Source organism: Rhizobium sp. Leaf384, from assembly GCF_001424065.1.
Classification (GTDB): Bacteria; Pseudomonadota; Alphaproteobacteria; order Rhizobiales; family Rhizobiaceae; genus Ferranicluibacter.
Genome location: NZ_LMQE01000008.1, coordinates 57,672 through 115,342 on the forward strand (window position 1 = coordinate 57,672; position 57,671 = coordinate 115,342).

Here is a 57,671-nt window from a genome sequence, read left to right on the forward strand (position 1 = left end):
GTTGCCGCTGGAGGTCCGCGTCGCAGGTGACGACCGCGACCGCGTCCACCCTGGCTTCGCCACCCGTTTCAAAGAGAAGCGGAATATCGAGAACGACGAGGGGGGCACCTGCGCGTCTTTCGCGCTCCAGAAAGGCACGCTCCTCCTCACGAACGAGAGGATGGACGATCGCTTCCAACGTTTTAAACCCTTGGGGATGCCTGGCCAGTGCCGCACTCAGTTTTGTGCGATCCACCGCACCGTTCAATGTGGAGCCGGGAAAAGCGGCCTCAATCAGCCCGACAGCCGGCCCGTGATAGAGCGCGTGGACCACGGCATCCGCATCGTTGACAGGAACACCAAGCACCTTGAACATTTCAGCCGTGGTCGATTTGCCCATGCCGATCGATCCCGTAAGCCCGAGGACGATCATGCATGTGCCGCCATATCGCCGATGACGAGACTGCGGAGTGTTTCGTCCACGATAGGCTTTTGCCCAAACCATTTCTGAAAGCCAGGCGCTGCCTGATGCAGCAGCATGCCGAGGCCGTCCACGATGGTATAACCCTGCGCCTGCGCCTGCGCCAGAATGGGGGTCACCAGCGGGACATAAACAATGTCGGTCACGATGGCACTTGACGGCATAGTCGTGAAATCGAAATCGGGAACCGCGGTGCCATCCATGCCGAGCGACGTGGTGTTGATGAACAGGCTCGCATCCGGCAGGAGCTCCGGGAGGGCTTCCATCCCGTGGGGAATGACCCTTGCCCGCCCGAAACGATCGGAAAGTTCCTGAGCGCGCGGCAACGTCCGATTGACGACATGAATGGTCCTGACGCCGCGGTCCCGCACGGCCTGAATGACAGCTCGGCTTGCACCGCCTGCACCCAGCACGATCGCTGTTTCTGCCTTTTCCCACCCGGGGGCCCGCTCATCCAGATTGGCGGCGAAACCGAGGCCATCCGTATTGGTTGCCTTCAGCCTGCCCTCTTCCAGCCAGACGGTATTCGCCGCGCCGATTTCCCGGCTTACAGCATCAGCATCATCGACACAGGCGATAACCGTTTCCTTGTGCGGAATGGTGACATTGCCGCCGATGAAGCCCGACTGGCCTGATCTGAGGAGGATCATAAAGTCCGGAAAGAGTGCCGGCGGAACTTCGCGTGTGCTGTAGCTGCCTTGAAGGCTCAGCGTTTTCAGCCAGTGCGTATGGATCAATGGCGAGCGCGAATGCCGAACGGGATAACCGGCGACGAAAGCATGGTTAACAAATGTTTCACGTGAATCATGCATCGATCGCCTGCAACCTTCTGAGTTCGCCGAGCAGCGGCAGGAGAGGGAGTCCGAGGATCGTGAAATAGTCACCCTCGATCGCGTCGAACAACTGCACGCCCTCGCCTTCCAGCTGGTAGGCTCCCACACTGGTCAACGCTTTTTCGCCCACCCGTTCCAGATGCCGTGCGATAAAATCCTCGTCAAGCGTTCGCATCGTCAGGCGTGCCGTCGAGACATGGGACCATAAGGTCCGACCCTCCCGATGAAGAACAACAGCGCTGTTTAACTGATGCGTCTTTCCCGACAAGGATTGCAGGTGATCTTTCGCCTCGGCGATCGATCTTGGCTTGTGAAAGACACGGGATCCCAGGGACATCGTCTGATCCGAACCGATGACCAAGGGACTGATCCCGGTCGTCGGTTTTCCGGCAAGGACCCGCAGTGCCTTCTCAAGTGCCATGTCCACGGACTGGGCCTTGGCTTCGGCCAGGATGGCAGCGACCTCCTGAGGAGATGCGCCGCCTGCTTCAAGCGGCGCTTCCAGCGCCCGTTCGTCTACCTCCGCCGCCTGCCAAGTGAAGGATATCCCCGCATTGGCCAGCAGCATCCGCCGGAAGGGGCTCGCGGAGGCGAGGACAATCTGGTGCGTCATCAATGATCTCCCTATCGGCCTGCGCACTAGCGCAGGCGCGGCCTGAGAGCAACAATGGCGGCCGCCGTTTCCTCGATCGAGCGCCGGGTGACATCGATGATCGGCCAGTTATTGCGCGCGCAGAGGGCCCGGGCATATTTCAGTTCTTCGGCAATGGCAGCACGATCCGTATATTCTTGTCCATGAAAACCATGCGTGGTTCCGAGCACCCGGTGTTCGCGCACCTGTGACACGCGATCCGCCGTAGCGATGAGGCAGACAACCAGGGGCTTGGTCGCTTCGATCAGCCGGTCCGGCAGGGGAACTCCCGGAACAATCGGAATATTGGCCGTGCGGATCCCGCGATTGGCCAGGTAGATGCTGGTCGGCGTTTTCGATGTCCGGCTGATCCCGATCAGGACAACATCCGCATCGTTGAAATCGGCCGGAAGCTGTCCGTCATCGTGGTCCATCGTAAAATTCAGCGCGTCGATCCGCGCGAAATAGTCGGCATCCATCACATGCTGTGCGCCGGAGCGCCGGCGAGACGACGTGCCGAGATAGGCTTGGAAAAGATCGATGATCGGTTCCAGAACCGAGACACAAGGAACACCGATCTGCTGGCACTGAGCGTTGATGATATCGGAGAGTTCCCGATCCACGATCGTGTAAAGGACAATGCCCGGTGCCTTGTCGATCGACTCCAGCACCTGCATGAGCTGCTTGCGATTTCGGATCAGCGGATAGACATGCTCCAGTGCGTGATAGGTCTGAAACTGGGCCGCAGCTGCCCTACCCGCTGCGATCAGCGTTTCCCCTGTCGAGTCGGAGATCAGGTGCAGGTGGAAATAGTTTTTCTGATTGTCCACGCTATTCTCGGCCGCCTGTTGATGATGGTGGATGACCAGAGCCTAGGAGCGAGCTGGCCTGGCAGGCAAGGGGAAAACCGCCGACTTATTCACAAAGAGGCCCGCGGCGGTGTCCTTACCGGGGCGCTTGTGAAAAAGACTCGCGATGCGACCGATCGCCGCCGACCATCAACAGGTCGTCCACAGGCCGGTGCAGCAGAGACGGATTTCCAAACCCTTCAAAAAACAAGAAAATTCAGCGCCGTACCCTATGTTCCCAAAGAACCGCCATTCTGGCATGACGCATATCGCGGCAGTGGGGCCAGATGGGGACAAAAGGCTGACAACCTTTAATCCTTGATAGTCACCGACTCTAAGAAATAGAAACTCTTAGATTCAAGATTCTATTTTAAGAGGGAAGCTGTGTGTGACGCCTGAAAACCGCAAACTCGTTCGCGTTCTGAACGGCGAGACGCTGACCCCTCCTCCTATCTGGCTCATGCGGCAGGCCGGCAGATATCTGCCGGAATATCGTGAGGTTCGTGCCAGAGCCGGCAGTTTCCTCGATCTCTGTTACTCCCCCGACTTTGCGACGGAAGTCACGCTGCAGCCGATCCGGCGCTATGCGTTCGACGCCGCCATTCTCTTTTCCGATATCCTTGTCATTCCCGATGCCCTGAAGCGGAATGTCCGGTTCGAGGAGGGAAGCGGGCCGAAGCTCGACCCGATCGACGTGGACGGGATCCGGGCACTCGACGGCCGCCCGGTGGCCGATCACCTGCGGCCCGTGATCGAGACTGTTGCCCGGCTGCGTCGGGAGCTCCCGAATGAAACCACATTGCTCGGCTTCTGCGGCGCGCCTTGGACAGTTGCGACCTATATGATTGCCGGGCATGGAACCCCCGACCAGGCGCCGGCGAGACTTTTTGCCTATCGCCATCCGGATGCCTTCGACGCACTCCTCGCCACGCTTGCGGAGCTGTCCGCCGATTATCTGGTTGCACAGCTCGATGCTGGCGCAGACGCGGTGCAGATCTTCGATTCTTGGGCAGGCGTGCTCGGTGAAGACACGTTCGAGCGGTTCGCGGTCGGTCCGGTCCGCCGCATCATCGACAGCGTCCGGGCTCGGCGGCCGGATGCAAAGATCATTGCGTTCGCAAAGGGCGCCGGTCTTCTGCTGAAAGATTATCGACGGAAGACAACGGCGGATGCAATCGGTCTCGACTGGTCGGTTCCCCTCTCGTTTGCGGCAGACCTGCAGAAGGAAGGCCCCGTGCAGGGCAATCTCGATCCGATGCGGGTCGTCGCCGGCGGAAAAGCGCTCGAAGAGGGCATAGATCAGATCCTCGATCGTCTCGGCATGGGACCGCTGATCTTCAATCTTGGTCACGGGATCACGCCGCAGGCCGATCCTACCCATGTCTCCGATCTCGTGAGACGTGTCAGGAGCCGCATATGACGATCCCACAGAGCGATGAAGGTGGATCCCGCCAGACGGATGCCCCGGCAGGGCGGAAATCGCGTGTACGAGCCTTTATGGCACTCTGCGTCCTGATCGCGATCGTCGGCGGGTTGATCGTCTGGCAGCCGGAGGACCTCGCTCTTTGGATCAAGGCCCTGCATATCGTGGCCGTCATCTCGTGGATGGCAGGACTTCTCTACATGCCGCGGCTCTTCATCTATCATACGGATGCAGAGCCGGGTTCTCCGACATCCGAAACGTTCAAGGTGATGGAACAGCGGCTTCTCACCGTGATCATGCGCCCGGCGATGATGATCACCTGGGCGCTCGGGCTCTATCTCGCCTGGAGCGTCTATGGTTTCCAGGGCGGCTGGCTCCACACGAAGATTCTTGCGGTCATCCTTTTGACCGGCGTGCACCTGCATTATGCCGATGCCGTCCGGCGGTTTTCGCAAGACGGTACACGAAGGACAGCGCGTTATTGGCGGCTGATGAACGAGGTGCCGACCGTCCTCATGATCGTTATCGTCATCCTGGTCGTCGTGAAGCCATTTTAATCCATCACGGACATTTTAGCCTCCGATATCCCACGCCCCCTTGCGGGACGGGCCGGAAGTCGCTAGCGTGCGTTATCCCATCTTTCTGGCGCGCGTTCGAGTTCGAGTGGCTACCCCCCTGCCGCTCCCTTGGCCCACATAGCGCCAGCCCTTCCATTCTCTCTGCAAGTGTGATTTTCCTTCATGGCTGAAATGAAGCTCCAAGACCTCAAGAACAAATCTGCAACCGACCTTCTGGCATTTGCAGAGTCCGTGGAGGTCGAAAACGCCAGCGTCATGCGCAAGCAGGAGCTGATGTTCGCCATCTTGAAGATGCTTGCTGCCCAAGATGTCGAGATCATCGGCGAAGGCGTCGTCGAACTTCTCCAGGACGGCTTCGGCTTCCTGCGCTCGGCGAATGCCAACTATCTGCCCGGCCCCGACGATATCTACATCTCTCCCTCCCAGATCCGGCGGTTCTCGCTGAAGACAGGTGACACGGTCGAGGGCCCCATCCGGGGACCCAAGGAAGGCGAGCGCTATTTCGCCCTTCTTAAGGTCAACACGATTAATTTCGAGGATCCGGAGAAAATCCGACACAAGGTCCACTTCGACAATCTGACGCCGCTTTATCCGAACGAGCGCTTCAAGATGGAGCTTGAAGTTCCGACCTCCAAGGACCTGTCACCGCGTGTCATGGATCTCGTAGCGCCGCTCGGCAAGGGACAGCGCGGTCTGATCGTTGCCCCTCCGCGAACGGGCAAAACCGTGCTGCTGCAGAACATCGCGCACTCCATCACGGCCAACCATCCGGAATGCTATCTGATCGTTCTTCTGATCGACGAACGGCCGGAAGAGGTGACGGACATGCAGCGCTCGGTCAAGGGTGAGGTGGTGTCCTCGACGTTCGACGAGCCGGCAACCCGGCATGTCCAGGTCGCCGAGATGGTCATCGAGAAAGCAAAGCGCCTTGTCGAACATGGTCGCGACGTGGTAATCCTCCTCGACTCGATTACGCGCCTCGGCCGCGCCTACAACACCGTCGTGCCGTCTTCCGGCAAGGTCTTGACCGGTGGTGTCGACGCCAACGCGTTGCAACGCCCGAAGCGCTTCTTCGGTGCCGCCCGTAACATCGAAGAAGGTGGATCGCTGACGATCGTCGCAACGGCGCTGATCGACACGGGCAGCCGTATGGACGAGGTGATCTTCGAAGAGTTCAAGGGCACCGGCAACTCGGAAATCGTGCTCGACCGGAAGGTCGCCGACAAGCGTATCTTCCCGGCGATGGACATTCTTAAATCCGGCACCCGCAAGGAAGACCTGCTCGTTCCGCGTCAGGATCTGCAGAAGATCTTCGTGCTGCGCCGTATCCTTGCACCCATGGGGACGACGGATGCGATCGAGTTCCTGATCGACAAGCTGAAGCAGACGAAGACCAACGGCGATTTCTTCGACTCAATGAACACGTGATGCGCACGCTCGGTGAGTATCCATGACGGGTGACCATCGGATATTGACGTCTCCGATATCCTGACGATCTGAAAGTCCCTGGCATCGTCCGGGGACTTTTTTGTTGATCGGAACACAGGTCTCAAAGGCAATGCAATGGTAGCCGCAACCGACACGATCTATTCCCTCTCCTCAGGCGGGCTGCCCTCCGGGGTCGCCGTGATCCGGATCAGTGGACCGCAAGCTTTTGGTGTCTGTGAGACGTTTTGTGGTCCTATCCGGGCGCACAGGCGCGCACATCTCCAAACGATTCGGTCCCGTAATGGAGAGGTGCTCGATCAGGGCTTGGTGTTGACGTTTCCCGGACCCGCTTCTTTCACGGGTGAGGACTGTGTCGAATTGCAGATTCATGGCGGAAAAGCCGTTGTCAGCCGGGTGCTGGACGAACTCGGCGCAACGCCGCTCTTCCGTCACGCGGAGGCCGGCGAGTTTTCCCGACGCGCCTTTCTGAACGGCAAGCTCGACCTGGTCGAAGTCGAGGGTCTTGCGGACCTCATCTCCGCGGAGACCGAGATGCAGCGCCGCCTTGCAAGCGAACATGCCCGCGGCGGCGTCTCGCAGCTGTATCATGGATGGGCAAAGCGCCTGACGCATGCCCGAGCGATGATCGAGGCGGAGCTGGACTTCGCCGATGAGGACGACGTTCCCGGATCTGTAAGCGCGTCTATCTGGGAAGACATGACGCTGTTGCGGACACAGATTGCGGACCATCTTGCCAGTGCCAAGACGGGAGCCATCATTCGTGACGGTTATCGGGTGGTCATCTCCGGGTCGCCGAATACCGGAAAGTCGAGCCTGCTGAATGCGCTCGCGAAGCAGGACGTGGCAATTGTGACCGACATTGCGGGGACAACGCGCGATATCCTCAGCGTCGATATTTCATTAGCCGGATTCGTCGTGAAACTCTACGATACGGCGGGACTTCGGGAAACGCAGGATGCTGTCGAGCGAGAAGGAATCCGCCGCGCCCTGAACATCCAAGCCGAGGCGGACCTCATTCTCTGCCTCTCAGATACGCCTGATGGATTTCGTCCTCCGGATGATACAGATAAGGACTACCTCAAGGTCGCGACCAAGATTGATGTTTCCGCCGGTTTATGGGATAGAGCCGACGCAGATGTCTTCATATCCGTGAAGGATGAAAAGGGGCTAGCCCCTCTTTTGGATCTGATCGTCCAGCGTCTTCCGGTGAACATCTCTGCGCACATGCTATCGTTGCCGTCTCGGAAACGACACGCTGACCAACTCCAGCAATGCCTGGTCGCGCTGGATGAAGCGATTGTCTGTACAGAACTGGATCTGCAGTCTGAATGGCTTCGTACGGCGGGAGACGCATTGGGACGCATTACGGGCCGCGTGGATGTCGAGAACCTGCTGGATGTGATCTTCTCGGAATTCTGTATTGGGAAGTAACTTACACCATATACGAGTCATCCCGCACGTTTCACGTGAAACAATGAATCGGATTCGAAATGACCGGAAGCTTTGATCTCATTGTCGTCGGTGGCGGACATGCTGGTTGTGAAGCCGCTGCGGTCGCCGCTCGTCTCGGAGCCAATGTTGCGCTCGTCACGCACAAGCGCGACACGATCGGCGTGATGTCCTGCAACCCTGCTATCGGCGGTCTGGGAAAAGGACACCTTGTACGCGAAATCGATGCCTTTGATGGTGTAATGGGCCGTGTTGCAGACCGAGCCGGTATCCAGTTCCGCCTCTTGAATCGCAAGAAAGGACCCGCAGTTCGTGGTCCGCGCACTCAAGCAGATCGCCGCTTGTACAAGGAGGCCATGCAGGCCGAACTGGAAGGGTTGGAGGGATTGACGATCGTGGAGGGCGATGTCGTCGACCTCATCATGGCTAACGGCTGTGTTGTCGGGGTTGTTCTCGGTAATGGCGAGACACTGTCCTGCGGCGCCGTCGTCTTGACCACCGGGACTTTTCTCCGAGGCTTGATCCACATTGGTGACAGGAAAATTCCGGCCGGCCGTGTCGGCGAGGCGCCATCGGTGGGATTGTCAAAGGTGCTGGAGAATCACGGGATTGCGCTCGGGCGCTTGAAAACGGGAACACCAGCGCGGCTCGATGGGCGGACAATTGGCTGGAACAGGATCGGAAGCCAGGCAGCGGACGAGGTCCCGGTTCCCTTCTCTTTCATGACCGATCAGATCACCACCCGACAGATTGCGTGTGGCGTGACTCGAACGACAGGTGCAACGCATCGGATCATCGAGGAAAATTTGCAGCGGTCAGCGATGTATTCTGGCCAGATCGCTGGCATTGGTCCCCGGTACTGTCCGTCGATCGAGGACAAAATCGTCAAGTTTGGGGAACGAGACGGGCATCAGATCTTCCTAGAGCCTGAAGGGCTGGATGATCACACCGTGTACCCCAACGGGATCTCGACGTCCCTTCCCGAGGATGTCCAAGCGGCGTTTATTCGCACCATTCCCGGTCTTGAAGACGTCCAAATTCTTCAAGCAGGCTATGCCATTGAATATGACCATGTCGATCCCCGCGAACTTTCGGACGCCTTGGAGGTCAAAAAGATACCAGGACTGTTCCTCGCGGGACAAATCAATGGAACCACTGGCTATGAGGAAGCCGGTGCGCAAGGGCTGGTGGCCGGACTCAACGCGGCACGAAAAGTGGCCGGGCAGAGCGAGCACATCTTTTCACGAACCGACTCCTATATTGGCGTTATGATCGATGACTTGATTACACGCGGCGTTGCCGAGCCCTATCGCATGTTCACCTCCCGTGCTGAGTATCGGCTGTCGCTTCGAGCGGACAATGCTGACTTGCGTTTAACGCCTGCGGCCATTGCGTTGGGATGTGTGGGCCGGGAACGGAAAGAGCGCTTCCAGCGCTGGCAGTCCGATTTCGCGAACGTTAAGACATCGCTCGGGGGCATGTCCCTCACCCCAACGGAAGCTGCTGCGCATGGGCTGGCTCTCAACAAGGACGGGAAGCGGCGCTCGGCCTTCGATCTTCTATCCCATGCCGGAATCACCTTCGCCTCTCTGTCAAAGATCTGGCCGGATCTTAGTCGTGTGCCAGATCGCTTGGCGGAGGCCATCGAGATCGACGCGCACTATGCTGTCTATATGGATCGCCAGACCGCGGACATTGTGCGAACCCGCAAGGAAGAGGAACGCAGCATACCGTCTGATTTCTCGTATCATGACCTGACCGGTCTCTCTAACGAGCTCAAGCAGAAACTCACACGTCTGCGTCCAAGAAATTATGCGCAGCTCCAGGTCATTGATGGAATGACACCGTCGGCGGCAACATTGATACTCACGCATTTGCAGCGACACGCGAGTGTAAGCGTAGCGCGAGGTGTACACTGATGACGAGTCAGCCCATCGAAATAAACGGTCTGCGTGTTTCACGTGAAACTGAAGACCGCCTCGACCATTTCACCCAGTTGTTCCTGAAATGGGCGCGGACGATCAACCTCGTTGCGCCATCCACGATCGGGGATATCCAACGCCGCCATATCCAGGACAGCGGTCAGATCTATCAGCTTGCTCCTGGCGCAAAGACATGGATCGACCTGGGGAGCGGCGGCGGCTTCCCAGGCATCATCACGGCCATTCTTTTGGCGGAACTGGGCGATGGGTGGGTTCATCTCGTCGAAAGCAATCAAAAAAAAGCGGCGTTTCTGCGCGTCGCCTTGCAGGAGACAGGCGCTCGCGGCTCCGTTCATGTTCTCAGGATCGAAGATGCGCCTAAGCAAATTCCATCGTGTGATGCGATCTCAGCACGTGCGGTTGCTGATCTCACTTTGCTGCTTCAATTTGCTGCCCCTTGGATGGAAGCAGGAGCAACCCGTGCTTTCTTTCACAAAGGGCGGGATTATCAGACCGAGATCACAAAAGCGCGTGGCCGGTATGATTTCGATCTGGTAAAACACCAAAGCATTGTCGAGGCTGACTCCGTCATCCTTGAGATCACGCGGATGCAGCAGCTTAGCCAAGGTGCAGGAGCGATCAATGTCGCGCGATAAAAACCGGATTATCACGATTGCTAACCAAAAAGGTGGCGTCGGGAAGACGACGACAGCGATCAACCTTGCCACGGCCTTGGCCGCGATCGGAGAGGCCGTCCTGATCATCGATCTTGATCCGCAAGGCAACGCCAGCACGGGGTTGGGCATCCAGCGACGCGACAGGCGTTTCTCGTCCTACGACCTGATGATGGGCACGCATTCGATCGACACCATCGTTCACCAGACGGTCGTTCCCAATCTCTCCATCATCCCTTCGACCATGGATCTCCTTGGACTGGAGATGGAAATTTCGGGTCAGAGCGATCGCGTCTTTCGCCTCCGGAAAGCGCTTTCCGCGCCTGAAGCACTCGCCTATTCCTACATTCTGGTCGACTGCCCGCCGTCGTTCAATCTGCTGACAATGAACGCCATGGCAGCAGCGCATTCGGTTCTCGTTCCTCTTCAGTGCGAATTCTTTGCGCTAGAGGGCCTCAGTCAGTTGCTCGAGACGGTTGATCAAATCCGAAGGAGCGTCAATCCTCTGCTGGATATCCAAGGTATCGTTTTGACGATGTTCGACTCGCGCAACAATCTTGCACAGCAGGTCGTGTCCGATGTGCGGACCCATCTCGGGGAGAAGGTCTACCATACGCTTATCCCCCGGAACGTCCGGGTTTCGGAGGCTCCATCTTATGGCAAGCCTGCAATCCTTTACGATTTGAAATGTGCAGGCAGTCAAGCGTATCTGCAGCTTGCATCCGAAGTCATCCAGCGCGAGCGGCTACGCAAAGCCGCTGCCTGATCGATTCGGATCCAGAATGGTGAGGAGAACGGCATGAATGAAGATCCTGCACGGCGCCGTCTCGGACGTGGACTGGCAGCCTTGATCGGCGAGATGGATCAGCCGGTTGCCGCCGAGGCAGCACCGGTCGCGACGGTTGCGGCTGATCGGCGTGTTCCGATCGAGCACGTCACACGCAACCCACGTAACCCTCGTCGAACGTTTAATGAAGCAGAGTTGCAGGATCTGGCGAACTCCGTCCGACAGCACGGGATTGTTCAGCCTGTGGTTGTCCGAACTATGGATGGCGACCGGTTCGAGATCATTGCCGGCGAGCGGCGTTGGCGCGCGGCACAGCTTGCGGGGTTTTCGGATATCCCCGTGATTGTCCGAGACGTGGATGATCGCACCGCTCTCGAAATTGCGATCGTTGAAAACGTCCAGCGCTCGGATCTCAATCCGCTGGAAGAGGCGATGGGCTACGAACTGCTGATTGCCGATCATGGCTACACCCAGAACGATCTTGGCGAAATTATCGGCAAAAGCCGCAGTCACGTTGCCAACAGCCTGCGGCTGCTCAAGCTTCCAGAGCCAGTCCGGGATATGTTGTCATCGGGAACCCTGTCGGCGGGCCATGCGCGCGCCCTCATTCCAACGTCCGACCCGACCACGCTCGCTCGCGCGATCATTGCCAAGGGCCTGTCGGTTCGCGATACGGAAAAGTTGGCGCAGAACGATATCCGTGCACAGAATGACCCGAGTTTCGGTGCCAAACCACGGCCGGAGAAGGATGCTGATACGGTCGCGCTCGAAAGATCGTTGACCGACCGGCTCGGTCTCGACGTTTCGGTAAATCACCGTGCGACCGGCGGTCATCTGAAGATCAGCTACAAGACCCTCGAGCAGCTTGAGGATATCTGCCGGTTGCTGGAACGCCGATAGGGCTCAACGTCCCCCTACACTAGCCCGATGCCCGCTGTCGTGCCGCCTGTAGAGCAATCGCAATCAGTGCTTGGCTGGCAATATCTGCTTCCAGTGCCTGACGCGCCCGGCTCTGGAATATGGCGTTCTGAAGCCTCTGAAGGTCACGCCGGATGACCGGGAGGGCCCAATGTTTCAGGGCAGCTTCAATCAGCGGCTTGCGGCGAAAGTGAATGCCGCGACCGAGAGACGCTGTGACCTGTGACGGCCCAAGCCGCTTTGCATCCATCTCCGCGCGAAGAACATCGAGTTGCTGAAACTGGCGAAGGCAGCTTTGCAACACGAGAAACATTGAGGTCTTTGATGCCTCGACCTTGCGGAGAGACTGCATCAGGCGATCCATATCGCCAAGAAGAACGGCATCCACAGCGTCATCGACGGACGTGGAGCTCGCGTCGCCAATGATATCGAGCACGTGGTGCTCCTCAATCACCGGCTCGTCACGACAGTAGAGCGCAAGCTTCAAGATCTCGTTGCGTGATGCCAAGCGGTCGGCCCCCAGAAGATCGCGGAGAGCTTCACGCGCGGTAGGCGTGATCCGGAGGCCTGCAGCGCCGAGTTCCTTGTCAATGAGGCCGTTGATCGCCTTGACGTCATCTGCGTAGCAGGCAACCGCAATGACACTCCGCGCTGTTTCCCCGATCTTGCGAAGGGCTGAACCCTTTTTGAGATCGCCTGCTTCCACGATCACGAAGGCATCGCGTGGAGGCTCTTCAGCGAGGTAGCCAAGACCTTCACTCAGCGACTTTTCCGTCCCGGACGCCCTCACCCAGACAAGCTTGCTGCCGCCAAACAGGCCGATGGCGTTCGCTTCGTCGGCCAATCTCCCCGGAGAAAGGTCGCTGCCATCGAGCTTAATGAGGGAAAACGGATCGTCCAGCGCGACGCCGGTTTTGCCGGCGACGGCTGCGGCGCGTTCGGCAACGAGACCGCGGTCGGGGCCGTAGAAAAGGTAAAGCCGCTGGCTGGGCAGCGGCCTTTCCACGAAGTTATCGAACTCGTGGGATTTGATTTCGCTCATGCCAAGGCCGGATCAGTTGGCAAGCGCTGCAGCAAGATCCGCCCGGATGATCTCGGCGAGTTCTTTGGCCGCACGGTTCTCCGCATCGCGGATCGCGCGAAGCTTGGCGAACTCCTGGACCGGGAAATCGACAAGGGACACGGCTTTACGATGGCCGGATTTTACGGTTTTGCCTGTATCGACGCGCGTCAGGTTGTAATCGGCTTCGACCGTAAGCCGTCCGGCCGAGGCCGTGTCGTTGTCGTTTCGCTCGTTGTAGAGAACGCCGGTCGCATTGTGGCTGACGCTGAGCGCCAGCTGGTATTGCGGGGCGACCGGTTCTCCCTTGCCGCCAGAGGTCAGAAAGATCAGCGCATTGCGGACGCGTTGCTCGACGCGATCCCGCGCCTCGGAGATCCCGATCGATGCCAGCGCTGTCGCAGGTGCGCCTTGTGGTCCGTCGGAATAGAGCGGACGGACCTGACAGCCAGCCGCAAGCAACAGGGAAACGCCAACCAGCCCGAGAGCAAGACGACGGCGAGGATCGAACTTAGACGACGACATTGACGATCCTCTGCGGCACGACGATGATTTTCTTCGGAGTACGGCCCTCGAGGGCGGTCTGGACGGCCTCCAGACCGAGGACAGCGGTCTCAACGGCAGTCTGATCCGCATCCCGTGCGATTGTCAAATCCGCCCGCTTCTTGCCATTGATTTGAACGGGAAGAACGATTTCGGACACGGTAACCAGGCTCTCGTCGAACCGCGGCCAGTCAGCCTGCGCCACGAGGCCTTTTCCGCCGATTGCGTCCCAGCACTGCTCCGCAAGATGCGGCGTGATCGGCGCCATCAGGTGGATCAGGATCTCGACGGCGTCGCGCATCGCATTCGTCATCGCTGCATCCGCACCGGTGGCGACGTCCGACAGCGGAGCCGCCAAGGCATTGACCATCTCGTAGAGGCGCGCCACGGCTTTGTTGAAGGCGAGCTTCTCGTAGTCGCCCTCGACGGCTTTCAGGGTTCTGTGCGCGGTCTGGGACACGATCAGAGCCGCCCCCTCGCTTGCAGGGACCGCTTGCGCGCTGGATAGAGCCGGTGCGGCTTCCGAGATCAGGCGCCAGACGCGCTGAACGAAACGGTGCGCGCCTTCGACGCCAGCCTCCGACCAGATCACGTCGCGGTCCGGTGGTGAATCCGACAGCACGAAGAAACGCGCTGTATCCGCACCATAGGATGCGATGATGTCGTCGGGATCGACCACGTTCTTTTTGGACTTCGACATTTTCTCGATGGAGCCGATAGCCACCTCTTCTCCGGTGGCTGTCAATGTCGCTTTGCGGCTGTTGCCAAGATCCTCGATCGTGACGGCCGACGGGTTGATCCATTCCCGCTGCGCGCCGTCGCCACGGCTGTAGGTTTCATGCACCACCATGCCTTGGGTAAAGAGGCCCTTGAACGGTTCCGACAGACCTGCGTGACCGGCCGCCTTCATGGCCCGCGTGAAGAAGCGCGAATACAGGAGATGCAGGATCGCGTGTTCGATGCCTCCGATATATTGATCAACCGGCAACCAGCGATCGACAACGCCACGGTTTGTCGGCTGCTCTTCCCACGGAGCGGTAAAGCGCATGAAGTACCACGAGGAGTCGACGAATGTGTCCATCGTGTCGGTTTCGCGCCGCGCCGCAGCGCCGCACTGGGGGCAGCCGACATGACGCCACGTCGGATGCCGGTCGAGGGGGTTGCCCGGTTTATCGAAGGTCACGTCATCCGGGAGACGCACCGGCAGGTCTTTTTTCGGGACAGGTACAACGCCACAGACTTCGCAGTGAATGACCGGGATCGGGCAGCCCCAATAACGCTGACGAGAAATCCCCCAGTCACGCAATCTGAAGTTGACTTTGCGTTCCGCCTGCGGGCGACCGTTCAGAGTCTGCGCTTCCAACAGAGCCGCTACCCGCGCGAAGGCCGCCTGGGGCGTCATCCCGTCAAGAAAACGGGAATGGATCACGACGCCATCGCCCGTATAGGCTTCCGACCCGATGCTGAACGTTGCTGCATCGCCATCGGCCGGCATTACGACCGGCGTTACGGGCAGACCGTAGCGCCGCGCGAAATCAAGGTCACGCTGGTCTCCCGACGGGCAGCCAAAAATGGCGCCTGTGCCGTAATCCATCAGAACGAAGTTGGCGACATAGACCGGCAACTCCCACGAGGGGTCGAGCGGATGCCGCACCCGCAGACCCGTGTCGACGCCGCGCTTCTCGGCGGTTTCCAACGCCGCGAGCGACGTGCCAGCGCGGCGGCATTCCTCGCAGAATGCTTCAAGCTCGGCGTTCCCCGCCGCCATCTTTCGGGCGAGCGGATGATCGGCGGCAATGGCGAGGAAGGACGCGCCAAACAGGGTGTCTGCACGTGTCGTGTAGACGTCGATTTCGGTCTCTCCCGGCACGTGCTCGTTGGGGACCAGCTCCCAGCGAATGGAAAGGCCTTCGGAGCGGCCGATCCAGTTCTTCTGCATGAGCCGTACCTTTTCCGGCCAATGCTCCAGCGTGTCGAGCGAGTCCAGCAGGTCCTGACTGAAGTCCGTTATCCGGAAGAACCACTGTGTCAGCTCTCGCTGTTCCACGAGCGCGTTCGACCGCCAGCCACGTCCGTCTATCACCTGCTCGTTGGCGAGCACCGTGTGATCGACCGGATCCCAGTTGACCTTCGATTGCTTGCGGTAGACAAGGCCCTTTTCCATGAAATCCAGGAAAAGGTGCTGCTGCTGCTGGTAGTAGGCGACGTCGCAGGTCGCAAACTCCCGGCTCCAGTCGAGCGAAAGGCCCATGACCTTGAGCTGCGCCCGCATGGAAGCGATGTTCTGGTACGTCCACGCGGCAGGATGAACGCCGCGCTCCATGGCGGCATTCTCAGCCGGCATGCCGAAGGCGTCCCAACCCATGGGATGAAGCACATTGTAGCCGCGGGCGCGCTTGAAGCGGGCAACAACGTCACCCATCGCGTAATTGCGGACATGACCCATATGGATCCGCCCAGAGGGATACGGAAACATCTCGAGAACATAGTATTTTTCCCGGGCGTCGTCATTGTCCGTCTGGTAGACGGACTTCTCCTCCCATTCGCGCTGCCAGCGAGGTTCCGCATCGCGTGGATTATAGCGTTCTGTGGCCATGTCTTCAGTCATTCCGGAAATTGTAGCGGGGCGCTGCCGCTTGGTCTTGCGTGGCGTGACCTTCATCATGAAACAAAGGTAGCGTCAAGTTTTGCAGGCCTTTGTCGCGGTCTGCGACCCACTCTGAACTCTGCTTGGCGGGCTGCAGCAGATTGTCTATATCCCGAGCAGCCCCGTGGCGTTTTCCAAGCCACACATTTGCCAGGAGATATCCGATGAGCCGTGTGGACCAGTGGAACGAAGTGATGTCGCGTATCCATGCAGCGGAGGATGGAGCACGGCGCTCTCGTGGATCCGTTTCGCTGGTGGCCGTGTCGAAAACGTTCGATGCCGAGGCAATTCGCCCCGTCATCGCCGCAGGACAACGCGTCTTCGGAGAAAACCGGGTGCAGGAATCCCAACAGAAGTGGCCGGGTCTGAAGGAAGAGACGCCAGGCATCGAGCTGCATCTGATCGGTCCGCTGCAGTCCAACAAGGCAGCCGATGCCGTTGCACTGTTCGATGTCATCGAAACGATTGATCGCGAGAAGATTGCGCGCGCCGTCGCTGCGGAAATCGCGCGCCAGGGAAAACCCGTACGCGTCTATGTCCAGGTCAACACCGGTCTTGAACCGCAAAAGGCAGGTATCTCTCCCGACGAGACGACCGCCTTCGTGGCGATGTGCCGTGATGTGCTCAGCTTGCCCGTTGAAGGGCTGATGTGCATTCCGCCCGCAGATGAAAACCCGGGGCCGCATTTCGCTCTGCTGGCAAAGCTTGCAGCGGAAAACAACGTCGGGAAGCTGTCCATGGGCATGTCGGGAGATTTCGATGTCGCCATCGCCTTCGGCGCGACCAGCGTTCGCGTCGGCTCGGCGATCTTCGGCTTGCGCGACCGTCCGGAAACGACCGTCTCCGCGGCGTAGGCTGCCGGCGCCCGGATGACGCCAATAAAAAACCCGGCACACGGCCGGGTTCTTGTATGGCTTCGATCCGAAGGTCGATCAGAAGTTTTCTTCTTCCTCGTTCGGCGTCGACGACTTCAGCGACTTCAGCTTTGCGAAGACAGCGTCCGCATCCATTTCCTTTTCTTCCTCACGCTCGTAGCCATAGCTGTAGCGCTCGGTTTCCTGCGCCGGCTCCAGCGTTGCGCCGAGATCGGCAGCTGTCGGAAGCGGACGGCCCTTGGAGGCGCGTTCGACCTCTAGGTCGAGATCGATCTGGCTGCAGAGACCCAACGTGACCGGATCGCTCGCCGTCAGGTTGGCCGAATTCCAGTGTGTTCGCTCGCGGATTTGCTCGATCGTCGACTTGGTGGTGCCGACGAGACGCGAAATCTGGGCATCCTTGAGTTCCGGATGATTGCGAACAAGCCACAGGATCGCATTGGGCCGATCCTGGCGCTTGGACACCGGCGTGTAGCGCGGGCCCTTGCGTTTGGACTCGGGAACGCGAACCTTCGGGTCGGAAATCTTCAGCTTGTGGTTCGGATTGCCCTCGGCGCGGACGATCTCATCGCGCGACAGCTGTCCGGTCGCAATCGGATCAAGGCCCTTGATGCCCTGGGCCGATTCGCCATCGGCGATGGCCTTCACTTCCAGCGGATGCAGTTTGCAGAAGGTTGCGATCTGCTCGAACGACAAGGCGGTATTATCGACAAGCCAGACCGCCGTGGCCTTCGGCATCAGCAATTGTTGCGCCATGGATATAGTCCTTCTGTCCGCCGCGCCGGTGTCGCGGGCCGTGGAATACCACTGATTTCCGGGAATAGGGCGCTTCTATACCCGTCTTGTCGCAGAATTGCAATTCTTCTCGACGTCCTGACTTTCGTCTCATTGCCGCCCGCAGCGCACCTGATATGTATCGCCTGAAAAGCGCTATGAGGATGCGCGAGCACGACATCAGGGAGAGAGAACATCATGTCTGACAGGACCTACCCCGTCTCGAAGGAAATCCAGGCCCACGCCCTTGTCAACGAGGCGACCTATGATGCCTGGTATCGGGAAAGCGTCGAAGACCCCGATGCTTTCTGGGGCAGGCATGGCAAGCGGATCGACTGGTCGAAGCCCTATACGAAGGTCAAGAACACCTCTTTCACGGGCGACGTCTCGATCAAGTGGTTCGAGGACGGACAGACCAACGCGTCCTACAATTGTATCGATCGGCACCTTGAGGCCCGTGGCGATCAGGTCGCCATCATCTTCGAAGGGGATAACCCCTACATCGACAAGAAGATCACCTATCGCGAACTGCACCAGCATGTCTGTCGGCTGGCGAACGTGATGAAGGCCCAGGGCGTTACCAAGGGGGATCGCGTAACGATTTACATGCCGATGATCCCCGAGGCCGCCTATGCGATGCTGGCTTGCGCGCGCATCGGCGCGGTTCACTCCGTGGTGTTTGGCGGCTTTTCACCGGATGCTCTCGCCGGGCGATTGGTCGACTGTGCATCCACGTTCATCGTGACCTGCGACGAGGGCATGCGGGGCGGAAAGCCGATCCCCCTGAAGGACAACACGGACAAGGCGGTCGAAATCGCGGCAAAGAATGGCGTCGACGTGAAAACGGTGCTCGTCGTGCGCCGCACGGGGGGAAAGATCACTTGGGCCGACGGCCGCGATCTTTGGTACCATACGGCCACACAGGCTGCCGACACGGCCTGCGAGCCTGCGCCGATGCAGGCAGAAGACCCCCTGTTCATTCTCTATACCTCGGGTTCCACCGGCAAGCCGAAGGGCGTGCTTCACACGACGGGCGGCTATCTGGTCTATGTCGCCATGAGCCACGAATATGTATTCGACTATCATCCAGGCGATATCTACTGGTGCACAGCGGATGTCGGCTGGGTCACGGGCCATTCCTATATCGTCTACGGACCGCTCGCGAACGGCGCGACGACCCTGATGTTCGAGGGGGTGCCGAACCACCCCGACCAAGGCCGATTCTGGGAGGTCATCGACAAGCATCAGGTCAACATCTTCTATACGGCCCCGACCGCGATCCGATCGCTGATGGGTGCCGGCGATGCCTTCGTAAAGCGGTCTTCGCGCACAAGCCTGCGTATTCTTGGCACGGTGGGGGAGCCCATCAATCCGGAAGCCTGGCAGTGGTATCACGATGTCGTCGGCGACGGTCGCTGCCCCGTGGTCGACACCTGGTGGCAGACGGAAACCGGCGGTCACATGATTACGCCGCTACCCGGCGCGACCCCGCTGAAGCCGGGTTCGGCCACGCTGCCGTTCTTCGGCATAAGACCGGAACTTGTGGACAACGACGGCAACGTCCTGGAAGGCGCGGCGGACGGCAATCTCTGCATCGCGGATAGCTGGCCGGGCCAGATGCGCACTGTATATGGTGATCACGAGCGCTTCATCCAGACGTATTTCTCAACCTACAAGGGAAAATATTTTACGGGTGACGGATGCAAGCGCGATGCCGACGGCTACTACTGGATCACAGGCCGTGTCGATGATGTGCTGAACGTTTCCGGGCATCGGATGGGCACGGCGGAGGTGGAGTCCGCACTCGTCAGTCATGATGCGGTGTCCGAGGCTGCAGTCGTTGGTTATCCGCACGATATCAAGGGACAGGGCATCTATTGCTATGTCACGTTGATGGCAGGACGCGACGGTTCGGATGATCTGCGCAAGGCGTTGGTCGCGCATGTCCGTCAGGAAATCGGGCCCATTGCCTCACCGGATAAGATCCAGTTTGCCCCTGGCCTTCCGAAAACCCGTTCTGGAAAGATCATGCGCCGCATTCTTCGCAAGATCGCCGAAGACGATTTCGGAGCGCTCGGAGACATCTCGACGCTGGCCGATCCGGGCGTGGTGGAGGATCTCATTCAAAATCGCCAGAACAAGAAATAATGGCAGGGCCGGCGGGCATGACTGTCCGTCGGTTCCGTTCTGGCTTCTCGACCTAAAGCGAATTGCATGAAAAAGGATTCACGCAACGGCTTTGAGGTCTTGTCTTGATGCATGTCGTTTCCCGAAACCGCTGCACTCTTTTGGGCGACATGCATTAGAAGTCGATGGCACGCCCGTTGATTTCCCAATCTCCGAAACGCACCGGCTCGGCACCGCCGCGCCCGCCAATCTCAGTTGGCAATGTCAAGGCTTCCTCCGTCGCACGCCTGGCAGCTGCTTCCTCCAGGGCGCGACGCGCTGCAGGTGACAAAACCTTGCCCGGCATATCCTGCTTGTTATCATTGTCGTTCAGCATTGTGTGACCTCACTACGCCGTTGAATGTGTAACCTCTGCGCCCCATCATATAGGGCAATCGGTGCCAAACTGCGACGATTCACGTGAAACGCCGCCAATAGGACCTTGTCTTGGGAGATATGCATGAACCTCATTCGTACGGCCATGCTTTTGGCATTCATGACCGCACTGTTCATGGGGATCGGTCTCTTGATCGGTGGTCGTGGCGGCATGATGATCGCGTTGCTGATCGCGATTGGCATGAATGTCTTTTCCTACTGGAATTCGGATCGACTGGTCTTGCGGATGTACGACGCCCAGGAGGTCGACGAACAAAGTGCTCCAGAATATTATGATATCGTGCGCGACCTTGCCGGCAGGGCGGGGCTGCCCATGCCGCGTGTCTATGTGATCAACAATCCTCAGCCGAATGCTTTTGCAACGGGACGAAACCCTCAGAATGCGGCGGTGGCCGCATCGACGGGACTTCTGCAGGCACTGACCTATGACGAGGTCGCGGGGGTCATGGCGCACGAGCTTGCACATGTGCAGAACCGTGACACCTTGACCATGACACTGACCGCCACCTTGGCAGGTGCAATCTCCATGCTGGGCAACTTTGCCTTTTTCTTTGGTGGCAACCGCGACAACAACAATCCGCTCGGTTTCATCGGTACGCTTGCGGCGATGATCATCGCGCCCTTCGCCGCCATGATGGTGCAAATGGCGATCAGCCGGACACGTGAATATGCCGCGGACCGGCGCGGGGCCGAAATCTGCGGACAACCCCTAGCGCTTGCCTCGGCCCTCCGAAAGATCGCAGGTGCGGCGTCCCATGTTCCGAATGCTGCCGCCGAGCGAAATCCGGCAACGGCACACATGTTCATCATCAATCCTCTATCGGGCGAGCGGATGGACAATCTGTTCTCGACGCATCCGGCAACAGAAAACCGGATTGCCGCGCTTGAAGATATGGCGTCGCATGTTCCTGATCTCTCGACGCGCAGCGCGATGCCTGCTACGGCGACGCGAAAAGCGCGGTCGGTTCCCAGCACAGGATGGGGACGAGGCCGCTCCGATCCTTCAAAGGGCCCGTGGTCTTGATGACAAAGAAGAACACCGATTCGGCAACGCAACGATCAGTTAGATCCGCGCCGGGCCCGCAGAAACCAGGCCTTTTGGCCCGACAGGCAGCCGCCAAGTTGCTTGGCGCCGTTATCGAGAAAAAGATCTCGCTCGATGGAATGTTGGATCCTGTCGGAGGCAATCCTGCTTATCGACAGCTTTCCGATATTGACCGCACGCTCGTCAAAGCCATTCTTCACACGGCTCTACGACACCTGCCGCGGATCGAGTTTATGCTTGACCAGCTCCTGAAGACCCCTCTGCCCGAGGGGGCACGGGCTTTGCATCATCAGCTTGTCGTTGCTGCGACCCAAATTGCTTATCTCGACATTCCCGATCATTCAGCCGTCGACCTTGCGGTGGAACAGGCCAATGCCGATCCCAGAAATCGCCGGTTTGCCAGTCTCACAAACGCGGTTCTCAGACGTCTTTCGCGTGAAAAGGCTGAGCTTCTTCGAATCGCAGCCGAAACGACACCGTCTCTTCCTGACTGGTACATGAAGCGACTTACGGCAGCCTACGGCGAGCACCAGGCTCAGCACATTGCTGACGCCCTTCTGGAACCAGCAGCGATCGACATCACAGTCAAATCCGACGCGGAAGGATGGGCGAAGCGTCTCGGTGGAATCGTCCTGCCCACCGGCAGTGTGCGTCTCGCAGCGTTTCAGGGGACCGTCTCTGACCTTGACGGATTTGAAGATGGCGAATGGTGGGTTCAGGACGCGGCCGCGTCTCTGCCGGCGAAACTCTTCGGCGACATCTCTGGCCAGCGTGTCGTTGACCTCTGTGCTGCCCCTGGCGGCAAGACGGCGCAGCTGATCGGTGCGGGAGCAAAGGTAACAGCGCTCGATCAATCCGCGACACGGCTGAAAAGGTTGAACGGGAATCTTGAAAGGCTGGGTCTCTCAGCCGAGACGCTCGAATGCAACATGGCGGATTTTCGTCCGGAAACATTGTTCGACGCAGCCCTGCTCGATGCGCCCTGTTCCTCCACCGGCACCATCCGTCGTCATCCAGACGTGCCTTATACCAAGAGTCCTGAAGATATCACCAAGCTTGCAGGCCTGCAGGAGCGGTTGCTGCGGCATGCGCTGACCGTGGTAAAACAGGGTGGGATCGTGGTCTTTTCAAACTGCTCGCTCGACCCTGCCGAGGGCGAAGCTATGGTTGCCCGTGTTGTTGAAAACGGCGGCTGCGAGCGTGTGCCGATCAAGCCTGGAGCATTCCCGGGTCTCGAAGATGCCGTGACGGCTCTTGGGGAGCTGCGCACCACACCGGCGATGCTTCCTGCTCGCGATGGCGTTGCCGGGGGGCTGGACGGCTTTTATGCCACAGTCCTGCGTAGATCGTTGTAAGGACACGCTTTCTGCGTCTTCAATGTAAGCGTTGGCTACGTCATCCACTGGCGCAGTCCGCGGAAACACGGCACTGTGTCCCAATCGTGAACGGCCCTCAGGGTCGTCGCAACGGGGCAGGGCTGCAATTCATTCATGCGAATGTCGGACAATCGATGGCTGATCTATCTCTACGCCAGGGAAGCTTGGTGGCGCGTGTCGCGCCGCCTTGTTCTTGGGCGGGTGTCGTTCCTGCGCTTCTCCGGTAAAACCCCGGATCGATTGATCGTTGCCCCCACGGATCTGAGGGTGATCGATCCTCATGTTGCCAGTGAAATCGTTGCCGGGCGTTTCCCGCTTGCCGGGCGTATTCTGGAAACGGATGGCGAGTCGCCGTTTGAAGTGGACCTCCCCTCCCGGGAGTTTGCTGTCCGCCTGCATACGTTCAGCTGGGCCCGGCATATCAGGGCCCTGTCAGCGGAAGACGATCTTGCCCGGTCCCGCCAGCTTGTCAGCCGTTGGATGGCCACGCACGGGCGCCTCATGAAAGGCATCGCCTGGGAGCCAGACGTCGCGGCTCAGCGGCTGATCGCATGGCTTTCGCATTCACCTGTCATCCTGAAGCAGGCTGATCATGTCTTTTATCGGCGTTTCCTCAAAAGCCTGGCCGTCCATGTACGTTATCTTCGGCACGTGGCCGATGCGGTGCCGGACGGCGAGGGGCGGCTGCGCGTGCGGGTGGCCATTGCCTTTGCGAGTGTTGCCATGCCGGCTTCCGGGTCAGCGATCCGGCGGGCTGCGCGTCACCTCGACCTAGAGCTGGATCGTCAGATCCTGCCCGACGGCGGGCACGTCTCGCGCAACCCGCGGATTGCTCTCGATCTTCTTCTGGACTTGCTGCCGCTCCGCCAGACCTATGTCAATCTCGGCCACGACGTGCCTGTTCGGCTGATCCCTTCCATCGACCGGATGTTCCCCGCTCTGCGCTTCTTCCGTCATCAAGGCGGCGAACTCGCGCTGTTCAACGGTGCAACGTCTGCGCAGGCGAACGAGCTCATGTCGGTCTTGCGCTATGACGAGACGGCCGGCCAGCCGTTCAAGGGCCTGCCGGACAGCCAGTACGAGCGGCTCGCGGCAAAGGATGTCGTCGTGGTGATGGATACGGGCCGTCCGATCTCGGCGGCCCTTTCGCGCAACGCACATGCCGGCTGCCTCTCGTTCGAGCTGTCTTCCGGGCGTCATCGCTTCATCATCAATTCCGGCGCGCCGCGCTTTGCGGGCGAGCGCTATCGGCAGATGGCGCGTTTGACAGCGGCGCATTCCACCGTGACCGTCGAGGATCGATCGTCGGCCCGGCTCTCGACCTCTGATTTTCTGGGGCCCATCGTCACTGGCGGGGTGAGCGAAGTTGTGGTAAACCGGTCGGCCAGCGACGGCGGCGACACCGTCGTTGCCCGCCATAACGGCTATGTCGGCCCCTTCGGATTGATCCACGAGCGGGATCTGAGCCTCAACGCCACGGGTACGACCTTGCGCGGGCGGGACCGCATGATCACCCCAGAGGGTGCCGATCCCGATCCTCAGCACACGGCAACCGCGGTCGCACGGTTCCATATTCATCCTTCGATCACCATCCGCCGTGTCGATGCAAACGAGATCAGGCTGGTTGCGCCGGACAATGACAGCTGGGTGCTCACATGCCGCGATGGCGACATTGCCCTGGAGGAAGACATCTTCTTTGCCGACCCTTCGGGTTTGCGAAAGACGCAGATGTTGACGATTGGTTTTTCCGCCGGACATCAGCCGGAAATTCAGTGGATCCTCTCCCGACGGACTTGAGGCGCTTTCTCGCGGCAAGGACGCACTAGGATTCCGATGAAATGGCGGCTGGCTTTGATCAGCTGCGGTTTCTTCGCGGCTCCAGCTGTGCTAACGCCAGCGGCATCCGGCCGGCCGGGCTTTCGCGTGCCCTCCGGCTTCCCTGCCCCTCGCCGCCAGGAGCCTGCCATGGCCGTTGCCTCCAAGAACATCCCAGCCCCCGACCGCGTTGCCCTGCGTACCGCGCTCCTCTCTGTGTCCGACAAGAGCGGTATCGTCGAGCTTGCCCGCGCACTGCATGACAAGGGCGTGGCGCTTGTCTCGACAGGCGGTACGCACAAGACGCTGTCGGAAGCCGGCCTGCCGGTCCGTGATGTGTCGGAACTCACGGGCTTTCCCGAAGTGATGGATGGCCGTGTCAAGACGCTGCATCCCGGCGTGCATGGCGGTCTGCTCGCGATCCGTGACGATGCTGAGCACGTCGATGCCATGAACCTCCACGGGATCGCCGCAATCGATCTGGCCGTCATCAACCTTTATCCGTTCGAGGATGTGCGAGCCAAAGGCGGCGACTATCCGACGACCGTCGAGAATATCGATATCGGCGGGCCTGCCATGATCCGCGCGGCGGCGAAGAATCATGCCTACGTCACCGTCATCACCGATCCTTCGGACTATGAAACGTTGGTCGCGCAGCTCGATGGTGAGGCTACCACGACCTTTGCCTTCCGGCGCGAGATGGCGGCCAAGGCCTATGCGCGGACGGCCGCCTACGATACGGCGATTTCCAGCTGGTTTGCCGAAGTGCTGGAAACCCCCATGCCGCGGCATCGCGTGATCGGCGGCGTGCTCAAGGAGGAGATGCGCTACGGCGAAAATCCGCACCAGAAGGCGGCCTTCTACGTGACCGGAGAAAACCGTCCGGGCGTCGCCACCGCAACGCTCCTTCAGGGCAAACAGCTTTCCTACAACAATATCAACGACACGGATGCCGCCTTTGAACTGGTGGCCGAATTCCCGCCGGAGGCAGCGCCAGCCTGCGCAATCATCAAGCATGCCAATCCCTGTGGCGTGGCGACGGCAACGACGTTGGTGGATGCCTACCGCCGCGCCCTTGCATGCGACAGCACATCCGCCTTCGGCGGCATTATCGCGCTGAACCAGGAACTGGATGGCGCGACCGCGGAGGAGATCGTCAAGCTCTTCACCGAGGTCATCATTGCGCCTGCGGTGAGTGATGAGGCGAAGGCGATCATTGCCCGTAAGGCCAATCTGCGGCTTCTGGTCACCGGCACCCTGCCCGATCCGCGCCTGCCCGGCCTGACTGCCAAGACGGTGGCCGGCGGTCTTCTTGTGCAGACGCGCGACAACGGCATGGTCGAGGATCTCGAGCTTAAGGTCGTCACCCGTCGCGCACCGACCGCGCAGGAACTGATCGACATGAAGTTTGCGTTCAAGGTCGCGAAACACGTCAAGTCGAACGCGGTGGTCTATGCGAAAGACGGCCAGACGGTCGGTATCGGTGCCGGTCAGATGAGCCGGGTCGACTCGGTGCGGATCGCCGCGATCAAGGCCGAGGAGGCCGCACGGGCGCTGGGCTTGGAAAAGCCCTTGACGATCGGATCGGCCGTTGCGTCCGAAGCATTCCTGCCGTTTGCAGACGGGCTTCTCTCTGCCGTCGCCGCAGGGGCCACGGCGGTTATCCAGCCGGGTGGCTCGATGCGCGACGACGAAGTGATCGCCGCTGCCGATGAAGCCGGTGTCGCCATGGTCTTCACCGGGATGCGTCATTTCCGTCACTGAGCGGATCGGGCGGTAAGACCCGCCCGTCAGACGCCGATGCCTAGCCTATCCGGTCACCTCTGTCGGCCGGATAGGGCGTCGTCAGGAGCACGAGCAGGCCGATCACGAGGAACGCGATCAGCGCCATCATCCCGACGCGCGCGGAACTCGTCACCAGCGTCAGCGTCGCAACACTGGCCGGCGCCAGGAACGAGGTTGCGCGTCCCGAAAGGGCATAGAGGCCAAAGTAGCGGCCGGCTTCCTCGGGCGCAACGCTGCGGGCCAGGTAGGAACGGGCCGAAGCCTGCACCGGTCCGAAGGCGATGCCGACCAGCAGGCCGAAGACGATATAGGCTTTCTCCGCAGCCGTTCCGAACAGGCCGCCGCTGTCTGCCGTCGAGAACGTCAGCAAGCCGAACAGCGTAAAGCCTGGGCCTGTCGAGACAATACCGATCGTGGCGACGATCAGGCTCAGCAGGCTGAGGACGACGATGGCCTTCGAGCCGAGCGCTGTGTCGAGGCGGCTCGCGACGAGGCAGCCGGCAATTGCCACTACGTTAAGGAGGATGCCGTAGAGGCCGAGCTCCAGTGTCCGCCAGGCGAACATGCCGGCCGCAAAGGTGCCTCCCAAAGCCACGAGCCCGTTGACGCCGTCCTGGAAGATCATCCGGGCGATCAGGAATTTCAAAATGCCCCGTCGCTCGCGGAGGCCGAGAACCGCGCTTTTCAGGTCCGCGAGACCGTCTCGGATCGCCCTGCCCGGTGACGTCGTCATTTTCGGCGCGTCCGGCGTGAACAGGAACATCGGCAGGATGAAGAGCGCATACCACGCAGCCGAAAGCGGCCCCGTGATGCGAGCGTCTGCGCCGGTGGCGGGGTCGAGACCAAAGAGCGGGGCGATACCGAGAACCGTCTGTCCCGTTTCCGGGCTTGCGGCGAGAAGAGCCACGACCGCGATCAGGACGACCATCCCGCCGAGATAGCCGATCCCCCAGGCGATGTTCGAGATCCGGCCGGTCTCCTCCGGCGGGACCAGACGCGGCATCATGCTGTCGTTGAACACGATGGAGAACTCCGCCGCGAGCGACGCCAGGACGATGCAGGTAAAGGGCAGGATCAGAGAGGATCCCGGAACTGCAAACCAGAGCATCGAGAGGGCAAAGATCTTGACGATTGCAAAGCCGGCGATCCAGGGTTTTCTGGCGCCCGTGGCGTCTGCAAGGGATCCGAGAACCGGCGACATCACCGCGATGATGATGCCGGAAACGGTCAGCGTGTATCCCCACATGGCCTGCCCCGCCGCTGGATCCTCCGTCAGGCGTGAGACGAAATAGGGGCCGAAGATGAAGGTGATGACGACGGTGAAAAAGGGCTGGGCTGCAAGGTCGAACAGCATCCAGCCCCAGAGGCCCGCGCGGCCGGCTCTGGTTCGGCCTTCAGGCGCGGGCGCTTTCGCCACCGTTTTGACCATCATCTGGCCCGGTCTTCGGCAAGGTCGCTCAAGAGGCCTGCGGCAACGGTGATCTTCGCAAGCGTCGTCTCCCCCTTCTCCGTCATCTGCGTCAGTTGCGACACGACACGATTGAAGCGGTCCGCATCTCCTTCCTGCCAGGCCAGCACCGGCTGCTCCTCGTCCTTGCGCTGCGTCAGGGCGGCGATGGTGATGGCGCGACGGGCATCGGCGATATCGCTGGTGCTGCGGGCGAGCGCCATGGCCTCGAAGGGATCGGTGGTGATGATGCGCTCGGCGGCCGCGAGCAGCCGGCCGACCTTCAGACTCTGCGTCACCGCGAAATAGCTCTGCGCGGTTCGGCCGAGCGACGTTCCGGCTACCGATGAAATCTGCATGATTTCCGGTACGAGCGTGATGAGGACGAGCCGTGAGATATCCTGTGCCAGTTCTTGGGGAACACCCTTGTCGATCAACGCCGCCGTCCGCGCCTCGATTTCCGCCACAGCCTCGTCCGGCACGGCGCCATGTGCGGCCGTCGTGAGATTTTCCAAGGCTTTGCGCAGCGTATCGATCGCCTGGGCCAGAGGCCCGGCACTGGCCCGGGTTCTCAAGGTTCGCTCGGTGACGATGGCGAAGATGCGGCTGACATCCTGATAGAGTTCGTTCTGCACCGCGCCCGGCACCTTGTTGTCGAGCGCGTCAATCGCCTTGTACAGGCGCGGCAGGTCGTATCCGTCGCGCGTCAAAACGGCTGCCTTGACGACATCGGCCGGAAGGAAGCCTGTCTGATCGATCAACGTGGAGACGAAGGCCGGTCCGCCCCGGTTGATGACGTCATTGCAGAGAAGCGTGGCAATGATTTCGCGTCGCAGACGGTGGGTCTCGATATCGCCCTGGTGTGGCGTCCGCATCTTTCCTGGGAAGTAGCCGATCAGCGTCTCGTGAAAGTAGGGATCGTCCGGCAGGTCGCTCTCGACGATCTCGTCGAACAGAACGATCTTGGCATAAGAGAGAAGCACACCGATCTCTGCCCGGGTCAGTGCCTTGCCCGATTGATAACGCTCGCTGAGCGCGCTGTCGCTTGGCAGAACCTCGACCTTGCGATTGAGCAGTCCTTCCGCTTCCAGCCGTGTCATCAGGCGGGAAAGAGAGGTGCGATTGGCGGCGCCTTGCATCTCGGTCAGCGAGATGGCGAGTGATTGCTGATAATTGTTGTTGAGGACAAGGGCGGCGACCTCGTCGGTCATCGAGGCAAGCAACGTGTTGCGCTTGTCGCGCGTCAAACGGCCGTCGCGCATGGCAGAGGCCAGCGCAATCTTGATATTGACCTCGACGTCGGATGAGTTCACGCCGGCCGAGTTGTCGATGGCATCGGAGTTGCATCGGCCGCCGGCAAGGCCAAAGGCGATGCGGCCGCGTTGCGTAACACCGAGATTGGCGCCCTCACCGATCACGCGGGCGCCGACCTCGTCCGCAGAGATCCGGATCGGATCGTTCGCCCGATCGCCGACATCGGCATCGCTCTCTGTCGGGCCGCGCACATAGGTTCCGATGCCGCCAAACCAGAGCAGATCAACACGCGCCTTCAGGATGGCGGTCATGATCTCGAAGGGCGTTGCCTGGGTTTTCTCTAGCCCGATCGCCGCTGCCGCCTCCGGCGTGAGCCTCACGGACTTCTCCGTTCGCGGAATGATCATCCCCCCCGCCGAGAGTGCAGAGCGGTCGTAATCCTGCCAGCTGGAACGGGGCAAAGCAAACAAGCGCTCGCGCTCGGCGAAGGATGCGGCGATATCCGGATCGGGATCGATGATGATGTCGCGATGGTCGAATGCGCCGATGAGACGGATCTGGCGCGACAGCAGCATGCCATTTCCGAAAACGTCACCCGACATGTCACCGACTCCGACGACGCTGAAGGGCGTTGTCTGGATGTCGATGTTCATTTCACGGAAATGGCGTTTGACGGTTTCCCAGGCGCCACGTGCCGTGATCCCCATCTTCTTGTGGTCGTATCCGGCGGAGCCGCCGGACGCGAACGCATCGTCCAGCCAGAATCCGGCGTCCTGCGCCAGCCCGTTGGCCGTGTCGGAGAAGGTGGCGGTTCCCTTGTCGGCGGCCACCACGAAATAGGGATCGTCGCCATCCAGCCGCAGTGTCGCTTCGGGAGGCACAATCTGCTGATCGACGATATTGTCGGTGATCGACAGCATGGTGCGGATGTAGGTCTTGTAGGCCTCGGTGCCGACCCGGAAGATCTCGTCGCGCGCACCGCCGGCGGGCAGCAGCTTGGGGAAGAAGCCACCCTTCGCGCCGACAGGAACGATCACAGCGTTCTTGACCTGCTGCGCCTTGACGAGCCCCAACACCTCGGTGCGATAATCCTGGGCTCTGTCCGACCAGCGCAGGCCGCCGCGCGCAACCTTGCCGAACCGCAGATGCACACCTTCCACCTCTACGCCGTAGACAAAGATCTCGCGGAAAGGCCGTGGCTCCGGCAGGCCGTCGAGAAGCTTCGGATCAAATTTGAAGGCGAGCATGACACGAGGCTCGCCCGCTTTGTCGCGTTGGAAGTAGTTGGTGCGCAGCGTGGCCAGCACGGCGTTCATCATCCGTCGGAGAATGCGGTCTTCGTCGAGGCTCGGTACGGCGTTCAGCGCCTCTTCGAGGCTTGCCTGCAGCTCGGTGACCGCGGTCGATCGCGCCGGCTCCTGCGTCTGTGGGTCCATCCGCGTCAGGAAGAGGCGGAAGATGGCGGCGGAAATCTCGGCATATTTGTTGAGTGTCTCGGCGATCAGGCCCTGAGAGTAGGGAATGCCGACCTGACGAAGATAACGGGCGTAAGCGCGCAGCACCGTCACGTCGCGCGCATTGAGGCCTGCCAGCAAGATGAGCCGATTGAACGCGTCATCCTCGATCTTCCCTGTCCAGGCGGATAGAAAAGCTTCCTCCAGAAGCGGCCCCATGGACGAGACGTCGAGCGTCTTCCCGTCGCGGTGGATCAGCTCCATGTCGTGGAGAACCACAAGCCGCTCGCCGTTTTGGTCGGTAATGGACAGGTCGTGCGTCTGCTCGCTGATGACACGAAAGCCAAGGTTTTCGAGCAAGGGCACGCGTTGGGAAAGAGAGACGGCGCGGTCGGCGTGAAAGATCTTCAGTTCCAGGCGATCCGCGTCCACATCCTCTGCGGTCTCCGATCCGCTGGCCTGCGCGATGTCCGCTTTGCGACGCTCGTAGAAAGCAATACGGATCGGGTCGTCTGTTCGTACGGCAGCAATATCAGGCAGGTCGGCATAGGCTTCGCCGGGCGTGAAAGCTGCCTGGTACCCCTCGGTCACGTTCAGCGCGATCCCGTCGCGGCGGGCAAGCAGATGGAAGCGATCGGACCACCGCGTCACGATATCGCGCACGGCATCCTCAAGCACGTTCTGGGCAATGCGTGGGGTTGCCCCACCGGAACGGCCGATGATGAAGTGGACGCGTGCTAGACCGCCGGCCGGAAAGGCCGGATAGTATGCGGACACACGTCCTTCGTAGAGGTCCTTGAAGAGGTCGCCGATGCGTTCCCGCACGCGGGAATCATACTGTTCACGTGGGACGTAGACAATAATGGAGACGAAGCGGTCGAAGCGATCGATGCGCGGCAGGACGCGAACACGGGGGCGATCGGCCAGTTCATTGATCTGTTCGCAGAATGCCTGCAACTCCTCGACGTCGATCTGGAAAAGATCATCGCGCGGATAGGACTCCAGAGTGTTGATGAGCATCTTGCCGGAGTGGCCCTGGGGGTCAAAGCCGAAATGCTCGATCACCCGTCGGACCTTCAGCCGCAGCATCGGGATATCGGAGGCTGAACGCGTATAGGCCGTGGAGGTGAAGAGCCCGACGACGCGCAGCTCGCCGATGACGTTGCCCTTAGAGTCGAAACGCTTGATGCCGATATAATCCATATAGGCGCGGCGATGAACGACCGCCTTGATGTTTGCCTTGGTGACGATGAGGAAATCCGGCCCTTGCAGGAAAGCAAGGATTTCCGGCGTGGTAACCACGGCATCGTGTCCCTGGCGAAGGACGCGGACATTGGGATCGGAAAGGATGCCGAGGCCGTGCCCCGTGCCCCGATCGAGCGTGGCATCCTCTCCATCGCCGGAATAGCTGTATTCGCGCATCCCGAGAAAGGTGAAGTTGTCGTCGCGCAGCCATTTGAGGAAGGCAAGGGCTTCATCGCGGTCGGCCTCGCGTTTGTTTGCGGCATGCCTTTCCAGCTCGCCCATGGCTTCGCCCAAAAGCGTTTTCATCGGCTCCCAGTCTCCGACAGCCTGGTGGACCTGGGCCAGGACGGTCTCGACCGCGCCGATCAGGGCCTTGGCCTCTTCGGGAGACAGATGCCGCAGATGAATCTGGATGTGGCTGACCCGGTCGGCCGGATCGCTCGCTTCCTCGGGATCGAACAGGATGGGCTCGGAACCCTCGGATACGACGAGGATCGGATGAACGGCCAGCAACAGATCGCGGTGCCGGCTGGTGACTTCTCCCATGACCGAATCGTAAAGGAAGGGCATGTTGCGATCGGTGACGCAGAGAACCGACACCGCTGTTCCGCCGGATGTGTCGCCTTGGAGATCGGTTACGGTCACGCGCGACGTGTCTCTTCGACGTGCCTTGATCTCCGAGTAGGCGTGAACGGCGGCGGCGGCGAGCATGCCGGCCTGGGAGGCCGCCATGTCATCAGGGCTTGCGCGTCCAAAGAGAACCGCCGGCGACAGGAAAGACTCGCCGAGGCGTTCGGCCATCTGTTCGATGTCGCCGATCAACCGGGTTTTCTTCGGATGATGTCGTGTGCCCATGGTTTTGCGTCCTCCGACCGTTGTTTTTTGCTGAACCTAGCAGAAGAATTCGCTTTTGCGACCGGAAAGCCCGCCGGTTTCTTCCAAACCGTCGACGGGGGCCGGCGCATGGTCCCGATCTCCCTCCCCTTCCCAGTTGACAGCGGCACGACCATCAGGCGATCTGTCGGGGCGCGCCCGAACGAAAGGCCAGCTGCATGTCCGAGACCGCCGCCGGTACCGTCATCGTCATCTCCAGCCATGTTATGCGCGGTTCGGTCGGCAATCGTGCGGCTGTGTTCTCGTTGGAGATGCTGGGCTTTACGGTCTGGGCCGTGCCGACGGTCATCATGCCCTGGCATCCCGGTCATGGCCGCTCGACGCGGATGGCGATCGATCCCGACACGTTCGATGCCATGCTCGGCGAACTGGCAGCGTCGCCCTGGATCGGCGAGGTCCGCGCGGTGCTGTCCGGATATCTTGGGAGTGCACGACAGATCGAAGCGGTCGCCCGATTGGTGGAGACCCTCAAGGCCCGCAATCCGGACCTTCTCTATGCCTGCGATCCCGTGATCGGCGACCGGGGCGACCTTTATGTCCCGGAGGCCGTGGCCGTGGGGATCCGGGACAGGCTGATCCCCTTGGCAGGACTGGCGACGCCGAACCGGTTCGAACTTTCCTGGCTCTCAAGCGCCGCGCTCGACAGCAATGCGGCTATCCTCGACGCGGCTCTCTCGCTCGGACCGTCGCGGACGCTGGTCACATCGGCCGTCGCGATGATGAGTGGAAGCACGGGCAACCTCTATCTTTCCGGACATGACGCCCTGCTCGCGGAGCACCGTCTGGTCGACAATCCCCCCAACGGAACAGGCGACCTGATGGCGGCGCTGTTTCTCGGCAGACTTCTGGACGGCCAGAACGAGGAGAAGGCGTTGCAACTTGCGACCGCGAGCGTGTTCGAGATGGTCGCGCGCTCGGCACGCCGGGGGGCGGACGAACTGACATTGCAGCAGGATGCGCATTGCCTGACCGGCCCAATGTCACTTGTCCAGATGCGGCGACTGATGCATCCGGCCCAGACCCGCAAACGCTAACGGTCCCCGAGGATTCCGCTTTCCATGTCGCACGTTAACCGACCTGCCGCGTTGCTCTTGCCTCTTCGCATCATCGCCGTTTAAACACGGGACAGCAAAAAGGGCACAGGCATATGTACAGTTTTCCAGAGCACCTGCTCGGCGGCTATCAGAAGTTCATGAACGGCCGTTTTACCGAGCAGCAGGCCCGCTACAAGTCACTGGCTGAAACCGGACAGCAGCCGAAAACACTCATCGTCGCGTGCTGCGATTCGCGCGCGGCGCCGGAGACGATCTTCGACAGTGGTCCCGGTGAACTTTTCGTGGTGCGCAATGTCGCCAACATGGTTCCGCCCTATGAGCCGGATGGCCAGTACCATTCGACATCAGCAGCGCTCGAATTCGCCGTCCAGTCGCTGCGCGTCAAGGACATCGTCGTCATGGGCCACGGCCGCTGCGGCGGTATCAAGGCCGTGCTGGATGCGGATGCCGAGCCGTTGTCCCCCGGTGACTTCATCGGCAAGTGGATGAATATGCTGAAGCCGGCGGCAGAGCAGATTGCCGGGAATGCCATCATGACGGCAGCTGAGCGCCAGCGTGCGATGGAGCATGTGTCGATCCGCAATTCGATCGTCAACCTACGAACGTTTCCCTGCGTGCAAATCTTAGAGCAGCGGGGCAAGTTGCAGATTCACGGCGCGTGGTTTGACATCTCGACGGGAGAACTCTGGGTCATGGATCCAAAGTCGGGCGATTTTTCACGCCCCGGGACATGATGCCAGGCACTGAATTTAGGACATGAAGAAAGGCTGCGCGGGTCGGACCCGCGCAGCCTTTTTTATGTCGGTATAGACAAGCCCGGACTGTTTGCCGGGCCTGGCGCGTCCTGGGGGGCGATCAGCCGTCGATATCTGCAGCGATCTGGGCGATGGCCTGCTGATAAACACTCGCCGCGTTCCAGCCCTGAATCGCGCCGAAATTGGCCTGGCCCGGCTGGTAGCCGCCCCCTGCCCGCCATCCGTGGCCGCGCAGGAAGTTTGCCGTCGATGCCAGCGCGTCTGCCTTGGACCGGACCATATCGACATGGCCATTGCCGTCGCCATCGACGCCGTACTTCACCACGTTTGCCGGGAGGAATTGTGTCTGGCCAATTTCACCATGCGCCGCACCGCGCGCGTCCGTCGAGAGGTCGCCGCGCTGGACCAGCGTCAAGGCTGCATAGAGCTGGTCCGTGAAATAGTCGGACCGGCGGCAGTCGTAGGCAAGCGTCGACACGGCAGAAAGCGTATGTTCCTTGCCCATGAAGCTGCCGAAGCCGGTTTCCATGCCCCAGATCGCAATCAGCGGTCCGGCCGGCACGCCATAACGCTGCTCGATCGAGGCGAAGAGCGCCGCATTCTGCGCCTTCATCTTCTTTCCGCGCGAAACGATGGCAGCACCGCCGCGCTTCTTCATGAATTCGTTGAGCGAGAGCTTGAAGCTCTTCTGGCCGCGGTCGGCGCGGATGGTGGCCGTGTTGTAATTCACATTGGCAAAGGCGCGGTCAAGAACGGCGGGGCTGATGCGACCGGACGCCTGTTGTTTGAAATCCTGCACCCAGGCGTCAAAGCCGGCAGATGTATTGCCGCAACTGGCGGCGAAGGCAGCCTGCGGAACGAGGGCGGTGGCTGCAGCCAGTGCAAGTCCTGCCAGTGCGAACGTCTTCTTCAGCATATAATACCCCGTAGCCCTGCTTCTGATGGCCGACAGCCTCGCTTTTGGGCAGAGGTAGCGCCTTGATGTTTCACGTGAATCCGTCCGCTAGCGTTCGTCTTCATATCTTCCCGAGGCCCGCCGTCCGTTCACGGTCGGCGGGGTCTTTTCCTATCGGCAATGCTGTCAGGCAGCCTGCTTCTTGGCCGTGATCAAACCGCGCGCCACCAAGAGCTCTGCGATCTGGATGGCGTTCAGCGCCGCACCTTTTCGCAGGTTATCGGAGACGACCCAGATGTTGAGACCGTTTTCGACGGTCGCATCTTCACGAATGCGTGAAATATAGGTCGCGTCTTCGCCAGCGCTTTCGTAAGGCGTGATGTATCCACCGTTTTCATGCTTGTCGATGACAAGGCAACCCGGGGCTTCGCGCAAGATGTCGCGGGCCTGATCGGCCGTGATTTCGCTCTCGAACTCGATGTTGACCGATTCCGAATGACCGATGAAGACAGGCACACGAACAGCCGTGCAGGTGACCTTGATCTTCGGATCAAGCATCTTCTTGGTTTCGGCCAGCACCTTCCATTCTTCCTTGGTATAGCCGTCTTCCATAAAGCTATCGATGTGCGGAATGACGTTGAAGGCAATGCGCTTGGTAAACTTCTTGCTTTCCAGCGGATCGGCGACGAACACGGCGCGGGTCTGGTTGAAGAGCTCGTCCATGCCATCCTTCCCGGCGCCGGAAACCGACTGGTAGGTGGAGACGACGACGCGCTTGATCTTTGCGAAATCGTGGAGCGGTTTCAGGGCAACCACGAGCTGCGCCGTGGAGCAATTCGGATTGGCAATGATGTTGCGCTTGGTAAACTGGGTAATCGCGTCGGGGTTCACCTCTGGCACGATCAACGGCACATCGGCGTCGTAGCGCCACGCTGAGGAATTGTCGATGACGACACAGCCCTGCGCGCCGATCTTCGGGGAATACTTCAGCGAAACCGCGCCGCCTGCCGACATCAGGCAGATATCGGTATCGGAGAAATCGTAATTCTCAAGGTTCTTGACCTTCAGCGTCTTGTCACCAAAAGACACTTCCGTACCGTGCGATCTGGCAGACGCCAGCGCAACGACTTCATCTGCGGGGAAGCCGCGTTCGGAAAGGATGTTGAGCATTTCGCGCCCGACATTGCCGGTGGCGCCTGCTACGGCGATCTTGAAACCCATTGTCTTGCTCTCTTTCTCTTCTCTCCGCGGAAGCTGGGGGAGAAACCCGGATCGCCTGGGGCGCGGGCTTCGCGTCCCCGGCCGTGCCGGGGAGAGAGCGGTGGGCCAGAGACTTCAGACGGTTTTCGTCGTCGTTTTGGCCGTGTTTGTGAAAAGTGCGGACAGGGACTCACGCGCTCTTGCCGGAGCAAGACCGTCGGCGCGACTGATGATGGACATCCGAAGAAGCATGAATCCTTCCCTTTCCGCTGCTGCTCATATTCATTCGGTCGATAAAGTCAAGGTTTTTCATGGACAGAGCCGTGCTGGTCGTCCGTGTTCTTAGACGAAAGTCATAAGCCGAAAGCATCGCTGCCCGATGGGCATACGATCTGCCATTCTTGTCCATCGGTGCACCGGTAAGCGATCGAGGAGGATCGGCGGCATGCACGTGTTCTGGGAGGACGACAGCAATGGCAAATGTGACATCCGTGGGCCGGACGAAGGCCGCACCGATGACCGGGGAAGAGCGAAAGGTCATTTTCGCCTCGTCGCTCGGCACGGTGTTCGAGTGGTATGACTTCTATCTCTACGGTTCGCTTGCCGTCTATATCGGGGCGACCTTCTTCAGTCAGTATCCGGAAACAACGCGCAACATCTTTGCATTGCTTGCCTTCGCCGCCGGCTTTCTCGTCCGCCCGTTCGGCGCTCTCGTCTTTGGGCGGCTGGGCGATCTCGTCGGGCGCAAATATACCTTCCTCATCACGATCCTCATCATGGGTCTTTCGACCTTTCTCGTCGGCATCCTGCCGGGCGCCGCTTCGATCGGCATCGCAGCGCCGATCATCCTGATCATGTTGCGCATGCTGCAGGGACTTGCGCTGGGCGGTGAGTATGGGGGTGCCGCGACATACGTCGCCGAGCATGCGCCGCATGGCCGGCGCGGTTACTTCACCTCATGGATCCAGACCACGGCCACGCTTGGCCTGTTCCTGTCGCTTCTCGTCATTCTCGGCGTCCAGTTCGCCGTCGGCAAGGAAGCCTTTGCAGCCTGGGGCTGGCGCATTCCCTTTCTGGTCTCCGTCGTGCTTCTCGGCGTGTCCGTCTGGATCCGCGTAAAGATGAACGAGTCCCCGGCCTTCAAGAAGATGAAGGCGGAAGGCAAGACATCAAAAGCGCCTCTCAAGGAGGCCTTCGGGACGTGGAAGAATGCCAAGATCGGCATTCTCGCGCTGTTCGGTGCCACCATGGGTCAGGCCGTGGTCTGGTATTGCGGCCAGTTCTATGCGTTGTTCTTCCTGCAGAACATCCTGAAGGTCGACGGCCAGTCCGCCAACATCATGGTCGCCATCTCGCTCCTCATCGGTACGAGCTTCTTTGTGATCTTCGGCCTGCTTTCCGACAAGATCGGCCGCAAGCCGATCATCATGGCCGGGCTCCTGCTCGCCATGCTGACCTATTTCCCGTTGTTCAAGGCGATGACCTGGACCGCCAACCCGGCGCTTGCCGAGGCGCAGGCAACCGTCCGTGCAACGGTAACGGCCGATCCGGCAGATTGCACCTTCCAGTTCAATCCAACGGGTACGGCGAAGTTCACGACGTCTTGCGACGTCGCGACCGCCTTCCTGACGCGGAATTCCGTGCCTTACGACATCGTGCCTGGACCGGCGGGACAGGCTGCGAGCGTGAAGATCGGCGATGCCACTGTTCCGAGCTACGACACCGTGGCCGCCGGCGCGGATGCAAAGGCAAAGGCTTCGGCCTTCGAAAAGGGTATCAACATGGCCCTTCACGACGCGGGCTACCCGTTGCAGCGTGGTGCAGCGAAGGTGCCGGAAAGCAAGCTCGACGGTTTCGTGGCCGCCAATCCGGAACTCACGCTCGACCCTGCAACCGTCCGCGCATCCGCTCCAGCAACGATGACGGCGGACGAACTTGTGTCTGCCAAGCTGCTGACGGCTGAAGAAGCCAACGGCGTCACCGCGATGCCGGTCTATACCATCGCAAATGGCGGCACCTATTCGATGGTCGCCGACCCGCAGCGGGTCAACTGGATCGGGACGATCGCCATCCTGACGGTGTTGGTCATCTATGTGACGATGGTCTACGGGCCGATCGCTGCGCTTCTGGTCGAACTCTTCCCAACCCGCATCCGGTATTCGGGCATGTCCCTGCCCTACCATATCGGCAACGGCTGGTTCGGAGGCTTGTTGCCGGCGATGGCCTTTGCGATGAGCGCTGCCAAGGGCGATATTTATTACGGTCTCTGGTATCCGATCATCTTCGCAGGCATCACGCTGGTCATCGGTCTGCTCTTCCTGCCGGAAACCAAGGATCGAGACATTCACGCGATGGATTGAGTCTCCTCGATCTCCGAACCCGGCGGGCTTTCCCCGCCGGGTTTTTCGTCAGACGTCCCCGTGATCGGGGAATTGCGTTTTCGGGCGCGGCCAGCCTTTTTCGTCGAGGCGGAACACCCGGTTCTTCCGGGCGAAAAGGAAGGCGATCATCAACGCGCTCCACAGGCCGACCAGCAGGCCGGCGGCCACATCGCTCGGATAGTGCGCACCGACGACAACACGCGTGACACCGATGGTAAGCGCCCCCAGCGCAAACAGAAGCCGAAGCCGCGGCACCAGCATGGCAAAAGCGCCGAAAAAGGATCCGACGGCGGCAGAGTGTCCAGACGGGAAGCTCTGAAACAGCCAATCCGAGGAAAAGGGGGTCAGGCTGTAGGCACCGAGATCGGCAAAGCTTTCGGGGCGAGCGCGGCCGATGAAGAACTTGAGGATATGCACCATGGCGCTGGCCGTGCCGATCGTCACAAGGAAATAGAGCGACAGGCGGCGTGCCGCCCTTGCCTTCTCGGCAAAGCCGTGGCTGCTGACGACACGCGCAAGAATATAGGCAATGATCACCAAAGTCGCCGAGCCGTAGATCATCCAGGCAAAGGTGCCGAAATCCGTGATGCGCGCATTAAAGGCGACGAAGGGTTCCGGCAGCGCTTGAGCATATTGTGAAAGGCGCGGATCGAACGGCACGAGGGCAGTGACAAGAAGGACGGCGCTTAACAGCAGCCACACTGAGGAGGAAATCGGCCTGTTCATGGTGATCCTTTCGGTTTCGCTTCATGTGTTTTCGCTTCTGCTGAAGTCAACCTCAGGACATGAAAAAGCCCCGGTTCCTGACAGGTACCGAGGCTTTTGGCGTTTCTATTTAGGGGTATCAGGCGGCAAGCGCTTTGAATTCGGCAAGGATGGCATCACCCATGTCGGCGGTGCCGACCTGGCGAGCGCCCGGCGCCATGATGTCGCCGGTCCGGATTCCTTGATCAAGGACGTTGGCGATCGCCTTTTCCAGGCGGTCGGCTTCGGAAATCATGTTGAACGAGTAGCGCAGGCACATCGCGAAGGATGCGATCATGGCAATCGGATTGGCAATGCCACGACCGGCAATGTCGGGCGCCGAGCCGTGGACAGGCTCATACATGGCCTTGCGCTTCCCGGTCACGCCATCCGGAGCTCCCAGGGAAGCGGAGGGCAGCATGCCGAGCGAACCGGTGAGCATCGAGGCCACGTCCGACAGCATGTCGCCGAACAGGTTGTCGGTGACGATGACGTCGAACTGCTTGGGCTGACGCACGAGCTGCATGCCGCCGGCATCCGCCAGCATGTGGTCCAGCTGGACGTCCGCATATCTCTCCTTGTGTGTCGCGGTGACGACCTGGTTCCAGAGGACGCCGGACTTCATCACGTTGCGCTTCTCCATGGAGCAGACGCGGTTCGAGCGCGTCCGGGCGAGTTCGAAAGCGACGCCCGCGATGCGCTCGATCTCGTAGGTGTCGTAGACTTGGGTATCGATGCCGCGCTTCTGGCCGTTGCCCAGATCGATGATCTCTTTCGGCTCGCCGAAGTACACGCCGCCCGTCAATTCGCGCACGATGAGGATGTCGAGACCTTCGACCAGTTCGGGCTTCAGCGAGGACGCGGCCGATAGCGCGGGATAGCAAATGGCGGGGCGCAGATTGGCGAACAGCTGCATGTCCTTGCGCAGGCGCAGGAGGCCCGCTTCCGGACGAGCCTCATAGGGCACGTTGTCCCACTTCGGGCCGCCGACGGCGCCGAAGAGCACGGCATCCGCGGCCATGGCCTTCGCCATATCGGCGTCCGAGATGGCAGCACCATGGGCATCATAGGCCGAGCCGCCGACAAGACCCGTATCGGTGACAAAGCCTGCACCCGCTTCCGTGTTCATATGCTCGATGATCTTGACGACCTCGGTCATGGCTTCCGGACCGATGCCGTCACCCGGCAGAAGGAAAAGTGTGCGCGTGGACAAGGAGGCCTCCCAATGACGTTGTCTGTGGCTTTGACGGAAACGAACCCGATTGCGGGATCGCGCGACAGGCCGGTTCCTTAACGCATGTCGCCTGGCAGGAAAATGGCACTTTGCCAAGAATAAGACCTGTCCTTTCAGGTTTTGGCAGGCGTCGCCGTGGCGAGACCTCCAAGCCAGTCCAGATAGCGCGCATAGGCGAAGTGCAGCCCAATGCCGACAAGAACGAACAGGGTGCCGAGAAGCGGATTCTTCCCGGTCACGAACAGGAGCACCTGGCCGATCATGGCAAGGATCGTCCCGAAGATGAAGATCGGAAGAGAGTGCCGGCCAATCAGGACCAGGGGGTGATCGAGGCGGAGGCGTGACAGACGATTGAAGACGGGCGAGATCGCGAGAAGATACCCCAGCGCGAGGACGTGGAGTAGCCGGGTCAGCGACAGGAAGGTCTTGTCGAACCCCGTGAGAACAGCGGGCAGGCCGAAGGAAAAATCAATCGACCACCAGGACAACAGAACCCAGGCGCCGGATATCCCGACATAAAGGGCCGCGATCGAGACGAGTGCCGGATGGCGCGGCAGGGATCGGCCGGCGCGGCTGCGCATCATGGCGACGAGGCCGATGGCAAACAGAAGCTGCCAGGAAAGCGGGTTCAAGAACCAGTAGTTATGGTCGAGGAAGTTGATCGGAACGATGTGGAAGATGCCCGCAACGAGCCAGAGAAGCGAGGACAGCCCAAGAAGAAGAGCACGGCTCATGTTTTGCAGCAGGAGCATGCCTGGAAGCATGAGAAAGACAACGGCATACATGGACAGGATGTTGTTATAGCCGAACTGGTGGCCGAGCAGCACCATGGCAACCACGCCCTGCTCCGTATTGTCGACCAACGGGCGAATGTTGATCTCGCCGATCAAATCCTGCCGTTGAAAGTAGAGTGCGCCGCCAGCGAAGATCGCGAGCGTGATGATGCTCGACATGATGTGGGCGATATAGAGCGTGAACGCGCGGCGCCAGATGCGCAGGCTGAGGGCCAGCCGGTTGCCAGGTCGAAACTTGCGTCCATAGGCAAGGCCGGCCGAAAGTCCCGAAATCAGGACAAAGGCCTCGGCCGAATCCGAAAAGCCGAAGTTCTTGCTCGTGATATATTCGAGATACTGACCCGGCACATGGTTGATGAAGATCATCAACAGACAGATAGCCCGATATGTATCCAGTCGCGTGTCGCGCTCGGCCGGCACGGGAATCCCGCTTGCCGTCCGATTGGTAAGCGGCGATGGCATCGGCTGCAGCAAGGGTTGCAACAGGGCAGAAGGTGCGGTGCGCAGCACCGGTGGCGTGTCTTGAAGCATATGAAGGTCTCATGCGGATTTTGGCGCCCCAGCCCCTCAACCTCGCCGATATCATTCAGGCTTCTCTGGAAGCCGGCCTTGGTTCCGCCAGGGCCGGCTTACCTTGAATGGCTAGAGCAAAACGCCATCATGCGCGTTTTTTGTGACAGTCGTATCAACCGTAACCTCAAACGCACCACTATCATTCTGGCTTCTTGCCACAGCAACCTCGTGGACCTTGCCGTCGATCGTCAACCGAGCCTTGAAGCCTGGCCAATCCGAGGGAAGGGCAGGGTCAACGATCAGGCGATCGCCTTCCTTGCGAAGGCCGAGGATGCCTTCCACCGCCACACGATAGAGCCACGCAGCCGAACCGGTATACCAGGTCCATCCGCCGCGACCGGTCAGGTCCCCGTGACCGTAAACGTCGGCTGCCACGACATAGGGCTCGACGCGGTAGACATCGGCGTCTTCCCGGGTCAGTGCGTGGGTCACCGGGTTCAGCATCTGGAAGGCTTTCCAGGCGTCGTCGCCTCTTTTAAGGCGCGCAAGCGCCAGCACCACCCACGTCGCGGCATGGGTGTACTGCCCACCGTTTTCGCGAACACCGGGCGGATAGGCCTTGATGTAGCCCGGATCCTGCTCCGTGCCGGACAGCGGCGGCGTGAACAGACGGATCAGGCGATGTTCGTCGTCCGCAAGTTCGGCAAGGACTGCATCCATAGCCTGGGTCGCGCGCTCCGGATTTCCTTCGCCCGAAAGCACGCTCCAGGACTGGGCAATCGAGTCGATCCGGCATTCGTCCGACGTGGCCGAGCCGAGCGGCGTACCGTCGTCATAGTAACCACGGCGGTAATGCGTGCCGTCCCATCCGGCCGTTTCCAGCGCCTGCTTCAAACGGTCGAGATGTGCGGTCCAAGCCGTGACGCGGGCGTTGTCGTTGCGTGTCTGCGCGATGGCCGTGAAGTCGCGCAGGGTGGCGGCGAGGAACCAGCCGAGCCAAACGCTGGTGCCGCGACCCTCGATGCCGACGCGGTTCATACCGTCGTTCCAATCCCCTCCGAGGATGAGCGGAAGACCGTTCTCGCCTGTGCGCTTGATGGCGAGGTCCAGGGCCCTGGCGCAGTGCTCGTAAAGGCTTGCGGTGGTTTCCGAGACCTTCGGCTGGAAGAAGCTGTCATGCTGACCTGGCTCGAGCGCTGCCCCTTCGATGAAAGGGATGGTTTCGTCGAGAATATCGCTTGTACCGGTCACCTCGCAGTAATGCTGTGTGGCATGGCCAAGCCAGACGACGTCGTCCGAGATCAGCGTGCGGACGCCGGCGCCTGAGCCGGGTAGCCACCAATGGAGGACATCACCCTCCGCAAACTGGCGGGCAGCTGCGTTCAAGATCTGCGTCCGGGCGAGATCCGGCCGGTGCACGATGAAGGCGAGGGTATCCTGCAACTGGTCGCGGAAGCCGAAGGCACCGCTTGCCTGATAGAAGGCCGAGCGAGCGAGGATCCGGCAGCCGAGACTCTGATAGGGAAGCCAGCGATTGACAAGGTTGTTAAATGCCTTGTCGGGCGTTTCGATCTCCACGACACCCGTGAAGTCTTCCCAGAACGCAGTCGATGCCTCGAGGACCGCTTCGAACGTGTCAGCCTTGGCGGCTTCCAGATGCTCGAGAGCCTGCGCCCGGTTGTCACTATCGCCCATGTAGAGGACGAGGTCGCGCGTTTCGCCAGGCTTCAGCGTGATGTCGAGGGAGAGCGCCGCGCAGGCATCGCCATCGATGTCGGAGCTGCCGGCCAGCATGGCGCCGTCGATCACGGCCTGCGGAGCAAGGATGCCTCCCGTGCGCCCGAGGAACTCGCGACGGCTTGCGGTGAAGCTGGTCGGCGTCTCGCTGAGCGCAAGGTAGGCCGTCCGCCCGGCGTAGTCGATGCTGTAGGGATTGGTCGCCGACATCATCTCCGCAACCTCGTCGTAATGGCTGACGACGAACGGTGCGGTCCGGGCCCGGTTGTTGCCGAGAACCCATTCGACATAGCCGTAGAGGCGCAGGCGACGGGCTTCGCCGGCGCCGTTGGTCAGGCGCAGGCGGGTGTACTTGACGGGCAGAGTGCGATGCACTGTCTGCGTGGCTTCCACCGTCAGACCATCCTGGACGCTCGAGAAGGTCGAGATACCGAGACCATGGCGGGTCTCGAAGGTCACGTCCTTGCGGCGCGAGAGCGCACCATAGGGTGTGACAACCGAGCCACTGGTCATGTCCTTGATGAAGATGGCTTCACCAGGACGGTTACCGATGGGATCGTTGGTCCAGGACGTCAGCTGGTAGTCGCGTGAATTGCGGCTCCAGGTAAAGGCCGAACCTTCGGCGGAGACATGGAAGCCAAAAATGTCGTTGGAGATGACATTGATCCACGGATGCGGCGTCGCTTCTCCGCCTCGCAGACGCGTGACGTATTCGCGACCATCGGGGGAGAACCCGCCATAGCCGTTCCAGAAGTCGAGGCCGTCGCCGGAAATCGCGGCGGGCGCCGCGTCCGTCGCGGGCGGTGCGGCCAGAAGCGGCACGCTACCCACGGCCGGCTTGTCCTTCTTGATGCTCGGCGTCGAATAGAGCGCTTCGGCACGGGCCATCTGATCGGAGATCTTGCCGTTACGGGCGTGGAAGACAGCGCGGGAGGCCGACAGCAAGGCTGCCCAAGTCTCGGCTTCCATGATGTCGCGGCGAACGGCGAAGACGTGCTGACGGGCGCCATCGGACTGGCTGCGCAGGCGCAAGTTCTCGCACATGCTGTCGATCGCGTGCTGCATGTCCTGAGCATAGGAGGCGGCACGTTCGTTGATGATCACCAGATCCGCAGTGACGCCGCGGGCACGCATGTATTCCTGCGCACGCAGGGCCTCACGCGCGATCCCCATGTCCACATCATCGTTGATGCGGACGGTGAAGATCGGAAAGTCGCCGGAAATCGAGAGGGGCCACAGGGCCGATTGCGGCCCGAGACCGGCACGGACGGCTGCCGTGTCCGCGCGCAGCTGCATGTCGGGATAGATGAGGTATCGGCCCAGGATCTGGAAGCTTGCGGCCTCCTGCGATGTCACGCCGACATGGCGCATCTGTACCTGGCTTCGCGTCCACGCATGGATCATCTCATGGCTGAAACTGTCGGGGTGGCGATACCGCTCGACGGCGCGGTCGATATCGGACCTGTTCGGTGCCGCGATCGTCCAGAAGATGACGCTGACCTTCTTGCCCGCGGGGACGCGGACGGTGCGGCGCAGCGACATCACGGGATCGAGGGTGAATCCCGATGTGCCAGAGAGGCCGCCGTCGCCGTCGAAAGCGCGAGCCTCCGCCAGCGTACGGCCTTCGCCGATGAAGCGACGGCGGTCGGTTTCCACCTCAGTCAATCGGTCAATGCCGGCATTGTCGACGATCAGGTGTGCGACCTGCATGTCGGGCTCGCTCGGCGTGCGCTTGTTGCGCGTCACGCGGATGAGATCGCCGCGCGCATCGATTTCCGTTTTCAGGAACATCTTGGCAAACAGCGGATGGGCGTTGTCGGTGTCGTCCGTCGTCAGGACCGGTTCGGCGTAGGAGGTCACTTCGATGAAGCGGTCCTCCGAGCCGGTGTTGACGAGCGTGACGCGTCGGCCTTCAGCGTCGTGCTCGGTCGCGACGATGACCTCGACTTCGCTGGTGAGATCGCCGACGATCTTGATGAACTCGGCCTTGTCGTCGCCGAACCGGGTCGTCGCCTTCTCGCCTTCCGCACGACGCGGCTCGGCGGTCGCCGACCACCATTCGCCTGTCGTGGTGTCGCGCAGGAAGATGAACGTTCCGGTCCGGTCCTCGACCGGGTCCGGCTTCCAGCGAACGACACTCTGGCCGTTCCAACGAGAATAGCCGGAGCCGACCGCGGTCAGCATGATCGCATAATGACCGTTCGACAGGAACACGGTCTCGCGGTCCTTGGCGATCGGATTGGTGACCACGCGGACCTCGGGACGGAGGAGGTCTTCCTGCCCCTTGCCCAATGCTTCAGGCTCGCGCTTGGCATTCATGATCGGAATGTCTCGCGGCGCCTTCTCCTGCAGCAGGAGTTCTGCGGCTTCGATGACGGGATCGGCGTGGAACCACTCGCGCAGGCGGCCATTGAAGACCACATTGGCGACGGCTGCGATCGACATGCCATGGTGGTGGGCATAGTAGTTGCGCACGACCGCGCAGGTCTTGCCCTCGGGAACCCGGGTCGGCGTAAAATCGACCGAGTCGTAGAAGCCGTACATCCCCAGGGCGCCGAAGCCGCGCAGACGGTCGAGGTTGGAGAGTGCGGCCTTGGGATCGTACATGCTTGCAAGGATCGAGGCGTAGGGTGCAATGACGGCGTTCTGACCGAGGCCGCGCTTCAAGCCGAGCGAGGGCACACCGAAGTTGGTGTACTGATAGGTCAGCTCATGGTCGCGGGCATTGAACGCCGCTTCCGAAATGCCCCAGGGTGTGCCGAGGCGACGACCGTGGTTCATCTGTTCGCGCACGATCAGATTGTTCGTCTGGTTGAGGATGCCGCCTTGACGCTCCTGCATCACGAGCGGCGGCATCAGATATTCGAACATCGAGCCGGACCAGGAAACGAGCGCGCCGCGCGCGCCGATCGGGACGACCGGCCGTCCGAGCTTGTACCAGTGCTCCGTCGGAAGATCGCCCTTGGCGATCGCGAACAGGCTGGTCAAGCGGCATTCCGAAGCCAGAAGGTCGTAGCAGGCTTCGTCGAGCTCGCCGCTGTTGACGCGATAGCCGATCGAGAGCAGGCGCCGTTCCTTGCGGAACAGGAACGTGAAGTCCATCGAGAAGGCGATATCGCGGCTGCGGTCGCGCAGCACGATGAGGCGCTGGCGCAAGGCGTCTATGGCGCCGAGGTCGAAGACGCTGTCGGCGATATGCGCTTCGCAGGTCTGAACGAGGAGGCTTGCCCATTTGACGACTTCGCCGCTTGCGCCGCTCTTGACCTCATGGTCGAGGTTCAGCGACAGCTTCTGGATATCGCGGGCGAGAACCGACAGATTGATGACGCGGATCGACGCAAACTCATGCTCGCGCTTGACCGCCTGCAACGCGCTCTGGAAGCCGATCAGGCGTTCCTCGATGCGGCGGCGCAGCGGACGGACTGTCTTTCGGTCGTCCGGCAGGGCGGCCAGCATTTCCGCCAGGATCGAAACCACATCGCCGATACCGTCGAGGCTACCCTGCACATGGGCCGAAGGGGCTTCCGCCCATTCGCGGCACATGGAAGAGACGGCAACAAGGTGGCCGGCAAGGTTGCCGCTATCGACCGCCGAGATGTATTTCGGCTCCATCGTTTCCAGTCGGTTGGTCGTGTACCAGTTGAACAGGTGGCCGCGATACTTCGGCAAGCCATCCACGGTTGCGATGGTTTCCTCGAGCCGGCGGATGGTCTCCTCGAAACCGATCCAGCCGAAGTCGCGCGCCGACATCACCGACAACAGGTAGACGCCGATATTGGTCGGCGACGTCCGCTCCGCCAGGATGGGATGGGGAATCTCCTGGAAATTGTCCGGCGGCAGGAAGTGCTGCTCGGCGGTTACGAAATCCTCGTAAAAGCGCCAGGTGCGACGCGCGATCTTGCGGAATTCGGCTTTCACGTCATCGGAAACGTCGAGCTGGTCCTCGGTTTCGGCCGATTGGCTGACGAGCCATGCAATGGCCGGGGACAGCGCCCAGAGAACAGCGAAGGGAATGCCGATAAAGGGCAGGCCAGTGGCGGAAACGGCAGCCAGACCCAGGGATACGACCGCGATCACAGGCGCGATCCACATGGCACGGTAATAGTCGAGCACGGAACCGGTCGCCGTGCTCTGGACCTGTGCCGCGGTGCGCCATTCCAGCATCAACTTGCCGCTGACGAAGGTCCGGTAGACGGCGCGCACGATCGCATCTGCCATCATGCCGGCGGAGTGCGCGATGAAAACGATGCGCAGGGCAACTTGGGCATTGGCGGCGCTGATTTCGGACAGCACCGCGTGGAAATGCGCGCGTGCGACGATATCATTCCGTCGCGGCATGAGGCCGGAGATCAGCGAAAGCGTGGGGGCGACGAAGAGCGAGAAGATCAACACGACCTGCCAGATCAGGGCTTCCGTCGGCTCCATGTAGTACCAGCCGAGCACGGACGCGATCAGCCAGGCAACGGGGATCAGCGAGCGGCGCAAATTGTCGTACATCTTCCAGCGGCCAAGCATGGACAGTCCGTTCGACGGGCTAACGATGTAGGGAAGGAGCTGCCAGTCACCACGGGCCCAGCGATGCTGACGTGACGTCTCGACTTCGTAGCGGGTCGGGAAATCCTCGACGAGTTCGACATCCGTCACCAGCGCACAGCGTGCAAACGATCCTTCGAGAAGGTCGTGGCTGAGAACCGCGTTCTCGTCGATACGCCCCTTGATCGCCGCCTCGAAGGCATCGACGTGGTAGAGGCCCTTGCCGGTGAACGTGCCTTCCGAAACGATGTCCTGATAGACGTCAGAGACCGTGAACACATAGGGGTCGATGCCGCGATTGGCCGAGAAGATGCGCTGGAAGGACGAGGCTTCGCTGCCGGTCGTCAGTGACGGGGTCACGCGCGGCTGCAGGATCGAGTAGCCCGACAGGATCTTCTGGTTCTTGGCGTCGATCACCGGCCGGTTGATGGGATGGTAGAGCTTGCCGACGAGCTTGGTGACGGCGTCGCGCATCAGGCGCGTATCGCTGTCGAGCGTCATGACATACTGGACGTTCTCGGGCACCTTGTCGGCACCGGCGATGAAGGTCGTATCGCGGTCGCCGCGCAGGAGAAGGTTGAGTTCGTGCAGCTTGCCGCGCTTGCGCTCCCAGCCCATCCAAGCGCCCTCGCCCTCGTTGTAGAGGCGGCGGCGGTGGAGCAGATAAAAGCGGGTGCGGCCGTCATGCGCGTAGCGCTTGGAAAGCGTCGCGATTTCGCCCTTGGCATATTCCAGGACGTCGAGGTCTGCGGCCGTCTCCTCCGTCTGACTGTCGGCCCAGTCGCTGACCAGCGCGAAATAGATTTCGCCCTTGGGATTGGCGAGGTAGTGGACCTCGATATTGCGTACCAGTTCGTCGACGTGATCACGCTTGGAGATCAGGCAGGGGACCACGACGAGCGTGCGCGCATCCTCGGGAACGCCGGAGAGGAACTCGTATCCGACAAGTCGCGACGGTGTCAGGAAGAACGTCACCACCGTGTTGAACAGTCCGGCGGCGCCCTCCGATGCGGGGAGGGCGAAAAGAAGCAGGATGATCAGCTTTGCGCCGGTCGGCATGTCCATCGGGCTGATGAAGTCATAGACGAGCACGATGGCAAGAATCGTCAGAAGGATGTTGGGCAGGGCGATGGCGAGCCAACCCATGCGGCGTGCGATGCGCACGATCGATTGGACGAGCGTCGGCCGGTAGCCGATCACCTCCTCGAAGGCATCCGTCCGGTTTCCGACCAGGAAATCGCCGACGTTGCTGGCATGGACCGGGAGATCGGCATCGCCCGCAACAGGCTCCGTGCCCGCCTCGCCTTCTATCGTGTTTCCCGGAGCCACAGCGTCTGACGCCGCGCGGATCGGCACGACATTCGTTTCGCCAACAGCTGTCGCAGCGTGCCCGCCGACTGGCCCACCAGCTACTCCGCCGGTTGCTCCGCCGACGGCGCCGTTGGCCGCCATTGCGATCGCGCGCTGGGTGACCTCCAGTTCGGTCAGCCCAGAGCGCTTGGCCAGTCGTTCGATTGTCGTGCGGTACTTGTTGCGAGAGCCGAAATCGAGCGACATGTAGTCGGAATGCGTGCGCAATTCGGCATCAAGCTTGCTGACGCTTTCGAACCAAACAGCCCAGTCATTGTCATCGATTTCGCGCAGCGACCGGATGATATTGCTCATCGTCGCATTGCCGGACGACAGGCGGTTCTGTTCGGCGACCAGTGCTGACTCGACATCGCTGCCGCGCTTTTCGAGCTGTTCCTCGAGCCAGGCGATGACGACGCGGCCGCTCTGCGATCCGTCGCGCAAGCGGTAGAGAAGCTGAGCGACAAAGGAGTTGTCGACGGCCAGATTTTCATAATCTTTCAGAAACGTCGCGGCTTTCTCCGGATCGCTCAGGCGAACGATCTGGTCGGCGACGTCGTTTGCCTTGTTGCGCATGGCGCGCGAGCGCTCGACACGGATGGCAATGCGACGCAAGTTCTCGATCAGGATGAAGCGCAGGATGGAGGGGAGGGCCCAGAGCTCCCCGATCTTGAAGGTCGCATGCTCATGAAAGCCCTCGACCATGGCGGTCAGGCTTTCGCGCGATACCGTCGAATGCGTATGAGCCGTATAAAGCCAGGCCAAGGCCATGGTGCGGGGAAGAGAGGTGCCTGCAACGGGTATGGTCGGCAGTTGGCGATAAAATTTGCGAGGAAAGTCGCGCCGTACCTCCTGGATCGCTTCTTCCACGACATAATGGTTATCGAGCAGCCATTCCGCCGCCGGCGTAATGGTGGCCCCGGCTTCCACGTCGGCGGCCGTGATCTTGTAGACCCGGAAAATCTCGCCTTCGTTTTCGCGATGACGCTGGTGAAATTCGAACGGGAAGAAGCTCGGCAGGCTCGCGGCGCCCTCCCGTGCCAAGGCTGCCCCTGCGGCCCGAAGTTCGTCATTCGTCAGATATGTCGAACGGATCGAATCATTGGTGTCGAGAAGGGCGGGCTGGGCTTCGCGCGGCGGGGTCGTGTGTGTGTCTTGCAGGGCCATGGAGAGGGTTCTGGATCCAACCGTTGAGTTAAGATAGGGCGACTGCACAAGGCGCAGTCGGTCGGCGTGAGGCGTGGCCTCTCATTCGGGCGCTTTCACGGCGCCGGCATCGGTTGCCATCGACCGCCGCCGGATGGTACCGGCTTTGGAACGCGCACCACCCGGAACGCCGATCTGCGGGACAAGGTTTGCAGAGACGATCCCCGCATCCGATCAGCATAGGCCCGATCGAATGTGCGGAAATTGAATTTAAGGCTTTGTTTTCTAGCGGTATGCCCGTGCGCTTGCAAGGTAAAGCGCCGCTTCACCCCACCCTGACAAAGAGGAGCACCCCAAAACGGAAACGGCGCGGTCGACGATTTTTTCAAATGAAATTCGATGACCGCCACCTCCTGGGCTCGAAGCGAAAGCATGGCAGTTCTTTCGGCGTCGAAACGCAGCAGCGACCCGTTTGTTCCACCTGCCGGCTCATGATCGGATCCAGACGCGCTCCATCAGGTCACCTGTCCCATGATCCAGTCTCGAAAGGCAAGACTTGCTTCGTTTTCCATCTTTCCTTCGGGAACAACAAGGTAATAACTGTTCTCGGTCTTCATCGGTCGGTCAAAGACGACAACGAGACGTCCGGTCGCCAGTTCGTGCTCGACCAAATAGTGCGGCAGAAGCGCAAAGCCGAGGCCGGCAATGGCGGCTTCGATCACCATGGCGAATTGGTCGAAGCGACTGCCGCGATAGGCACTGCGCGCCGTCGTTCCGGTTGCCTCGAACCATTCCGCCCACATTTTCGGTCGTGTCGCGAGATGCAGCAGGGGCGCGCCGTCGAGATCAATCGGTTCGCCGGCCGGATTCTGCGCAAGAAGCGCGGCGCTTGCCACGGGCACGATGACTTCGCTGCAGAGATAGTGGCAGATCGCATGCGCCCAGACGGGTTGTCCGTAATGGATGGCTAGGTCGAAGTTCTCCTCGCCGAAATCGAATGGCTGGGATCGTGCCGCGATGTTCAGGATCGTATCGGGATGAAGGCGCAGAAAGTCGGAAAGGCGGGGCGTGAGCCACCGGCTTCCGAATGTCGGCAGCGTCGCGATCGACAGGGCATTGTCGGATCGTGCCGCGCCCATGGCGCGCACCATCAGCTCTTCCGACTGGCGCAGCAGCCGCCGAACTTCGGGCAGAAACGTCTGCCCTGCATCCGAAAGGACGACGCGCTGGCGAATCCGTTCGAAGAGGAGGACCCCGAGCTGGCCTTCAAGATCCTTGATCTGACGGCTGACGGCGCTCTGGGTGAGGTTGAGTTCTGCGGCGGCCTGCGTAAAGCTGCCATGGCGCGCGGCGCATTCGAACGCCTGCAGCGTGGCGATGTCGGGCACCAGTCGTCGGCTCAACTTCATTCCGCCCCCGCATGATCATAGTCAAAACCGTCGCAATCAAAGCACATTTCGGGGTAGTATCATACGAAACCAGAATGATCAGCGCGACGCATTCTATCGTGACGCCATATCGTGAGGCAAGCTGCCATGACCGAGAAGACCTTCGTTCCCAACGACGACATTCGCTCTGCCTTTTCGGCCGCCATGTCGGCCATGTATCGGACGGAAGTGCCTGCCTATGGAACGCTGATGGACCTCGTCGCCGAGGTGAACGGTGAGGTCCTCTCCCGCGACCCGGATTTTGCCGAGCGGCTTGCCGAGATCGATGCGCTGGACCGGATTTCCGAGGAGCGCCATGGCGCCATTCGGCTGGGGACGCCTTCGGAATTGTCGATGATGCGCCGCGTTTTTGCCGTCATGGGCATGTTCCCGGTCGGCTATTACGACCTCAGTACAGCCGGCGTTCCCGTTCATTCCACGGCATTTCGTCCGGTCGGGGCCGGAGCCCTCAGCCGCAATCCATTTCGCGTCTTCACATCGCTGCTCCGGCTCGACCTGATCGACGACGCCGATCTGCGCGCCGAAGCCGAGCGTGTGCTGGCAAGCCGCCAGATCTTCACGCCGCGTGCCATCGCGCTTACGGAAAAGGCGGAGGCCGAGGGTGGGCTCGACGTCAAAGACGCTGCCGCCTTTGTCGAAGCGGTCATCGAGACGTTCCGCTGGCACGACAAGGCGATCGTTCATGCCGAGCTCTACAAGCGCTTGCATGACGCGCACCGTCTGATTGCTGACGTTGTCTCGTTCAAGGGGCCGCACATCAACCATCTGACGCCGCGGACGCTTGATATCGATGCGGTGCAGGCCCGCATGCCGCAAAAAGGAATCGCGCCCAAAGCCGTCATCGAAGGTCCGCCGACGCGCGCCTGCCCGATCCTTCTCCGGCAGACATCCTTTAAGGCCCTGGACGAGCCGGTCTCTTTCCAGGACGAGACCGGTGCCTGGGTTGCCGGCTCGCATACCGCCCGTTTTGGCGAGATCGAGCAGCGTGGCATCGCGCTGACGCCGAAGGGACGAGCCCTGTACGACACTCTGCTTGAGCGATCGCGCAAACATGTGCGTCCGGCCGCGGACGGTTCGAATGCTGCCGCCTACGAGCAGGCGCTGGCGGATGCCTTCAAGGATTTTCCCGATACGTGGGACGGTATCCAAAAGGCAGGTCTCGGATATTTCACGTACAGCCTGACCGATGCAGGCCGGGGTGCGGATCTCTCCGGCGATCTCGACGCGCTTCTTGCGCGTGGGCTCGTCCGGTTCGACCCTATCGTCTACGAAGACTTCCTGCCGGTGAGTGCGGCCGGAATCTTCCAGTCCAACCTTGGCGATGCCGCCGCGCAGGATTTCTCCGCAAGCCCCAGCCAGCAGCAGTTCGAGGCGGATCTCGGCCAGGTCGTGCTGAACGAATTCGATCATTATGCCGAGATTGAAGCGGCGTCCATCGCAGCCTGCCTGTCTGGTGCCAAGCACAGCACCCTCTTGCGTCCCGAGGCTGCCGAGTGACCGTTCGCGCTGTCATCGCCGATGAGCACGCCCATGCGCTGACGGCGCTGGTGGGCGAGCGCGGCTTCGTGTCGGACGCCGGAGACATGGCGGCCTACGAAACCGGTGCGCGCTACGACGCGGGCCGCGCGCTGGCCGTCGTTCGGCCGCGAACGACGGAAGAGGTTTCCGCCGTGCTTTCCTATTGCGTGCGACATGGCCTTCCGGTCGTGCCGCAGTCGGGCAATACGGGGCTTGTCTCCGGTTCGACGCCGGATGGGGCGGGCGGGCAGGTGGTGCTCAGCCTCGACCGGATGACCGGGCACTTTGTGCTCGATCCGGACAATCGCTCCCTTGACGTCGATGCCGGCCTGCTGCTCTCGGAGGTCAACCGCCGGCTGGAGACGGCCGGTCTGTTCTTTCCGATCGACCTTGGCGCCGACCCGCGTCTTGGCGGCATGATCGCCACGAATACGGGTGGCAGCCGTTTCCTGAAATATGGGGACGTCCGGCGCAATGTGCTAGGATTGACCGTCGTTCTGGCCGATGCCGAAGGGACCATTCTCGAATTCGGGCAGGCGCTGCGCAAGAACAATACCGGCGTGGACTGGAAGCAGCTCTTCATCGGTACGTCCGGTGTGTTCGGCGTCGTGACCCGCTGCGTGCTCAATCTTGAACGCCTGCCGTTGCAGACCGCGACGGCCTATCTGGTCCCGGCAGGACCCGAGGCGGTGATGCCGCTCCTGCGAATGATGGAGGAGAGGCTCGGCACCACCTTGTCCGCCTTCGAAGGCATGTCGCGAAACGCCATTTCAGCAGCGCTCGATCATGTGCCGTCGCTGCGCAATCCGTTCCAGAACGGCGAGATTCCCGATTACGTGATCCTCGCCGAAGTCAGCCGGACCTGGCCCATGCGCGAAAGCGAGGAGCCGCTGGGCGAGATGCTCGAATCGGTGCTTGCCGAGATCTTCGAAACGGACGCGGCGCCGCTTGCCGACGCTTTCATCGGCCCGGCCCAGGAAATGTGGTCCCTGCGGCATGCTCTGTCGGAAGGCGTCAAGCAGTCCGGCCGTCTGATCGCCTTTGATGTCGCCTTTCGTCGCGGCGATATCATGACGTTCTGCGAGCGGATGAAGCATGACATGCCCGCCCGTTTTCCGCAGGCGCGGATCTGCGACTTCGGACATATCGGCGATGGCGGCGTCCACCTCAACATTGTCTTCCCGCGGGATGCCGAAGGGCTTTCCGACGGTTCGCTCGAAACGGCCCTCCGTGACTGGGTCTATTCCGTAACGGTCGAGGATTTCGCCGGCAGCTTCAGCGCCGAACACGCCATCGGTCGCAAGAACCAGCATTATTACGATCTCTATACGCCGCAGAAGATTAAGGACATGGCCTGCGGCCTTCTTCCCCTTACGTCGCCCGGCGGACTCGGAACCGTCCGCTTCGGCTAAACATCCTTCAGGAGTCAACACCATGAACATCGCCCATAAGCCGCTCGATGTGGTCGCAGAAACCGCTCGCCTGCTCGGACTTCTCGGCGTCGATACCGCCCTTCACACGGGAGGCAACATGGCATCCTTCTCGCCGGTGACAGGCCAGGAGATTGCGCGCCTGAAGACCATCTCTGCGGACGACGCCATGACGCGTATCGACGCAGCGCACGACGCATTCAAGGCGTGGCGCCTGATCCCCGCGCCGCGCCGCGGCGAGCTCGTGCGCCTGCTCGGCGAGGAGCTCCGTGCGCACAAGGCCGACCTTGGCCGTCTCGTCTCGCTCGAAGCCGGCAAGATCCCGTCGGAGGGTCTCGGCGAAGTACAGGAGATGATCGACATCTGCGATTTCGCGGTCGGCCTTTCGCGCCAGCTCTACGGCTTGACGATCGCCACCGAGCGCCCCGGCCACCGGATGATGGAAACCTGGCATCCGCTCGGCGTCATCGGCGTGATCTCCGCCTTCAACTTTCCGGTCGCCGTGTGGGCCTGGAATGCGGCGCTCGCCTTCGTCTGCGGCAATGCCGTTGTCTGGAAGCCCTCGGAAAAGACGCCGCTGACGGCGCTTGCCTGCCAGGCCGTCCTCGAAAGGGCCATCAAGCGGTTTGGCGACGACGCACCGTCCGGCCTGTCGTCCGTGCTGATCGGCGACCGCGAGATCGGTGAAGTCCTGGTCGATCATCCCAAGGTTCCGCTGGTTTCCGCGACCGGTTCTACCCGCATGGGCCGCGATGTCGGCCCGCGGCTGGCCAAGCGCTTCGCTCGCGGCATTCTTGAACTCGGCGGCAACAATGGCGGCATCGTCTGCCCCTCCGCGGATCTCGACATGGCCCTGCGTGCCATCGCTTTCGGCGCCATGGGCACGGCCGGCCAGCGCTGCACGACATTGCGGCGCCTGTTCGTCCATGAAAGCGTCTATGACGCGTTGCTGCCGCGGCTGAAAAAGGCCTATGGCAGCGTGTCCGTCGGCAATCCGCTCGAGAGCACCGCTCTCGTCGGTCCGCTGGTTGACCGCCCCGCCTATGAGGGCATGCAAAAGGCGCTGGAAGACGCCAGAGCACATGGCGGAAGCGTAACGGGCGGCGAGCGTGTGGATCTCGGCCATGCCGACGCCTATTACGTCAAGCCGGCTCTGGTCGAAATGCCCGAACAGACAGGACCGGTGCTCGAGGAAACCTTCGCGCCAATCCTCTACGTCATGAAGTACAGCGACTTCGACGCCGCGATTGCGGCCCACAATGCCGTCGCTGCGGGCCTGTCCTCATCGATCTTCACCCGGGACCTGCAGGAGTCCGAGCGGTTCCTGTCAGCCGACGGTTCGGATTGCGGTATTGCGAACGTCAATATCGGCACGTCGGGTGCAGAGATCGGCGGCGCGTTCGGCGGCGAAAAGGAAACTGGCGGCGGGCGGGAGTCCGGTTCGGATGCCTGGAAAGCCTATATGCGTCGTGCGACCAACACGGTGAACTACTCGAAAGCGCTGCCGCTCGCCCAAGGCGTGTCGTTCGACATCGAGTAAAACCCGGGTACCCGATCGAGCCTCGCATTCCGGAGCATGAGGCAGACCGAGAGCGTATCGCCGTTCTCGGTTTGCTCTCAGCTGCCCTCGGCTTTTGCCAAGGACAGCACGAATGCCGCAAACCGCTCGCCAGCCTCGTCGAGCGGACCGCTGTTATCGATCGTGGTCAGATGCGGATCTCCCTCGATATCCGGCACCTGGCGGGCAAGTCGCTGGCGGATTTCGGCCTCGCTTTCCCGCGCGCGGGCGATCAGGCGTGCGGCGATGACCTCAGGCGACGCCACGATATTGACGACTGCCACACGCGGAAACGCATCTCGAAACGTCTCGAGCACCGCGCGACTGCCGTTGGCAACGAGTGTCCGTCCCGTTTGAAGCTTGGCATGACAGGCTGAGGGAATGCCATAGCGAAGGCCATGGGCCTCCCAGTGGACGGCAAAACCACCCTGTTCGACGCAGGCCTGAAACTCCTCCGGTGATACCGCCTCGTGATCTTCGCCGCCGGCATCTTGTGCGCGCGTGATCACACGACGGACCAGTTCGATATCGGCCGATCTCGCCTTTAGCCGGCTCATGGCGTAATCGATGACGCTGTCCTTGCCGGCGCCGCTTGGGCCGACGACGACGATCATGGCGCCAGCGCCGCCTGT

At 60.9% G+C, this 57,671-nt stretch carries 39 protein-coding genes (2 of these 39 cut by a window edge); 20 read left to right on the forward strand and 19 right to left on the reverse strand.

Annotation, left to right across the window (positions count from 1 at the left end):
* The 4 genes in view from coaE to ASG25_RS18175 are tightly spaced (at most 26 nt apart) and all read right to left on the reverse strand, a layout consistent with a single transcriptional unit that may run on beyond the window.
* A protein-coding gene (coaE, locus tag ASG25_RS18160; protein ID WP_062477344.1) for a dephospho-CoA kinase crosses the window boundary here: on the reverse strand, window positions 1-412 show its 5' portion. The gene continues 191 nt to the left of window position 1, outside the view; 412 of the gene's 603 nt are visible here — the first part of the coding sequence; the start codon lies at window positions 410-412; its stop codon lies beyond the left edge, outside the window.
* Complete coding sequence (locus ASG25_RS18165; RefSeq protein WP_062477347.1) at window positions 409-1,272, reverse strand: shikimate dehydrogenase; 864 nt, start codon at window positions 1,270-1,272, stop codon at window positions 409-411. The genes coaE and ASG25_RS18165 overlap by 4 nt, the downstream gene beginning before the upstream one ends.
* A complete protein-coding gene (locus ASG25_RS18170) occupies window positions 1,265-1,906 on the reverse strand; it encodes a Maf-like protein (protein ID WP_062477350.1) in 642 nt (213 codons plus the stop codon). The genes ASG25_RS18165 and ASG25_RS18170 overlap by 8 nt, the downstream gene beginning before the upstream one ends.
* 26 nt (window positions 1,907-1,932) lie before the next feature.
* On the reverse strand, window positions 1,933-2,754 hold the full coding sequence (locus ASG25_RS18175) for a pyruvate, water dikinase regulatory protein (protein WP_062477353.1): 822 nt from the start codon (window positions 2,752-2,754) through the stop codon (window positions 1,933-1,935).
* Window positions 2,755-3,160: 406 nt separating this feature from the next.
* On the opposite strand from ASG25_RS18175, the gene hemE reads away from it, so the two are divergent.
* The 8 genes from hemE to ASG25_RS18215 all read left to right on the forward strand — a co-directional run bounded on the left by hemE (window position 3,161) and on the right by ASG25_RS18215 (window position 11,954).
* Window positions 3,161-4,192 carry a uroporphyrinogen decarboxylase gene (gene hemE, locus ASG25_RS18180; protein ID WP_062477356.1) on the forward strand — a complete coding sequence of 344 codons (1,032 nt, stop codon included), beginning with the start codon at window positions 3,161-3,163 and terminating at the stop codon, window positions 4,190-4,192.
* Window positions 4,189-4,752, forward strand: coding sequence for a protoporphyrinogen oxidase HemJ (hemJ, locus tag ASG25_RS18185; protein WP_062477359.1), 564 nt, complete (start codon window positions 4,189-4,191; stop codon window positions 4,750-4,752). Before hemE ends, hemJ begins: the two co-directional genes overlap by 4 nt.
* A 183-nt stretch (window positions 4,753-4,935) precedes the next feature.
* Window positions 4,936-6,201, forward strand: a complete 1,266-nt coding sequence (gene rho / locus ASG25_RS18190; RefSeq protein ID WP_092990171.1) for a transcription termination factor Rho — start codon at window positions 4,936-4,938, stop codon at window positions 6,199-6,201.
* A gap of 135 nt (window positions 6,202-6,336) precedes the next feature.
* Complete coding sequence (gene mnmE / locus ASG25_RS18195; protein WP_062477365.1) at window positions 6,337-7,653, forward strand: tRNA uridine-5-carboxymethylaminomethyl(34) synthesis GTPase MnmE; 1,317 nt, start codon at window positions 6,337-6,339, stop codon at window positions 7,651-7,653.
* A 59-nt stretch (window positions 7,654-7,712) separates the two neighbouring features.
* On the forward strand, window positions 7,713-9,590 hold the full coding sequence (mnmG, locus tag ASG25_RS18200) for a tRNA uridine-5-carboxymethylaminomethyl(34) synthesis enzyme MnmG (protein ID WP_062477368.1): 1,878 nt from the start codon (window positions 7,713-7,715) through the stop codon (window positions 9,588-9,590).
* A gap of 14 nt (window positions 9,591-9,604) precedes the next feature.
* Window positions 9,605-10,249, forward strand: coding sequence for a 16S rRNA (guanine(527)-N(7))-methyltransferase RsmG (rsmG, locus tag ASG25_RS18205; RefSeq protein ID WP_062478036.1), 645 nt, complete (start codon window positions 9,605-9,607; stop codon window positions 10,247-10,249).
* On the forward strand, window positions 10,236-11,033 hold the full coding sequence (locus ASG25_RS18210) for a ParA family protein (protein WP_062477371.1): 798 nt from the start codon (window positions 10,236-10,238) through the stop codon (window positions 11,031-11,033). Before rsmG ends, ASG25_RS18210 begins: the two co-directional genes overlap by 14 nt.
* Before the next feature lie 33 nt (window positions 11,034-11,066).
* Complete coding sequence (locus tag ASG25_RS18215) at window positions 11,067-11,954, forward strand: ParB/RepB/Spo0J family partition protein (RefSeq protein WP_062477374.1); 888 nt, start codon at window positions 11,067-11,069, stop codon at window positions 11,952-11,954.
* 19 nt (window positions 11,955-11,973) lie between these two features.
* Here the strand turns inward: ASG25_RS18215 and holA are convergent, their stop codons facing one another.
* Genes holA through leuS form a run of 3 tightly spaced genes read right to left on the reverse strand, consistent with a single transcriptional unit; the run spans window position 11,974 to window position 16,171 of the window.
* Window positions 11,974-13,014 carry a DNA polymerase III subunit delta gene (gene holA, locus ASG25_RS18220; RefSeq protein WP_062477375.1) on the reverse strand — a complete coding sequence of 347 codons (1,041 nt, stop codon included), beginning with the start codon at window positions 13,012-13,014 and terminating at the stop codon, window positions 11,974-11,976.
* A gap of 12 nt (window positions 13,015-13,026) precedes the next feature.
* Window positions 13,027-13,557 carry an LPS assembly lipoprotein LptE gene (lptE, locus tag ASG25_RS18225; RefSeq protein WP_062477379.1) on the reverse strand — a complete coding sequence of 177 codons (531 nt, stop codon included), beginning with the start codon at window positions 13,555-13,557 and terminating at the stop codon, window positions 13,027-13,029.
* Window positions 13,544-16,171, reverse strand: coding sequence for a leucine--tRNA ligase (gene leuS, locus ASG25_RS18230; protein WP_062477382.1), 2,628 nt, complete (start codon window positions 16,169-16,171; stop codon window positions 13,544-13,546). The genes lptE and leuS overlap by 14 nt, the downstream gene beginning before the upstream one ends.
* Window positions 16,172-16,386: 215 nt before the next feature.
* Here leuS and ASG25_RS18235 point away from each other — a divergent pair, with 215 nt between their 5' ends.
* Window positions 16,387-17,076, forward strand: coding sequence for a YggS family pyridoxal phosphate-dependent enzyme (locus ASG25_RS18235; RefSeq protein WP_062477385.1), 690 nt, complete (start codon window positions 16,387-16,389; stop codon window positions 17,074-17,076).
* A 78-nt stretch (window positions 17,077-17,154) separates the two neighbouring features.
* Here the strand turns inward: ASG25_RS18235 and ASG25_RS18240 are convergent, their stop codons facing one another.
* Complete coding sequence (locus tag ASG25_RS18240; protein ID WP_062477400.1) at window positions 17,155-17,853, reverse strand: DUF1013 domain-containing protein; 699 nt, start codon at window positions 17,851-17,853, stop codon at window positions 17,155-17,157.
* Between the two features lie 216 nt (window positions 17,854-18,069).
* Between ASG25_RS18240 and acs the strand changes: the two genes are divergently transcribed.
* Window positions 18,070-20,019: an acetate--CoA ligase gene (gene acs, locus ASG25_RS18245; protein ID WP_062477403.1), complete on the forward strand. Its 1,950-nt coding sequence runs from the start codon at window positions 18,070-18,072 to the stop codon at window positions 20,017-20,019.
* Window positions 20,020-20,173: 154 nt separating this feature from the next.
* On the opposite strand, the gene ASG25_RS18250 is transcribed toward acs, so the two are convergent.
* On the reverse strand, window positions 20,174-20,374 hold the full coding sequence (locus ASG25_RS18250) for a DUF1674 domain-containing protein (protein WP_062477405.1): 201 nt from the start codon (window positions 20,372-20,374) through the stop codon (window positions 20,174-20,176).
* A 123-nt stretch (window positions 20,375-20,497) separates the two neighbouring features.
* Between ASG25_RS18250 and htpX the strand changes: the two genes are divergently transcribed.
* From htpX to purH, 4 genes are all read left to right on the forward strand, one after another.
* Complete coding sequence (gene htpX / locus ASG25_RS18255; protein ID WP_062477408.1) at window positions 20,498-21,457, forward strand: zinc metalloprotease HtpX; 960 nt, start codon at window positions 20,498-20,500, stop codon at window positions 21,455-21,457.
* Window positions 21,457-22,833: an RsmB/NOP family class I SAM-dependent RNA methyltransferase gene (locus ASG25_RS18260; protein WP_062477411.1), complete on the forward strand. Its 1,377-nt coding sequence runs from the start codon at window positions 21,457-21,459 to the stop codon at window positions 22,831-22,833. Before htpX ends, ASG25_RS18260 begins: the two co-directional genes overlap by 1 nt.
* Window positions 22,834-22,968: 135 nt before the next feature.
* Window positions 22,969-24,651: a heparinase II/III family protein gene (locus ASG25_RS18265; protein WP_062477414.1), complete on the forward strand. Its 1,683-nt coding sequence runs from the start codon at window positions 22,969-22,971 to the stop codon at window positions 24,649-24,651.
* 168 nt (window positions 24,652-24,819) lie between these two features.
* Window positions 24,820-26,433 carry a bifunctional phosphoribosylaminoimidazolecarboxamide formyltransferase/IMP cyclohydrolase gene (gene purH, locus ASG25_RS18270; protein ID WP_062477417.1) on the forward strand — a complete coding sequence of 538 codons (1,614 nt, stop codon included), beginning with the start codon at window positions 24,820-24,822 and terminating at the stop codon, window positions 26,431-26,433.
* A gap of 40 nt (window positions 26,434-26,473) precedes the next feature.
* Here the strand turns inward: purH and ASG25_RS18275 are convergent, their stop codons facing one another.
* Both ASG25_RS18275 and ASG25_RS18280 read right to left on the reverse strand, forming a co-directional pair.
* On the reverse strand, window positions 26,474-27,883 hold the full coding sequence (locus tag ASG25_RS18275; protein ID WP_156379653.1) for an MFS transporter: 1,410 nt from the start codon (window positions 27,881-27,883) through the stop codon (window positions 26,474-26,476).
* Entirely contained in the window at window positions 27,883-32,709 is a 4,827-nt protein-coding gene (locus ASG25_RS18280) for an NAD-glutamate dehydrogenase (protein ID WP_062477422.1), read from the reverse strand. Before ASG25_RS18280 ends, ASG25_RS18275 begins: the two co-directional genes overlap by 1 nt.
* 197 nt (window positions 32,710-32,906) lie before the next feature.
* Here ASG25_RS18280 and pdxY point away from each other — a divergent pair, with 197 nt between their 5' ends.
* A complete protein-coding gene (gene pdxY, locus ASG25_RS18285; RefSeq protein ID WP_062477425.1) occupies window positions 32,907-33,782 on the forward strand; it encodes a pyridoxal kinase PdxY in 876 nt (291 codons plus the stop codon).
* Between the two features lie 113 nt (window positions 33,783-33,895).
* Complete coding sequence (locus ASG25_RS18290; protein WP_062477428.1) at window positions 33,896-34,537, forward strand: carbonic anhydrase; 642 nt, start codon at window positions 33,896-33,898, stop codon at window positions 34,535-34,537.
* Between the two features lie 121 nt (window positions 34,538-34,658).
* On the opposite strand, the gene ASG25_RS18295 is transcribed toward ASG25_RS18290, so the two are convergent.
* Both ASG25_RS18295 and ASG25_RS18300 read right to left on the reverse strand, forming a co-directional pair.
* Window positions 34,659-35,474 carry a lytic transglycosylase domain-containing protein gene (locus ASG25_RS18295; RefSeq protein ID WP_062477431.1) on the reverse strand — a complete coding sequence of 272 codons (816 nt, stop codon included), beginning with the start codon at window positions 35,472-35,474 and terminating at the stop codon, window positions 34,659-34,661.
* A 165-nt stretch (window positions 35,475-35,639) separates the two neighbouring features.
* Entirely contained in the window at window positions 35,640-36,674 is a 1,035-nt protein-coding gene (locus tag ASG25_RS18300; protein ID WP_062477434.1) for an aspartate-semialdehyde dehydrogenase, read from the reverse strand.
* Between the two features lie 452 nt (window positions 36,675-37,126).
* On the opposite strand from ASG25_RS18300, the gene ASG25_RS18305 reads away from it, so the two are divergent.
* Window positions 37,127-39,013: an MFS transporter gene (locus ASG25_RS18305; protein WP_062477438.1), complete on the forward strand. Its 1,887-nt coding sequence runs from the start codon at window positions 37,127-37,129 to the stop codon at window positions 39,011-39,013.
* Window positions 39,014-39,061: 48 nt separating this feature from the next.
* Here ASG25_RS18305 and ASG25_RS18310 read toward each other — a convergent pair whose 3' ends face one another.
* The 5 genes from ASG25_RS18310 to ASG25_RS18330 all read right to left on the reverse strand — a co-directional run bounded on the left by ASG25_RS18310 (window position 39,062) and on the right by ASG25_RS18330 (window position 52,494).
* Entirely contained in the window at window positions 39,062-39,760 is a 699-nt protein-coding gene (locus ASG25_RS18310; protein ID WP_062477441.1) for a phosphatase PAP2 family protein, read from the reverse strand.
* A gap of 118 nt (window positions 39,761-39,878) precedes the next feature.
* On the reverse strand, window positions 39,879-40,991 hold the full coding sequence (gene leuB, locus ASG25_RS18315) for a 3-isopropylmalate dehydrogenase (RefSeq protein WP_062477445.1): 1,113 nt from the start codon (window positions 40,989-40,991) through the stop codon (window positions 39,879-39,881).
* A 134-nt stretch (window positions 40,992-41,125) separates the two neighbouring features.
* Window positions 41,126-42,268, reverse strand: a complete 1,143-nt coding sequence (gene opgC, locus ASG25_RS18320) for an OpgC domain-containing protein (protein WP_062478039.1) — start codon at window positions 42,266-42,268, stop codon at window positions 41,126-41,128.
* A 180-nt stretch (window positions 42,269-42,448) separates the two neighbouring features.
* Entirely contained in the window at window positions 42,449-51,106 is an 8,658-nt protein-coding gene (locus tag ASG25_RS18325; protein WP_062477447.1) for a glucoamylase family protein, read from the reverse strand.
* Between the two features lie 494 nt (window positions 51,107-51,600).
* Window positions 51,601-52,494: a LysR family transcriptional regulator gene (locus tag ASG25_RS18330; protein WP_062477449.1), complete on the reverse strand. Its 894-nt coding sequence runs from the start codon at window positions 52,492-52,494 to the stop codon at window positions 51,601-51,603.
* 126 nt (window positions 52,495-52,620) lie between these two features.
* On the opposite strand from ASG25_RS18330, the gene ASG25_RS18335 reads away from it, so the two are divergent.
* The 3 genes from ASG25_RS18335 to ASG25_RS18345 are packed head-to-tail and all read left to right on the forward strand — an operon-like array spanning window position 52,621 to window position 57,021.
* Complete coding sequence (locus ASG25_RS18335) at window positions 52,621-54,030, forward strand: VOC family protein (RefSeq protein ID WP_062477452.1); 1,410 nt, start codon at window positions 52,621-52,623, stop codon at window positions 54,028-54,030.
* On the forward strand, window positions 54,027-55,463 hold the full coding sequence (locus tag ASG25_RS18340) for an FAD-binding oxidoreductase (protein WP_062477455.1): 1,437 nt from the start codon (window positions 54,027-54,029) through the stop codon (window positions 55,461-55,463). The genes ASG25_RS18335 and ASG25_RS18340 overlap by 4 nt, the downstream gene beginning before the upstream one ends.
* 22 nt (window positions 55,464-55,485) lie before the next feature.
* Window positions 55,486-57,021, forward strand: a complete 1,536-nt coding sequence (locus ASG25_RS18345; RefSeq protein ID WP_062477461.1) for an aldehyde dehydrogenase family protein — start codon at window positions 55,486-55,488, stop codon at window positions 57,019-57,021.
* A 77-nt stretch (window positions 57,022-57,098) separates the two neighbouring features.
* On the opposite strand, the gene phnN is transcribed toward ASG25_RS18345, so the two are convergent.
* Window positions 57,099-57,671, reverse strand: partial view of a phosphonate metabolism protein/1,5-bisphosphokinase (PRPP-forming) PhnN gene (gene phnN, locus ASG25_RS18350; RefSeq protein ID WP_062477465.1) — the 3' portion only. The gene runs 18 nt beyond the window's last position; 573 of the gene's 591 nt are visible here — the last part of the coding sequence; its start codon lies off the right edge, out of view — the gene reads right to left on this strand; its stop codon occupies window positions 57,099-57,101.

Coding starts and splice junctions, on each gene's coding strand:
- opgC (WP_062478039.1), bottom strand. CDS start 42,268: ATGCCATCGCCGCTTACCAATCGGACGGCAAGCGGGATTCCCGTGCCG.
- ASG25_RS18265 (WP_062477414.1), top strand. CDS start 22,969: ATGCGAATGTCGGACAATCGATGGCTGATCTATCTCTACGCCAGGGAA.
- ASG25_RS18325 (WP_062477447.1), bottom strand. CDS start 51,106: ATGGCCCTGCAAGACACACACACGACCCCGCCGCGCGAAGCCCAGCCC.
- ASG25_RS18260 (WP_062477411.1), top strand. CDS start 21,457: ATGACAAAGAAGAACACCGATTCGGCAACGCAACGATCAGTTAGATCC.
- ASG25_RS18335 (WP_062477452.1), top strand. CDS start 52,621: ATGACCGAGAAGACCTTCGTTCCCAACGACGACATTCGCTCTGCCTTT.
- purH (WP_062477417.1), top strand. CDS start 24,820: ATGGCCGTTGCCTCCAAGAACATCCCAGCCCCCGACCGCGTTGCCCTG.
- lptE (WP_062477379.1), bottom strand. CDS start 13,557: ATGTCGTCGTCTAAGTTCGATCCTCGCCGTCGTCTTGCTCTCGGGCTG.
- acs (WP_062477403.1), top strand. CDS start 18,070: ATGTCTGACAGGACCTACCCCGTCTCGAAGGAAATCCAGGCCCACGCC.
- pdxY (WP_062477425.1), top strand. CDS start 32,907: ATGTCCGAGACCGCCGCCGGTACCGTCATCGTCATCTCCAGCCATGTT.
- leuS (WP_062477382.1), bottom strand. CDS start 16,171: ATGGCCACAGAACGCTATAATCCACGCGATGCGGAACCTCGCTGGCAG.
- ASG25_RS18170 (WP_062477350.1), bottom strand. CDS start 1,906: ATGACGCACCAGATTGTCCTCGCCTCCGCGAGCCCCTTCCGGCGGATG.
- mnmG (WP_062477368.1), top strand. CDS start 7,713: ATGACCGGAAGCTTTGATCTCATTGTCGTCGGTGGCGGACATGCTGGT.
- ASG25_RS18300 (WP_062477434.1), bottom strand. CDS start 36,674: ATGGGTTTCAAGATCGCCGTAGCAGGCGCCACCGGCAATGTCGGGCGC.
- ASG25_RS18250 (WP_062477405.1), bottom strand. CDS start 20,374: ATGCTGAACGACAATGATAACAAGCAGGATATGCCGGGCAAGGTTTTG.
- ASG25_RS18345 (WP_062477461.1), top strand. CDS start 55,486: ATGAACATCGCCCATAAGCCGCTCGATGTGGTCGCAGAAACCGCTCGC.
- ASG25_RS18295 (WP_062477431.1), bottom strand. CDS start 35,474: ATGCTGAAGAAGACGTTCGCACTGGCAGGACTTGCACTGGCTGCAGCC.
- hemJ (WP_062477359.1), top strand. CDS start 4,189: ATGACGATCCCACAGAGCGATGAAGGTGGATCCCGCCAGACGGATGCC.
- holA (WP_062477375.1), bottom strand. CDS start 13,014: ATGAGCGAAATCAAATCCCACGAGTTCGATAACTTCGTGGAAAGGCCG.
- htpX (WP_062477408.1), top strand. CDS start 20,498: ATGAACCTCATTCGTACGGCCATGCTTTTGGCATTCATGACCGCACTG.
- ASG25_RS18280 (WP_062477422.1), bottom strand. CDS start 32,709: ATGGGCACACGACATCATCCGAAGAAAACCCGGTTGATCGGCGACATC.
- ASG25_RS18235 (WP_062477385.1), top strand. CDS start 16,387: ATGAGCCGTGTGGACCAGTGGAACGAAGTGATGTCGCGTATCCATGCA.
- ASG25_RS18165 (WP_062477347.1), bottom strand. CDS start 1,272: ATGCATGATTCACGTGAAACATTTGTTAACCATGCTTTCGTCGCCGGT.
- ASG25_RS18215 (WP_062477374.1), top strand. CDS start 11,067: ATGAATGAAGATCCTGCACGGCGCCGTCTCGGACGTGGACTGGCAGCC.
- ASG25_RS18290 (WP_062477428.1), top strand. CDS start 33,896: ATGTACAGTTTTCCAGAGCACCTGCTCGGCGGCTATCAGAAGTTCATG.
- ASG25_RS18275 (WP_156379653.1), bottom strand. CDS start 27,883: ATGGTCAAAACGGTGGCGAAAGCGCCCGCGCCTGAAGGCCGAACCAGA.
- ASG25_RS18330 (WP_062477449.1), bottom strand. CDS start 52,494: ATGAAGTTGAGCCGACGACTGGTGCCCGACATCGCCACGCTGCAGGCG.
- ASG25_RS18310 (WP_062477441.1), bottom strand. CDS start 39,760: ATGAACAGGCCGATTTCCTCCTCAGTGTGGCTGCTGTTAAGCGCCGTC.
- ASG25_RS18305 (WP_062477438.1), top strand. CDS start 37,127: ATGGCAAATGTGACATCCGTGGGCCGGACGAAGGCCGCACCGATGACC.
- rho (WP_092990171.1), top strand. CDS start 4,936: ATGGCTGAAATGAAGCTCCAAGACCTCAAGAACAAATCTGCAACCGAC.
- ASG25_RS18240 (WP_062477400.1), bottom strand. CDS start 17,853: ATGGCGCAACAATTGCTGATGCCGAAGGCCACGGCGGTCTGGCTTGTC.
- mnmE (WP_062477365.1), top strand. CDS start 6,337: ATGGTAGCCGCAACCGACACGATCTATTCCCTCTCCTCAGGCGGGCTG.
- ASG25_RS18210 (WP_062477371.1), top strand. CDS start 10,236: ATGTCGCGCGATAAAAACCGGATTATCACGATTGCTAACCAAAAAGGT.